Annotated in this window: 37 protein-coding genes and 1 CRISPR repeat array; of the genes, 25 read left to right on the top strand and 12 right to left on the bottom strand. The window is 73.8% G+C overall.

Going from position 1 to position 41819, the window contains the following annotated elements:
* The 5 genes from BI06_RS03365 to def form a co-directional block, all read right to left on the bottom strand.
* A partial coding sequence (locus BI06_RS03365) for an iron-sulfur cluster assembly protein (protein WP_233289989.1) occupies nt 1-257 on the bottom strand: 257 nt, incomplete at its 3' end.
* A gap of 5 nt (nt 258-262) precedes the next feature.
* Nucleotides 263-1144: a 1,2-phenylacetyl-CoA epoxidase subunit PaaC gene (gene paaC / locus BI06_RS03360; protein ID WP_030391931.1), complete on the bottom strand. Its 882-nt coding sequence runs from the start codon at nt 1142-1144 to the stop codon at nt 263-265.
* Between the two features lie 17 nt (nt 1145-1161).
* Nucleotides 1162-1455 carry a 1,2-phenylacetyl-CoA epoxidase subunit PaaB gene (gene paaB / locus BI06_RS03355; RefSeq protein ID WP_030391930.1) on the bottom strand — a complete coding sequence of 98 codons (294 nt, stop codon included), beginning with the start codon at nt 1453-1455 and terminating at the stop codon, nt 1162-1164.
* On the bottom strand, nt 1452-2588 hold the full coding sequence (gene paaA / locus BI06_RS03350) for a 1,2-phenylacetyl-CoA epoxidase subunit PaaA (protein WP_233289988.1): 1137 nt from the start codon (nt 2586-2588) through the stop codon (nt 1452-1454). Before paaA ends, paaB begins: the two co-directional genes overlap by 4 nt.
* Before the next feature lie 211 nt (nt 2589-2799).
* Nucleotides 2800-3501 carry a peptide deformylase gene (def, locus tag BI06_RS03345; RefSeq protein ID WP_107113265.1) on the bottom strand — a complete coding sequence of 234 codons (702 nt, stop codon included), beginning with the start codon at nt 3499-3501 and terminating at the stop codon, nt 2800-2802.
* Between the two features lie 463 nt (nt 3502-3964).
* Here def and BI06_RS03340 point away from each other — a divergent pair, with 463 nt between their 5' ends.
* On the top strand, nt 3965-4564 hold the full coding sequence (locus BI06_RS03340) for a helix-turn-helix transcriptional regulator (protein WP_051740177.1): 600 nt from the start codon (nt 3965-3967) through the stop codon (nt 4562-4564).
* Between the two features lie 141 nt (nt 4565-4705).
* Here the strand turns inward: BI06_RS03340 and BI06_RS53140 are convergent, their stop codons facing one another.
* From BI06_RS53140 to BI06_RS03325, 3 genes are all read right to left on the bottom strand, one after another.
* On the bottom strand, nt 4706-6286 hold the full coding sequence (locus tag BI06_RS53140) for a M20/M25/M40 family metallo-hydrolase (protein WP_199523226.1): 1581 nt from the start codon (nt 6284-6286) through the stop codon (nt 4706-4708).
* Nucleotides 6287-7007: 721 nt separating this feature from the next.
* On the bottom strand, nt 7008-7667 hold the full coding sequence (locus tag BI06_RS03330; protein ID WP_043464925.1) for a response regulator transcription factor: 660 nt from the start codon (nt 7665-7667) through the stop codon (nt 7008-7010).
* On the bottom strand, nt 7664-9259 hold the full coding sequence (locus BI06_RS03325; RefSeq protein WP_051740176.1) for a sensor histidine kinase: 1596 nt from the start codon (nt 9257-9259) through the stop codon (nt 7664-7666). The genes BI06_RS03330 and BI06_RS03325 overlap by 4 nt, the downstream gene beginning before the upstream one ends.
* A gap of 164 nt (nt 9260-9423) precedes the next feature.
* Here BI06_RS03325 and BI06_RS03320 point away from each other — a divergent pair, with 164 nt between their 5' ends.
* The 5 genes from BI06_RS03320 (at nt 9424) to BI06_RS03300 (ending at nt 13228) form a co-directional block, all read left to right on the top strand.
* Nucleotides 9424-10356, top strand: coding sequence for a class I SAM-dependent methyltransferase (locus BI06_RS03320; protein ID WP_063794902.1), 933 nt, complete (start codon nt 9424-9426; stop codon nt 10354-10356).
* 126 nt (nt 10357-10482) lie between these two features.
* The gene (locus tag BI06_RS03315) at nt 10483-10785 is read left to right on the top strand and encodes a GNAT family N-acetyltransferase (protein ID WP_030391923.1); all 303 of its coding nucleotides are present in this window, start codon (nt 10483-10485) and stop codon (nt 10783-10785) included.
* On the top strand, nt 10785-11303 hold the full coding sequence (locus BI06_RS03310; protein WP_082558234.1) for a (4Fe-4S)-binding protein: 519 nt from the start codon (nt 10785-10787) through the stop codon (nt 11301-11303). Before BI06_RS03315 ends, BI06_RS03310 begins: the two co-directional genes overlap by 1 nt.
* A gap of 150 nt (nt 11304-11453) precedes the next feature.
* Nucleotides 11454-12476 (top strand): aldo/keto reductase, encoded by a 1023-nt coding sequence (locus BI06_RS03305; RefSeq protein ID WP_043464921.1) that lies wholly within the window; start codon nt 11454-11456, stop codon nt 12474-12476.
* A gap of 161 nt (nt 12477-12637) precedes the next feature.
* Nucleotides 12638-13228, top strand: a complete 591-nt coding sequence (locus BI06_RS03300) for a TetR family transcriptional regulator (protein ID WP_043464917.1) — start codon at nt 12638-12640, stop codon at nt 13226-13228.
* A 154-nt stretch (nt 13229-13382) separates the two neighbouring features.
* On the opposite strand, the gene BI06_RS03295 is transcribed toward BI06_RS03300, so the two are convergent.
* A complete protein-coding gene (locus tag BI06_RS03295; RefSeq protein ID WP_030302213.1) occupies nt 13383-13649 on the bottom strand; it encodes a GlsB/YeaQ/YmgE family stress response membrane protein in 267 nt (88 codons plus the stop codon).
* A gap of 179 nt (nt 13650-13828) precedes the next feature.
* On the opposite strand from BI06_RS03295, the gene BI06_RS03290 reads away from it, so the two are divergent.
* From BI06_RS03290 to cas2e, 11 genes are all read left to right on the top strand, one after another.
* Complete coding sequence (locus BI06_RS03290; RefSeq protein WP_043464911.1) at nt 13829-15070, top strand: glycosyltransferase; 1242 nt, start codon at nt 13829-13831, stop codon at nt 15068-15070.
* An 18-nt stretch (nt 15071-15088) separates the two neighbouring features.
* Nucleotides 15089-16072 (top strand): class A beta-lactamase, encoded by a 984-nt coding sequence (gene bla / locus BI06_RS03285; RefSeq protein ID WP_063794901.1) that lies wholly within the window; start codon nt 15089-15091, stop codon nt 16070-16072.
* 97 nt (nt 16073-16169) lie between these two features.
* Nucleotides 16170-17603: direct repeats of the CRISPR family, unit length 29 nt; unit sequence CTGCTCCCCGCGCCTGCGGGGTTGGTCCC.
* A gap of 255 nt (nt 17604-17858) precedes the next feature.
* Complete coding sequence (locus BI06_RS03280) at nt 17859-18245, top strand: hypothetical protein (protein WP_051740175.1); 387 nt, start codon at nt 17859-17861, stop codon at nt 18243-18245.
* A gap of 14 nt (nt 18246-18259) precedes the next feature.
* The gene (cyaB, locus tag BI06_RS03275; protein WP_043464908.1) at nt 18260-18820 is read left to right on the top strand and encodes a class IV adenylate cyclase; all 561 of its coding nucleotides are present in this window, start codon (nt 18260-18262) and stop codon (nt 18818-18820) included.
* 922 nt (nt 18821-19742) lie between these two features.
* Nucleotides 19743-24314, top strand: a complete 4572-nt coding sequence (gene casA / locus BI06_RS03265) for a type I-E CRISPR-associated protein Cse1/CasA (protein WP_051740174.1) — start codon at nt 19743-19745, stop codon at nt 24312-24314.
* Nucleotides 24311-24991 (top strand): type I-E CRISPR-associated protein Cse2/CasB, encoded by a 681-nt coding sequence (gene casB, locus BI06_RS03260; protein ID WP_051740173.1) that lies wholly within the window; start codon nt 24311-24313, stop codon nt 24989-24991. The genes casA and casB overlap by 4 nt, the downstream gene beginning before the upstream one ends.
* Nucleotides 24985-26208 (top strand): type I-E CRISPR-associated protein Cas7/Cse4/CasC, encoded by a 1224-nt coding sequence (gene cas7e / locus BI06_RS03255; protein ID WP_199523241.1) that lies wholly within the window; start codon nt 24985-24987, stop codon nt 26206-26208. Before casB ends, cas7e begins: the two co-directional genes overlap by 7 nt.
* The gene (gene cas5e / locus BI06_RS03250) at nt 26205-26915 is read left to right on the top strand and encodes a type I-E CRISPR-associated protein Cas5/CasD (protein WP_043464901.1); all 711 of its coding nucleotides are present in this window, start codon (nt 26205-26207) and stop codon (nt 26913-26915) included. Before cas7e ends, cas5e begins: the two co-directional genes overlap by 4 nt.
* A 1-nt stretch (nt 26916) precedes the next feature.
* Nucleotides 26917-27639 carry a type I-E CRISPR-associated protein Cas6/Cse3/CasE gene (gene cas6e / locus BI06_RS03245; protein ID WP_043464898.1) on the top strand — a complete coding sequence of 241 codons (723 nt, stop codon included), beginning with the start codon at nt 26917-26919 and terminating at the stop codon, nt 27637-27639.
* Nucleotides 27640-27643: 4 nt separating this feature from the next.
* Nucleotides 27644-28624, top strand: coding sequence for a type I-E CRISPR-associated endonuclease Cas1e (gene cas1e, locus BI06_RS03240; RefSeq protein ID WP_043464895.1), 981 nt, complete (start codon nt 27644-27646; stop codon nt 28622-28624).
* Nucleotides 28621-28989, top strand: coding sequence for a type I-E CRISPR-associated endoribonuclease Cas2e (gene cas2e / locus BI06_RS03235; RefSeq protein ID WP_030391908.1), 369 nt, complete (start codon nt 28621-28623; stop codon nt 28987-28989). Before cas1e ends, cas2e begins: the two co-directional genes overlap by 4 nt.
* A 67-nt stretch (nt 28990-29056) precedes the next feature.
* Here the strand turns inward: cas2e and BI06_RS03230 are convergent, their stop codons facing one another.
* The 3 genes from BI06_RS03230 to BI06_RS03220 all read right to left on the bottom strand — a co-directional run bounded on the left by BI06_RS03230 (nt 29057) and on the right by BI06_RS03220 (nt 32578).
* Nucleotides 29057-30076, bottom strand: coding sequence for a TIGR03842 family LLM class F420-dependent oxidoreductase (locus BI06_RS03230; RefSeq protein WP_043464893.1), 1020 nt, complete (start codon nt 30074-30076; stop codon nt 29057-29059).
* Nucleotides 30077-30213: 137 nt separating this feature from the next.
* Nucleotides 30214-31713: a dihydropyrimidinase gene (gene hydA, locus BI06_RS03225; protein WP_078879652.1), complete on the bottom strand. Its 1500-nt coding sequence runs from the start codon at nt 31711-31713 to the stop codon at nt 30214-30216.
* 22 nt (nt 31714-31735) lie between these two features.
* Complete coding sequence (locus BI06_RS03220; protein ID WP_043464891.1) at nt 31736-32578, bottom strand: nitrilase-related carbon-nitrogen hydrolase; 843 nt, start codon at nt 32576-32578, stop codon at nt 31736-31738.
* Nucleotides 32579-32999: 421 nt separating this feature from the next.
* On the opposite strand from BI06_RS03220, the gene BI06_RS50250 reads away from it, so the two are divergent.
* The 8 genes from BI06_RS50250 (at nt 33000) to BI06_RS03185 (ending at nt 41758) form a co-directional block, all read left to right on the top strand.
* The gene (locus BI06_RS50250; protein WP_158516374.1) at nt 33000-36320 is read left to right on the top strand and encodes a hypothetical protein; all 3321 of its coding nucleotides are present in this window, start codon (nt 33000-33002) and stop codon (nt 36318-36320) included.
* Nucleotides 36321-36367: 47 nt separating this feature from the next.
* Entirely contained in the window at nt 36368-36445 is a 78-nt protein-coding gene (locus tag BI06_RS55385; protein ID WP_106981192.1) for a putative leader peptide, read from the top strand.
* 311 nt (nt 36446-36756) lie between these two features.
* Nucleotides 36757-37278, top strand: a complete 522-nt coding sequence (locus BI06_RS03210) for a cysteine dioxygenase family protein (protein WP_030391903.1) — start codon at nt 36757-36759, stop codon at nt 37276-37278.
* Nucleotides 37272-37682, top strand: a complete 411-nt coding sequence (locus BI06_RS03205; RefSeq protein ID WP_030391902.1) for a rhodanese-like domain-containing protein — start codon at nt 37272-37274, stop codon at nt 37680-37682. Before BI06_RS03210 ends, BI06_RS03205 begins: the two co-directional genes overlap by 7 nt.
* A gap of 332 nt (nt 37683-38014) precedes the next feature.
* The gene (locus BI06_RS03200; RefSeq protein ID WP_082558233.1) at nt 38015-39199 is read left to right on the top strand and encodes an ATP-binding cassette domain-containing protein; all 1185 of its coding nucleotides are present in this window, start codon (nt 38015-38017) and stop codon (nt 39197-39199) included.
* Complete coding sequence (locus BI06_RS03195; protein WP_030391900.1) at nt 39189-39857, top strand: ABC transporter permease; 669 nt, start codon at nt 39189-39191, stop codon at nt 39855-39857. The genes BI06_RS03200 and BI06_RS03195 overlap by 11 nt, the downstream gene beginning before the upstream one ends.
* Nucleotides 39854-40546, top strand: coding sequence for an ABC transporter permease (locus BI06_RS03190; RefSeq protein ID WP_030391899.1), 693 nt, complete (start codon nt 39854-39856; stop codon nt 40544-40546). Before BI06_RS03195 ends, BI06_RS03190 begins: the two co-directional genes overlap by 4 nt.
* A gap of 195 nt (nt 40547-40741) precedes the next feature.
* Nucleotides 40742-41758 (top strand): ABC transporter substrate-binding protein, encoded by a 1017-nt coding sequence (locus BI06_RS03185; protein ID WP_078879650.1) that lies wholly within the window; start codon nt 40742-40744, stop codon nt 41756-41758.
* Nucleotides 41759-41819 lie beyond the last annotated feature (61 nt).

Raw genomic sequence — 41819 nt, 5'->3', positions numbered from 1 at the left:
CGCAGCCGGACCCGGACGTCCGCGAACCCGGCCGCGCGCAGCCGCCGGTCCACATCGGCGGCCATCTCGGCGACGGCGGGACAGCCCGAGTAGGTCGGGGTGAGCCAGGCGGTCACCACCGGCTCCTCCGGACCCCCGGCCACCTCGACCTCGGCCAGCACACCCAGGTCGGCCAGGGTCAGCATCGGCAGTTCCGGGTCCGGCACGGCGGCCGCCACCGCCCAGGCGGCCCCGCTCGACGCGCGCTCCCCGGCCACGGCCGTCACCACGTCGCGCCCGGATGCGCGCGGGCCAGCACCTGCAGCTCGGCGAGCAGCAGGCCCATGGCCTCGCTGTGCACCCCGTCCCGGCCCGCCCGGCCGCCGACGGTCGCCAGCCCCGGCACGTCCGGCACGGCCAGTCCGGCCTCCGCCAGCACCGCCGCCAGGGAGCGCAGCACCGGTTCGCGCAGCGTCGCCGGGTCCACCCCGACCCGCAGTTCGACCGGGTGCGCGGTGAGGAGCTCCTCCAGCAGCGGCCAGACCGCGTCCAGACCGGCCTGCATCCGCTCGGCCGAGTACGGGGTGCCGTCGCCGAGCCGCAGCGTCCAGGCGGTGGCGTACTCGCGGTGGTACGCCAGTTCCTTCACCCCGCGCGCCGCGACCGCCGCCAGCACCGGGTCGGCGTGCCCGGCCAGCGCCTCGTACAGCGCGCCGCGGACGGTGGAGAACAGCAGCAGGCGGGCGATCGAGTACGCGAAGTCCCCGTTCGGCGCCTCGACCAGGCGGACGTTGCGGAACTCGTGCTCCTCGCGCCAGTACGCCAGGTCGTCCTCGGTCCGCCCGGAGCCGTCCGCCTGCCCGGCCCGGGTGAGCAGCTGGCGGGCCTGGCCGAGGAGGTCGAGGCCGAGGTTGGCGAGCGCGACCTCCTCCTCCAGTTCGGGCGCGCGGGTGCACCACTCGATGAGGCGCTGGGAGAGGACGAGCGCGTCGTCGCCCAGCATGAGGCAGTAGGCCGCGAGGTCGGCCCCGTCCAGCCCGGGCGGGACGGCGGTGTCCACCCCGAGCAGCGGGTCGGCGAAGCCCGTCCCGTACGCCCAGCGGCCCTCGCCCTCGGGCTCGGGGGACGCCTCGGCGAGGCTCAGGTACACGTGGTCGTCGGTCATGGTTCGGCTGCTCCCGGTCAGATGTGCGGGACATCCTCGGGGATGTCGTAGAAGGTCGGGTGGCGGTAGACCTTGTCGCCGCTGGGCGCGAAGAACGGGTCGCGCTCGTCCGGGGTGGACGCGGTGATCGCGTCGGAGCGGACCACCCAGAGGCTGACGCCCTCGTTGCGGCGGGTGTAGAGGTCGCGGGCGGCGAGCAGCGCCATCCGGTCGTCGGCCGCGTGCAGGGAGCCGACGTGCACGTGGTTCAGGCCCCGCCGGGGGCGCACGAACACCTCGTAGAGCGGCCAGCCGGCCTTGGACTCGGTCACTTTCCGTTCTCCTGTTCCGTCTTCGTACCGGCGTCCGGCCCGGCAGCCGCGTTTGTCGCCGTAGCCGCGTGCGTCCTGGTACTCGCGTCCGTCCCGGCGCTCGCGCCGGCCTCGGCGCGACGCTTCTCCGCGTACGCGGTGGCGGCCTCGCGCACCCACGCGCCGTCCTCGTGGGCGGCCCGCCGCCGATCCACCCGCTGGGCGTTGCACGGGCCCTGGCCCTGGATGACCCGGGTCAGCTCCGACCAGTCCGGCTCGCCGAAGTCCCAGCTGCCGCGCTCCTCGTTCCAGCTCATCCCGGGGTCGGGGAGGGTGACGCCGAGGTGCTCGGCCTGCGGCACGGTCATGTCGACGAAGCGCTGCCGCAGCTCGTCGTTGGTGTGCCGCTTGATCCGCCAGGCCATCGAACGGGCGGTGTTCGGCGAGGCGGCGTCCGAGGGGCCGAACATCATCAGCGACGGCCACCACCAGCGGTCCACCGCGTCCTGGACCATCCGCCGCTGGGCCTCGGTGCCGCGCATCAGCGTCATCAGCAGCTCGTAGCCCTGCCGCTGGTGGAAGGACTCCTCCTTGCAGATCCGGACCATGGCGCGCGCGTACGGGCCGTAGCTGCAGCGGCAGAGCGGGACCTGGTTGCAGATCGCGGCGCCGTCGACCAGCCAGCCGATCACACCGACGTCGGCGAAGGTGAGGGTCGGGTAGTTGAAGATCGAGGAGTACTTCTGGCGGCCGGAGATCAGCTTCTCCGTGAGTTCGGCGCGGTCCACGCCGAGGGTCTCGGCGGCGGCGTAGAGGTACAGGCCGTGGCCGGCCTCGTCCTGGGCCTTCGCGAGCAGGATCGCCTTGCGCCGCAGGGAGGGGGCCCGGGTGAGCCAGTTGCCCTCGGGCTGCATGCCGATGATCTCGGAGTGGGCGTGCTGGGCGATCTGGCGGACGAGGGTCGCCCGGTAGGCGTCGGGCATCCAGTCGCGGGGCTCGATGCGCTGCTCCGCGGCGATGACGGCCTCGAACGCCTCCTCGGGCGATGCCCCGGGCCGCTCGGCCACCTCTGCTGTCACCACGGTCCCCTTTCGCTGCCTGTGTCCCCACCCGTCGGCGGGCCGCCAACCGACTGACCGTTCGGTCGGTACCATTGTGCGCGGTGGGACGGTCGACTGACAAGGGAGCACCGCCGATGTCGGGGCGGCGGACCCGGGGACGGGGCGGCGGACCCGGGGACGGGCAAGGCGGTCCCGGGACGGACAGCGGCCGGGCCCGGGCCCCTGGGGGCTCGGGCCCGGCCGAGTGGACCGCGTCGCCGCAGGTCACCCGCCGGTCACCCGCCGACGGCGCGGAGGGCCCGGGTCAGGCCGACGCCCGGCGCAGGGCGGCCAGCTCCTCGGCGCGCACGGCCCGCCCGGCGAACACCTCCGCCTTGCGCTCCTCCATGCGACGCAGCGCCGCGCGCCGCTCCCGGGCGGCGAGGCGGTCGATGTAGAGGCCGCCGCCCAGATGGTCGGCCTCGTGCTGGAGGCAGCGCGCGAAGTAGCCGGTCCCCTCGACGACCAGCGGCCGGCCGTCCAGGTCCCGGCCCCGGACCACCGCCCGGTCCGGCCGGGCCAGGACCGCGTACGGACCGGGGACGGAGAGACAACCCTCCTCCGCCTCGACCAGCCGCCTCGCCCCGGCGGGCAACTCGTCGAGCACCGGGTTGAGGATGTGGCCGACGTGCCGGACGCCGTCCTCGTCGAAGCAGTCCCAGACGAAGAGCTGGAGGTCGACGCCGACCTGGTTCGCGGCCAGCCCGGCCCCCTCGGCGACCCGCATGGTGGCGAACATGTCGTCGACCAGCCGCGCCAGCGCGGGCGTGCCGAACTCCTCCTCCGCCACGTCCCGGCACCGGCGGTGCAACACGTCCTCCCCGACGACGGTGACCCGCCGCACCTCGCCCCGCAACGCCTCCGGCGGCACCTCCGGGTAGGACACCCGCACCTCGCCCTGCACCCTCACCTGCCCCCGGACCGGCTCCGCCCGCTCAGCCCGCTCCACCGACTCGCGTCGCGCCATGCTCTTCTCCCCCTCCGTGATGCCTGCGGCTTCCGTGCCACTGCGGTCCGGCAGTCCCGCGTGCCGCACTCCTGCGCTCCCGGGTTGCTGCAGGGCCGGGTTCCGGCATTGCCGCGTTGTTGCGCTGCCGCGCTGCTGCGTTGTTGGGCTGCTGCGCTGCCGCGTTGTTGGGCTGCTGCCTTGCCGGGTTGCTGCACTGCTGGGTTGCTGCGTTCTCCGCGCCACGGTGCCCGATGCGGCACCGTGGCGCGCAGGAGCCGGCACCGGCGATCCGGCGTCGGCTCCACTGCTCGTCACTCTCCCACACTTTGCAAAGTGTGCACTTTGCAAAGTGTGGGAAGGCGGTCGCGAGCGCCCCCGCGCACGCCACTGGTGGCCGTACATGCATTGCGAACACTGGCCCGGCCACGGATCGTGCGATCCGGACTTGCCAAAGAACTTTGCAAAGCGGAGGCTTTGCAAAGTGACCACCCACAACAACACTCCCGCCGAACCGGCCGCCCTCCAGAGCGGGGCGCCCTCCCGACCGCTGCCGCAGCACGCGGTCCGCGCCGCACTGCTCGACCTGATCGCCGAGTGGGGCAGCATCACCGCCAACCAGGCCGCGCAGATGATCCACCAGAGTTCCGGAACCTGCTCCTTCCACCTCCGGCAGCTGGCCCGGTACGGACTGGTCGAGGAGGCGCCGACCGTGGACGGCCGTTCCCGTCCGTGGCGGCTGCGATGGGAGGGGTCGCTGATGCCTCCCGAGTCGGGTACGCCGGGAGCCGGCCGGACCGGCAGCGACCTGACGCCCGAGCTGGCGACCGAGCTGGAGGACGGCAGCTACCGCCACTGGCTCGCCAACCGGTCCGCCGCGCCAGCCGAATGGCAGCGGGACCAGACCTCCAGCGATGTCCTGCACCTCACCAGCGACGAACTCGCCGACCTCGGCGCCGCCGTCCGCGCCCTGCTCGCGCCCTACCGGCAGCGCGAACCGCACACCGGGACCCGCCCCGTCGCGGCGGTCACCCGGCTCTTCCCGCTGCTCGCGGACACCGGAGGGGAAGCCGGGACGCACTGAACGGCTGACGGCTGACAGATTTCACAATCTGCCAGCCGTCGGCCGCCGTCAGCTGTCCGCCGACGGCCCCGGTCAGTCCTCAGCCGTCACCGGCCGGGACACCGAGCCCCGTCACGCCTCCGAGCTGTCACCCTCCGAGGGTCACCCCTCCGAGCGGTCGCGCAACCGCGGGAGCGGAACGGCGAGGAGCGCCGCGAGCAGGGCGATCCTCGGTGCCAGCTGGTCGATCCGGATGTGCTCGTGCCGGGCGTGCGCGCCTCCACCGACGGCGCCGAAGCCGTCGAGCGTGGGGAGTCCGCGCGAGCCCGGCAGGTTGGTGTCGCCCGCCCCGCCCGCCGGACCGCCGTCCAACTGCTGTCCGAGCACCGCCGCGAGCGAACGGACGTGGCGCAGCAGCGGGTTCGCGGACCGCTCGGGCCAGGCCGGGCGGCTGGACAGTACCTCGGTCCGCACCCGTGCGCCCGGCCGCAGCGCGGTCAGGCGGGCGAGGTTGTCGAGGGTCCGGCGCTGCGCCTCGGTGGTGGAGAAGCGCAGACCGAGTTCCGCCTCGGCCCGGCCCGCCACGACGTTGGCCCGGCTGCCGCCGCTGATCCGGCCCGCGTTCAGCTCGGTGCCGGGGAGGCTGGTCAGGCCGCGGACGGCGACTAGCTGGTCGACCAGTTCGTCCACTGCCGAGACGCCGTCCGCGGCGTCGTTGCCGGCGTGCGCCTCGCGCCCGGTGACGGTGAGCCGCACCCGGGTGGAGCCGCGGCGGGCGGTCTTGAGCCGACCGTCCGGGTGGGGCGGTTCGAGGCCGAGTACGGCCGCGGCGTCGCGCAGTTGGCGTTCGACCAGGCGCCTGCCGTCCGGGCTGCCGACCTCCTCGTCGGAGACCACGACCAGGCGGACCGTGCGGTGGGGGCGTTGGCCGAGGTCGGCGAGCAGGGCGAAGGCGCCCTCCAGGATGGCAAGTCCGCCCTTCATGTCGACCACGCCGGGCCCGCTCAGGGTGCCGTCCTGCTCGGTGACCGGCCAGTCGTTGAGGATTCCGGCCGGCCAGACGGTGTCGTGGTGACCGACCACGAGGAGGTGCGGCAGGCTTTCGTCGCGGCCCTCCCATTGGAGGACGAGATGGTCGCCGGCCGGACCCGGTTCGCGATGGACGGTGGCGCCGGTGGCCCGGAATCCGGCGGCCAACTCCTCGGCAAGGGCGTCGAGTCGGGGTGCGTCGCCACTGGGGGACTCGATCCGGGCCAGGTCCGCGCAGCGTCGCCGGACGGCTCCGGCGAGGGTGCGGGCGCGGGTGGACAGGGCCTGGGGCAGACCGGGGAGAGCGGCGGTGGGGCCTGGTTGGCCCTCGCTGTCGGGGACGGCCGGAGTGTGGGGGGCCGCTGCGGTGGGTGTCGCGGCGGCGGATGTGGGGGCGGCCGGGGCGAGGGCGGTTCGGGCGGTGCCGGTTCTCACGGTCGTGCCGGGGGCGGCCGGGGCTGTTGCGGCGCCGGCGGTCCTGGTCGGCTCGACGGGGGCGAAGGCAGTGGTGACTGCTGTCGTGGCGACGGCGGCAGTGGTGGCGCCGGACGTCGTCGTGGTGACCGTGGTGGTGGTGGCGGCGTTCGCGGTGACGCCGTTCGCGGTGACGGCGGCGGCGTTCGCGGCGGCGGACCCGGCCGTGGCCTTCGATGCCGCAGGGGTCGAGGCGGTCGGGGCGGTCGGGGCGGTGATCGTGCCGGCGGCGACGGCCACCGGGGCAGCGGCAGGGACAGCGGTCGCGGCGGCCACGGGGCTTGCCGCGGAAGTGGCGGGGCGGACGGCTTGAGGACTCAACGCTTGCCTCCGCGGCCGCCGCCGGTATACAGCGGCCGCGCGGATCGGCCGGGGCGGCCGGTCCGCCCCGGCCAGGTCACCGGGCCGACAGGCCCGGCTGTGACGGCGGGACACCAAGAGGGTCCGTCCGTTCCAAGTGCGCTGGAACGGCTGGGCGGCGTGTGTGGCATGTGCGTCCTCCTCGCTCGATCCGGTGGCCCCGATCGTCCCGGAGCCTCCGTGGACGGCGGCTTCCCTTGCGGCGGGCGCAGAACGACGCACCACCACAGGGAAGCCGAGATGTGAGCCTAGAAGAACCGTTCGGTTTCCTGCGAGGTGGCCCTGCTCCCAGCGTGCCGGGGTCGGGATCCGCCCCCGTCGTCCGGCCGCTGAACGGCGGTCGGCGCACGGCGTGCGAACCCGGCTCGGCGCGCGGGCGCGGTCGCCGGATCGCGCCCACCTCCACCATGGACCCGGGGCCGTGGTTCGGCAGCACAGGACGCCAAGGCGCGCCTTTTCCAAGCCAGATGGGTGACGGCGGAACGGCGTCGACTACCGCGCGACGCTGATCCGGGGGCGGTCGGTTCGGGGCAAACCACCGTGTTCCCAGGCGATGGTGGAGGACTGCGGACGGATCGTCGCACGAGGGGAGGGCGGTCGGTCAGCCGCCGTCGCCCACGATCCCGGCGTCCCGGGCGAGCAGTGCCGCCTGGACGCGGTTGCCCACCCCCAGCCCGGTGAGGATCCGGCTGACATGGGCCTTGACCGTGCTCTCGCGCATCCCGAGGACGGCGGCGATCTCGGCGTTGGAGCGGCCGACGGCGAGTTCGCGCAGCACCTCGCCCTCGCGCGGTGTGAGCCCCACCAGGCGGTCGCGGGCCGCGACCGCGCGCGGCTCTCCGGTGCGGTGGTAACGGTCGATGAGGCGGCGGGCGGCCGCCGGGTGGAGCATGCCCTGTCCGCCGGCGACCACGTGGACGGCGCGGGCGATCTCGGCGGGCGGGGTGTCCTTGAGCAGGAAGCCGTCGGCACCGGCCGCCAGCGCCCGGTAGACGTACTCGTCGAGGTCGAAGGTGGTGAGCGCGATGACGCGCGGACCGTCCGGCAGCGCGCGGAGCCGGCGGGTCGCGGCGATGCCGTCGAGTCTGGGCATCCGGATGTCCATCAGGGCGACGTCGACACGGTGGCGGGCGGCGAGTTCGACGGCCTCCAGTCCGTCGGCGGCCTCGGCGACCACGGTCAGCTCCGGGTCCTGGGCGAGCAGGTCGACGAGTCCGAGCCGGACGAGCGCGTCGTCGTCGACCACCATGGTGCGGATCACGTCGCCTCGCTCGGTGGGTTCGGGCCGGTCCGCGGGCCGGCGGCCGCCGGGGCGGGGCTCCGGCCGGGCCGTGGGTGGGCCGGTGGGACGGACGGTAGGGCGGGCGTGGCAGGCGTGGGAGGTGTGATCGGTGCGGCGGGTGCGGTGCCCGGGTTCCGGTCGGGGCGCGGGTCGACCGCCCGGCGGGCGGTCCGGGCGGGCGCGCGTGCAGTCGGGCCGAGCGGGGGCCGGACCGGGAGCCGGACCGGTGCCGGAAGACGGGCGGCGAGACGGAACCCGCCCCGGCCGTCGGGACCTGCGTCGAAGTGCCCGCCGAGCGCGCCGACCCGCTCGCCGAGTCCGACCAGGCCGTAACCACTCCCGGTGCAGGCACCGGACGGAGCCGGGCCACCCGCACCGTTGAGCACCTCGACGGTCGTCGCGGGCGCGCCGTAGCGGACGCGGACGGTTACCGGAGCGGTGTGCGCGTACTTGCGCGCGTTGGTCAACGCCTCCTGGACGACCCGGTGCACGGCCAGCCGGTGGGTGGTCGGGATGTCCTCCGGGTCGCCGGCGAGGGCCAGTTCCACTCGCTGGCCCGAGCCCGTGGCCTCGGCGACGAGGTCGGCGAGGTCGCGGAGCGCGGGCGCGGCGACGGGCGAACGGGAGTCGGCGGGTGGACGGGGAACGGCGGGCTCGGGGAGCAGCGCATCGCCTGCCTCAGGGGGTGCGGGGCCCGGCTCGGCGTCCGGTCCCGTACTCGCGCCCGTACTCGCGCTCCCTCGCCCGGCGGCGGCGAGGACGCTGTCGGGCGCCCCGGCCGGACCGGACGGTCCGGCCAGTCCGGCGTCACCGGGCGGTTCGGGTGGATCGGCCCGGAGCGCGCCGAGAACGTCGCGCAGGTCGTCGAGCGAGCGGGCGGCCGTGGCCCGGAGCAGTTCGAGGCGGTGGGCGAGGTGCTCCGGGTCGTCCGCCACCGTGCCGGCCTGGGCCCGGTCGCGCAGCACACCTGCGTGCAGGACGAGGAGGCTGAGCCGGTGGGCGAGGACGTCGTGCATCTCGCGGGCGATCCGGGCGCGTTCGGCGGCGCGGGCCTGCTCGGCTCGGAGTTCGCGCTCCCGGCCGAGTGCCTCGACCTTGGCGTTCAGGGTCCGGATCAGCACGCGGCGCCCGTGCAGCCACAGCCCGAGGGAGAGTACGGCCGCCTCGACCAGGAGTTGGGAACCGGTGGTGCCGGCCCAATCGGCGAGGGACTCGGCCCGGACCGCGCCGAGCCCGGCGAGCACGACCGCGGCGGCGAGTGCCGGGCCGGAGCGGCCAGTCGAGGCCAGGTGGTAGAGGCTGAACAGGCCGGGGAAGGCGCGGTTCAGCAGTCCGCTGAAGAGTACGGGGAGCACGGCGGCGGCGACCGGGTGGCGGCGGGCCAGCAGCAGGGAGAGCGGGGCGAGGACGGCCCCGGCGATGCGCACCGGGCGCCCGGGGAGGTCGTGGATGTGCCACTGGGCGAGGCTCTCCTCGACGACGAGCACGAGGACGGTCAGCAGGTACAGCGTCTCGGTCGGGCGGTGCCGACCGGGGGCGTACCAACCGAGCGGGCGTTTCTGGTTGTTCATGCGGATCGCACCTCCTTCCATCCGTCGTCCGGGGCCCGATGCTACGACGGATCGACAGTGCGCCACCCCTGTCGATCGGCCATCGGCACCCTCTACTTTCGTCGGGGGTGCGGGGCATCTTTCGGCCGTTCCACGCAGGTCTGACGCTCTCTAGCGTCACTGCCATGACGACACATCAGCTCGGCCGCGGGTCCGTCTCCCCCGCCGACAGCACCGAGATCGCGAGCACCGCGACCGATCGCGCCGGGCGGCGGAGGCCGGGCGGCGGTGACGGGTGGCTCTTCCTCTCCGAGGCGCTGCGCACGTTCCGGCTGACGGGCGCGGTGGCGCCGAGCGGGGTGGAACTGGTGAACGCGCTGACGGTCCCGGCCACGAGCCGTCCGGACCGGCCGCTCTCGGTGCTGGAGGTGGGGGCCGGGACGGGCGTGGTGACGAGGCGGCTGGTCCGGGTGCTGCGGGCGGGCGACCGGTTGCACGTGGTGGAGCCCAATCCGCGCTTCGCCCAACGGCTGCGGACGGACGAGGAGCTGGCGCGGCGCGGGGCCGGTCTCGACCTGCGGCTGTCGACGTGCCGGGTCCAGGACCTCCCGGGGTGCGGCTCACCCGTCGCCGGGGAGGGAGGCCGCGACGACGATCGGCCGGTGGTGGTGGCGGCCGCCGAACGGTACGACGTGATCGTGTCGGGGCTCCCGTTCACCAACTTCGAGCCGGTGGAGGTGCGGCGCATCCTCGATCTCTATCTGCGGCTGCTGGTGCCGGGCGGTGAGCTGACGTACTTCGGCTACCTGGGGACGTCGGCGGCGCGGCTGCTGACATCGGGCCCCCGGCAGAGTGCGCGGCACCGGGCGGTGGTGCGGTTACTGCGCGGGTTCGAGGAGGAGTACGGGCTGGGCAGCCGGGTGGCGTGGCGGAACGTCCCGCCGGCGCGGGCCCATCTGCTGCGCTCACCGGGCGGGAGCCGGCCGGCGACGGACCCGGGGCCCGCGAGCTCGGCGGCGGGTGAACCGGGCACGGGTGAATCGGGTGCGGGCCGAACGGGTACGACCGCCGCGAGCGCCGACAGTCCGGCGGGCGGGGTCGCGGCGTCCGCTCGATGATGGACCGGGCGCCCGCGGCCCGACGCCGACGGCCCGACCGGCGGGCCGAGCAGTGGATCCAGCAGTGGATCGAGAAGTGCGTCGAGCAGTGCGCCGAGCGGCGCATCGAGCAGTGAGGAGTCCGCCATGACGGTCACGATCCGTGACACCGAGGGTGCCGGTCGCTTCGAGGCGTGGTCGGACGGCGCCCTGGCCGGGTTCGCCGAGTACCTGCGCAGCGACGGGCTGGTGGTGTATCCGCACACGGTGGTCGAGCCCGCGTACGAGGGGCAGGGTGTCGGCGGGGCGCTCGCCCGGGCGGCCCTGGACGACGCGCGGGCGCGGGGGCTGGCGGTCCTGGCGACGTGTCCATTCATCAAGGGGTGGATGCTCCGGCATCCCGAGTACATCGACCTGGCGTACGAGAACCGCAGCCGGGTGAGCGACTGATGGCCGCCGCCGGCCGCGCAGGCACGAAGGACACGGGCGCCGCCGAGAGCGCAGGCTCCGAGGACACGGGCGGCAGCGGGGCCGAAAAGGCGGCGGACGGGCGCGCCAGCGGTGCCCGGGCGTACCGGGGGGACGGGATCACGGTGTCCTTCGACGCCCGGGTGTGCCGGCATGCCGCCGAGTGCGTGCACGGGCTGCCGACGGTGTTCGACACGGCACGGCGGCCGTGGATCATGCCGGACGCCGCCGAGCCGGGGGTGATCGCCGAGGTGGTGCGCCGCTGTCCGACGGGGGCGCTGGCCTACCGGCTGGCGGACGGCGGGGCGGAGGCGCCGGACCGGCCGACCACGGTGCGGCGGACGGCCGACGGGCGGCTGCTGGTCCGGGGCGAGCTGCGGGTGACGGACGCGTCGGGGGAGGTCCGGGAGACGCCGAGGGCGATGCTGTGCGGCTGCGGCCGGAGCGCGGAGCCGCCGTACTGCGACCGGAGCGGGGGGTGCGGCGGGCACGAGGGGTGAGTCATTCCAGCGGCACGCGGACGGCCGAGGCCCCAACGCCCCCACCTCCACCCCACCCTCCGGCCCCGGTCCGATGGTCGACGAATAACAGCTGACATATTTCAGATGACAGATTTTGAAATCTGTCAGTCGTTGTGTCATCGTTGAACCATGTCCACCACCCAGAACCCCCGCCACCTCCCCCCGCGCAAGCTCGGTGCCACCGGCCCGACGGTCTCCCCCCTCGGCCTCGGCTGCATGGGCATGTCGGACCTCTACGGCCCCGCCGACGAGGCCGAGAGCATCGCGACCATCCACGCCGCCCTCGACGCCGGCATCACCCTGCTCGACACCGGCGACTTCTACGGCATGGGCCACAACGAGCTGCTGATCCACGAGGCGCTGCGCGGCCGCGACCGCGAGGACGTCCGGATCAGCGTGAAGTTCGGCGCCCAGCGCAGCCCGGACGGCCAGTGGCTCGGCTACGACGCCCGCCCGGCGGCGGTCAAGACCGCCCTCGCCTACACCCTGCGCCGCCTGCGCACCGACCACGTCGACATCTACCGCCCCGCCCGGCTGGACCCGGCCGTGCCGGTCGAGGAGACCGTCGGCGCGATCGCCGAGCTGGTCGAGGCCGGCTACGTCCGCCACATCGGTCTCTCCGAGGTCGGCGCCGACACCCTGCGCCGCGCCGCCGCCGTCCACCCGATCAGTGACCTCCAGATCGAGTACTCGCTGATCTCCCGCTCCGTCGAGGCCGGGATCCTGCCCGCCGCGCGCGAGCTCGGCATCGGCGTGACCGCCTACGGCGTGCTCTCGCGCGGCCTGCTCAGCGGCCACTGGCAGAACGACCGGGAACTGGCCGGCACCGACTTCCGCGGCCACAGCCCCCGTTTCCAGGGCGACAACCTCACCCACAACCTCCGGCTCGTCGACGCCCTGCGCGCGGTCGCCGCCGAACGGAACGCCACCGTCGCGCAGATCGCGATCGCCTGGGTCGCCTCGCGCGGCGAGGACGTCGTCCCGCTGGTCGGCGCCCGCCGCCGCGACCGCCTCACCGAGGCCCTCGGAGCGCTCGACGTGACCCTCACCGAGGCCGACCTCGCGGCCATCGAGGCGGCGGTCCCCGCCGGGTCCGCGGCCGGCGACAGGTACGCTGCCGCCCAGATGGCCCATCTCGACAGCGAGCACTGAGGCGCGGTCCCGGCCACGTCGGCAGCCCGCTCCGGGCGGGGCCGTCAGCACCCGTGCCAACCGTCGGCCGACGGGCGGCCCAGCCCGGCCGCCGACCGGCCGACCGTCCGCCCGCCGCACCCCGGCGGGCGGACGCCTCACCCGTAAGGACGTACCTCCCCGTGAGCACGGACAGCGCACTCACCGCCGAACAGATCCTGAGCGCGACGGAGGACGTCCTCAGGCGGTTCGGACCGGCGAAGGCCACCGTCGTCGACGTCGCCCGCACGCTCGGCGTCAGCCACGGCAGCGTCTACCGCTTCTTCCCTAGCAAGGCGGCCCTGCGCGAGGCCGTCACCGAACGCTGGCTCGACCAGGCCCACGACGAGCTGCGCCTGGTCGCCAGCGGGACCGGACCGGCCGCCGAGCGCCTGTACCGCTGGCTGACCACGCTCTTCGCCGCCAAGCGCCGGAAGGCCTTCGACGACCCTCAGCTGTTCGCGACCTACATGACGCTGGTCGGCGAGAACAGCCACACGGTCGACGCCCACATCAGGACGCTGATCTCCCAGATCGCCGACATCGTCCGGGACGGCACCGAGAACGGGGAGTTCCGCACCGCCCCCGTCGACCCGACCGCCCGCGCCGTGTTCGAGGCGACCGCGCACTTCCACGACCCCGTCCACGCGGCGAGCTGGTCCGACCCGGCCGCCGACGAGCGCTTCGAGGCCCTCTGGCGGCTCATCCTCGGCGGCCTGGCCACCAGGGCCTGAGCCCCGCCCGTTCCCCTCCGGCCCGGTCCCGACCCCGGTCCTGGCCCTGGCCCTGGCCCCCGGACACGACGGACCGGCCGCGCGGTTCGCCCGCGCGGCCGGTCGGGCCCGTCGCAGTGCTCTCCTCGCCCCTGCCCTTCGCCCCGGGCCGCCGTCAGTTGCGGGAGTTGCCGAAGACGAGCCGGTAGAGGATCAGCAGCACCAGGGCGCCACCGATCGCGGACGCCCAGGTCGCCAGGTCGAAGAACTGCGCCGTCACCGGCCGGTCCAGGAACTTCGCGGAGATCCACCCGCCGACGAAGGAGCCGGCGACACCGATCAGGGTGGTCACCACCAGGCCCCCCGGGTCCCGCCCCGGCAGCAGCAGCTTGGCCAGAGCCCCGGCCACCAGGCCCAGCACGATCCATGCGACGAAGCTCATGTCCTACCGCCCTTCGAGCCGTACGGCGGCCCCGTGCACGCCGTACTGCCTGCAGGGACGCCGCACCACCGTCGGACGGTTCCGCGCCCGGCCGGTCCGGGCGCGGAGGCCCGCGGCCCGCGGTCCCCCGCTGGCGTGGCGCCCTTCTCGGGACCCGACTGCCCCGGAATACTGCGGCCATGCGCATCCTGATCGCCACCGCCGGTTCACGGGGCGACGTCGCCCCCATCACCGGACTCGGCGCCCGCCTCCACGCGGCCGGCCATCAGGTGGCCCTCGCCACCCACGCGACCTTCGCCGAGGACGTCCGCGCCTGCGGACTGGAGTTCCGCCCGCTGCCGATCGACCCGCGCGCCGAACTCGCCTCCGCCCACGGCCAGCGGGTCCTGCGGGCCGGCTCCGGTCCGCTCGGCCTCCTCCAACTGGTGCGCCTCGCCCGCTCGTTCATGCCCGCACTCGGCGCGGGGATCGCCGCCGCGGCAGAACCCGGCGCCGACCTCCTCCTCACCACCAGCACCACCGCCGACCTGGGCCAGGCCGTCGCCGAGGCCGCCGGCATCCCGAACATCGCCCTCCACCTCCAACCCCTCTCCCCCACCCGCGAGTTCGCCCCGGCCGTCACCGGCACCCGATCCCTCGGCGGACCGGGCAACCTGATCGCCGGCCACGCCGTGCAGGCCGCCGTCGACCGGCTCTTCGCCCCCGCCGTCCACGGCCTCCGCCGCCAACTCGGCCTACCCGAAGGCTCCGTGGCACGCGGCCGCCGCAACCGCACCGTGCTGCACGGCTTCTCGCCCAGAGTCGTCCCCCGCCCCGCCGACTGGCACCCGTCCCTCGGCGTCACCGGCTACTGGTGGCCCCGGACCGACCCCGACTGGCAACCCCCGCACCGCCTCCTGGACTTCCTCGCCGCCGGACCGCCACCCGTGTACATCGGCTTCGGCAGCCTCGTCGTCCCCGACCCCGAACGACTCACCGCCACCGTCCTCGCCGCCGTGCGCACCGCCCGCGTCCGCGCCGTCGTCCAGTCCGGCTGGAGCGGCCTCACCGCCCCCGACGACAACGACGACGTCCTCACCATCGGCGACACCCCGCACGACTGGCTCTTCCCCCGCATGGCCGCCACCGTCCACCACGCCGGAGCCGGCACGACCGCCGCCACCCTCCGCGCCGGGACCCCCACCGTCCCCGTCCCCGCCCAACTCGACGCCCCCTTCTGGTCCGCCCGCCTCACCCGCCTCGGCACCTCCCCCGGCCCGATCCCCCTCCCCCACCTCACAGCCCCCCGCCTCGCCACCGCCATCCGCCAGACCCTCGACAACCCCCACCACCGCACCCACGCCCACACCCTCGCCACCGCCCTCGCCACCGAGGACGGCCCGGCCAAGGTCCTGGGGGCCATCGACCGCCTTGCCCGATGACCCCCAGGAGGAGGCACCATGAATCACCGACCGAACCATCGACCGAGCCGACGACGGATCCTCGGCGGAATCGCGGCGGCCGCGACCGTCACCGCTCTCGCCACCGGAGGGCGGGCCTCCGCGCAGGGGGCACGCTCGCAGGGAGGCGAACTCGCCGATCGGTTCTGCGCTCTTGAGAGGTCGCACTCCGCACGGCTGGGAGTCTTCGCCCAGGACACCGTCACCGGGCGGACGGTGGCGTATCGCGCGGACGAACTGTTCCCCATGTGCTCCACGTTCAAGACGATCGCCGTGGCCGCAGTGCTGAGGGACCTCGATCGGGACGGCACCTTCCTCGCCCAACGACGGCTTTACACGGCGACGGACGTAGCGCAATCGGGCTACGCACCGATCACGGGCCTGCCCGCGAACCTCGAAGCCGGTATGACGGTCGAGGAGTTGTGCGCGGCAGCGATCCGGTACAGCGACAACGCCGCCGCCAACCTCCTCCTCCGCGAACTCGGCGGCCCTGACGCGCTCACCCGCTTCTGCCGCTCCATCGGCGACCGTGTGACCCGACTCGACCGCTGGGAGCCCGCCCTCAACTCCGCCGAACCAGGCCGCCTCACGGACACGTCGAGCCCTCACGCCCTCGGCCGCACCTACGCCCGACTCACCCTCGGCCAAGCTCTCGACCCCGCCGACCGCCAGCGGCTGACCGGCTGGCTCCTGACCAACACCACCGGCACCAACCGCCTCCGCGCCGGCCTACCGCCCACCTGGCGCGTCGCCGAGAAGACCGGCACCGGCAGCTACGGCACGACCAACGACGTCGGAGTCACCTGGCCACCGGACGGGCGTCCGATCGTGGTGGCAGTACTCTCCACCAAGCACACCGCCGACGCCCCGGCCAACGAACCACTGATCGCCGAGACCGCCCGGATCGTCGCCACTGCTCTGGCCCAGCATCCGACAACCGCCAAAGGAGACTCGCCATGGGACCTTCAGCGACCGGAAGCCTGACAGCGACCCACACCCTCGCCGGATTGCGAAGAATGCCCAATTCGAAGGAAGTTGCCAAAACCGCCACTCGCGCGTGACAACATCCCAGCTCACGAACTCTGCTCCCCGCGCCTGCGGGGTTGGTCCCGGAGGGGGTGGCGGGCGCCGGACCGGTGGGGGCTGCTCCCCGCGCCTGCGGGGTTGGTCCCTTTAGTCAGTAGGCTTGATCAGTAACACATGGCTGCTCCCCGCGCCTGCGGGGTTGGTCCCCCCGCTCGGCACCTCCGGCGGTCTGACAGATGCTGCTCCCCGCGCCTGCGGGGTTGGTCCCTCCCGCTCCTGCGCCGGGGTGACGCGCAGGGTCTGCTCCCCGCGCCTGCGGGGTTGGTCCCCCGGCGTTCTTCCGGGTTGCGGCCCGGCGGCTCTGCTCCCCGCGCCTGCGGGGTTGGTCCCCTCATCGGCCGCATCACCGCGTGGGCGATGAGCTGCTCCCCGCGCCTGCGGGGTTGGTCCCCGACTCCCGCCTCCACAGCTTGAGTCGTAGCTCTGCTCCCCGCGCCTGCGGGGTTGGTCCCTGTCCGGTCCTCCGCCCGGTGCGGACGCCCCCCTGCTCCCCGCGCCTGCGGGGTTGGTCCCCGGCGAGCGCGACGGCGTCCCGAACGTGGCCGCTGCTCCCCGCGCCTGCGGGGTTGGTCCCAAGAGTTAGGCGAAAAGTCAACAAAGTGATGTCTGCTCCCCGCGCCTGCGGGGTTGGTCCCCAGAATGCCGACGTGGCCCGGCTCCTGCAGGGCTGCTCCCCGCGCCTGCGGGGTTGGTCCCCAACTCTTCCCGGCCGCGAGCGCCGGTATCAGCTGCTCCCCGCGCCTGCGGGGTTGGTCCCCCGCGCAGCTCCGCCGACGCCATCGCCTGGGAGCTGCTCCCCGCGCCTGCGGGGTTGGTCCCTTGGATCAGGATGGGGTAGTCCGTGGCCAGCTCTGCTCCCCGCGCCTGCGGGGTTGGTCCCTTGATGTCCACCGCGGTGCCCCCGGTGTCGGACTGCTCCCCGCGCCTGCGGGGTTGGTCCCTGTCAGCCTCGGGGCAGTCGGTGAGGCCATGCCTGCTCCCCGCGCCTGCGGGGTTGGTCCCCTGCAGACCGGCGTGCAGAAGTGACCACGACTCTGCTCCCCGCGCCTGCGGGGTTGGTCCCCATGCTGCGCCCCGAGGTCAGTCTCCCCACCGCTGCTCCCCGCGCCTGCGGGGTTGGTCCCGCAGAGAAGGCCCCCGCCCTCCCGGAGGAGGGCTGCTCCCCGCACCTGCGGGGTTGGTCCCGAAGTAGCCGCGTCCCTGGCGGGCGAGCACGACTGCCCCCCGCGCCTGCGGGGTTGGTCCTCGCCAGCGCGGCGACCTTGAGGCGGGCCTTCGCTGCTCCCCGCGCCTGCGGGGTTGGTCCCAAGCTGCTCGGCCGACCCGGCCAGTACACGTCCTGCTCCCCGCGCCTGCGGGGTTGCTCCCGTGGCGGTGGCGATGCTGGCTCCGGTGCTGCTCTGCTCCCCGCGCCTGCGAGGTTGGTCCCTCGCCGACCCGGCCGCCATCGACTCCACCCGCCTATTTTGGCGGGGGTCGGTCGGCGACCCGTTGAGCATCATGCTGCACTCGGCCTCAGGGCCCGGGGCTCGGCCGTGCCACCCCCGGCAGTCACCGCGACTGACTTGTCGAGCGATCCAGGACTCCGCGCTGGACCAGATGCCCCAGCGAAGAATCCGGCCGTCCTCCCGGGCCAGGCCGTCGGTCTCCGCGTGGCCTGGGACTCCTCGGTCTGCGTGAATCCTTGCTCCGCCCCCATCTCGAACGCGGCCCGGACGACAGGCCACGGCTCCGAGTACTGCTTCTGAACCCCGAGGCGCCGGGCCTACCCCGGCTCGCGGGCGAGATCGGCGAGTCCGCCGAGTCGCTATCCAGTGGAATCCGGCTCGCCGAGGCTCGGCTGCGTGGGCTGGCCGAAGTCGGCCATGTCGAGGTCTACCGGCACCGAACCCTGCCGGTCTGGCGAACGATCCGACTCGATACCGCCGTCTACGTCAGCACGTTCCACAGCGGTTGGGAGGGCCACGAGTCGGCCACCTATAAGGTACTGGCCACCCCGTACGACCCCCTGTTCGCCGGGTGGCTTCGACAATTCGACGACATGGTGAACGAGGCTGAGCGAATCATTTGACGAAGGGATGGGCGATGTCGATCGAGGCAGAGCTGAAGGCGGTGGTCCGCGATCCGGAGGGGCTTCTCAAGGCGCTCGAGGAGCGGTACGGGCCCGGCCGCGCCGAGGTGTACCGCGACACCTACTACGACGCACCGGACGGCGCGTTGACGGGAGCCGACCGCGAGCTGCGGATTCGCACCGTCCACGGCCCGGAGGACACGCGAACCGTTCTGACCTACAAGGGTGCTCGGGTCGACGAGGCCTCCGGATCCAAGCCGGAGGCCGAAACCCTGGTCGAGAACGCCGAGGCCGCACACGGGATCGTCCAGGGGCTCGGGTTCGTTCCGCGGATCCGGTTCGAGAAGCGGTGCCGCAACTACGAATTCACGGAGGCCGGCCGCCGACTCTTCGCCACCCTTGTTCGTGTCCCCGAGATCGACGGAACCTTCATCGAGCTGGAGACGGAGGCGAGCATGGACGACCTCTCGCAGGCGCTCTCCGTCGTGCACTCGGTACTTGCCTCACTCGGCATCAACGACACGGACCTGACGATCGAGCAGTACACCGATGCGGTGTCCGCAGCCCGGCCATAGGCGAGCTCAGGGCCCAGGGCACCCATACGGTGACATCGTCCGTCCGATCGCTTCGACCACTGAACCCGGGCCTGCCAGTACCCGCTCGCCGCGCGGCGACAGTCGTTCGCATCGCGTCCTCGAATACGATGGTCAGCGATCCCTGCGGAACGCCGGGATGATCCCTGTGTGGCCGCCCTGCTGGCACCAGCGGACCTCTGCTCCCCACGCATGCGGGGATAGCTCCTTGTCGAGCATGTCGACCGGGACAGACCAGGGCCTGCCCCCAACTCATTCGGGGGTCCATCGGACACCCCTTCATGAACCTCCGTCTCATCGCCCCTTCGCACCTGAGGCTCTCTCACCACCGAGAGCACTCCCATTCCTTCTCACAACTGTGTAGTTGCTCTGCTACTTATCGCCACATTTCAATGTGTCGCTCACCTCCCGCAGGTGCGTCCGTCCGCATACTGAGTGCCAGGCGCTGCCGCAATCGCGGCATCGGCCTCCGATTCGACAGCGGAGCACCCCCATGGAACTCAGACGCCTGCCGTTCGCACTCAGCCGCCAGGGAGAGATCACGCTGCTGAGCCTGCTCACCGTCTGCGTGGCGGCCGGGGCCGGATCGAGGTCCCGGCCGGATGTCGGCATCCGACTCGGCGTCGTCGCCCTGGTCGGCATGGTGGTTGTCGTGACTGCTACTCGGTCCACTCACTGCGACCGGCCCTGTCAAGCCTCATGACTCGGCTGCCCTGCGCCGGCCCCGGCACAGGGCAGCAACCCCGCACCGCTCCCGCATTCGCTAGTGCCCACTCACACATAAGCCCTTGAACAGCCCGTAAACGATCAAGCAAATGCTGTCACCAGGGTCCACTATCAATCAGATTCGATCACTCACGGTCGTTCGATCAGGACACAGCCACAAGCCCTGTTGAATGGCGGCGTGACTGGAACGCCTACCGGTCCGGAACTGTCCGCGCGCCTCTCCCTTGCCGCTCGCACCGTCTGGGCCAAGTCCGACAGGGACACCTCCGGGTGGATGCCGCTGTGGCGGCACATGGCGGACAGCGGGGCCGTCGCCGGGCTGCTGTGGGACGGGTGGCTTCCCAGGAACGTACGGGAGTTGATCGCCGACACGCTCGGAGGCAGCCAGGTACTGGCGCGGGAGCTCGCCGTGTGGTTGGCGACCGTGCACGACGTCGGGAAAGCCACGCCCGCGTTCGCGTGTCAGGTCGACGGGCTCGCCGAGAACATGCGGGCGGCCGGGCTGGCGATGCGTGATCCGCAGCAGTACGGGGACGACCGGCGCACCGCCCCGCACGGGCTCGCCGGTCAACTGATCGTCCAGGAATGGCTGGTGGAGCGGCACGGGTGGAAGCACCGGACCGCCGGGCAGTTGGCGGTGGTCGTCGGTGGGCACCACGGGGTGCCGCCGGGACACGGGCAGTTGCACGACCTCGAACTGCGCGAGGACCTGATCCGTACACCCGGGGCGAGCGAAAAGCTGTGGCGCGATGTGCAGTTCGAGCTGCTCGACGCGTGCACGGCAGTACTCGGAACAGTCGACGTACTGCGGTCGGTCCAAGGCGCCAAGCTGCCGCAGCCCGTCCAGGTGCTCCTGACCGGCATCGTCATCATGGCCGACTGGATCGCCAGCAATCCCGATCTCTTCCCCTACTTCCCGGAGGAGCGCCCCCGTTCGGAGGCGGAGCGCATCCAGTCCGCCTGGCAAGGGTTGAACCTCCCGCCCGCCTGGGATCCGTCGGACCCGCCGCAGGGGGCGAAGGAACTGCTCGAAGCCCGCTTCGAGCTGCCCGCCGGGGGGACGCCGCGGCCGGTCCAGGAGGAGGCCGTCCGGCTGGCGCGTGAACTGGCCGCGCCGGGGCTGCTGGTGATCGAGGCGCCGATGGGCGAGGGCAAGACGGAGGCCGCGCTCGCCGTCGCCGAGGTCTTCGCCGCCCGGACCGGCGCCGGCGGATGCTACGTCGCGCTGCCGACCCGCGCGACCGCCAACGCGATGTTCCCCCGTCTCACCGCGTGGCTGAACCACCTGCCCGCGGACGGGGATCGAACGGTCTTCCTCGCCCACGCGAAGGCCGCGCTCAACGACGAGTACGCGGGCATGATGGCCGCCGACCGGCGCCGGATCGCGGCCGTGGACACGGACGGGTCGCAGGGGGCCGGGCACCGGGCGCGGCGGAAGAACGCCGGGCTGATCGCCCACCAGTGGCTGCGCGGACGCAAGAAGGGCCTGCTCGCCTCCTTCGCGGTCGGCACCATCGACCAGGTGCTGTTCGCCGGTCTCAAGAACCGGCATCTCGCACTGCGCCACCTCGCGCTCGCCGGCAAGGTCGTCGTGATCGACGAAGTGCACGCCAACGACGCCTACATGAACACCTACCTGGAGCGGGTGCTCTCCTGGCTGGGTGCGTACCGGGTGCCGGTGGTCATGCTGTCGGCGACGCTGCCGGCCGCGACCCGGCGGGCCCTGGTGCAGGCCTACTGCGGAGCGGCGGCCGAGGCCGAAGTGGCCACGGAGGAACCCGGTTATCCGCTGCTCACCGCCGTCGCGCCGGGGCATCCGCCCCTGGTCCGACGGCCCGCCGCGGACTCCGCCCGGCGGAGCACCGTTCACCTGGAGCCGCTCGACGACGAACTCAACACACTTGTCGACCGCCTCTCCACCGAACTCGCCGACGGCGGCTGCGCGCTGGTCGTCCGCAACACCGTCGACCGGGTCCTGGAGGCCGCCGACCGGCTGCGGGAGCGCTTCGGGGACGAGGCGGTCACCGTCGCCCACGCACGCTTCGTCGACCTCGACCGGGCCCGGAAGGACAGCGACCTGCTGGACCGGTTCGGCCCCACCGGGGACCGGCCGCGCGGGCCGCACATCGTGGTCGCCAGTCAGGTGGCCGAGCAGTCCCTCGACGTCGACTTCGACCTCCTGGTCACGGACCTGTGCCCGGTGGACCTCGTGCTCCAGCGCATGGGCCGGCTGCACCGCCACCGGCGCGGCGAGGGGCAGGGCGCCCGGCCGGCGCGGCTGCGGACGGCCCGCTGCCTGGTCACCGGCGTCGACTGGGCGGCGCAACCGCTGCCGGGCCCGCTGAAGGGGTCGACGTCCGTCTACGGCAGGCACCACCTGCTGCGCTCGGCCGCCGTGCTGTGGCCGCACCTGGTGGAGAGGGTCCCGCTGACGCTCCCGGACGACATCAACGGGCTGGTCCAGCGGGCCTACGGCGGCGAACCGGTGGGCCCCTCCGCCTGGTCGGCCGCGATGGCGGAGGCGGCGGAGGAGCAGCGACTCGCGGATGCCGCGCAGACCGCCCGAGCAGAGGTGTTCCGGCTGGACGAGGTGCGGCGGCCGGGGCGGTCGTTGGTGGGGTGGCTGGACGCCGGGGTGGGTGACGTGGACGACCACCGCTCCGGCCAGGCCCAGGTCCGGGACGGCGAGGAGAGCCTGGAGGTGATGGTCGCGATGCGCCACCCCGACGGCAGTCTCACCACCGTCCCCTGGCTGGACCGGGGCCGAGGCGGTCTGCCGCTGCCGACCGAGACCGTGCCCGGCTGGAACGCCGCCCAGGCCCTCGCGGCCAGCAGTCTGCGGCTCCCCTACCACTTCTCCAAGCCCTGGGTGATCGACAAGGCGATCAAGGAGCTGGAGCAGCTGTACGTCCCCGCCTGGCAGGTCAAGGAGTGTCCGCAGCTCGACGGCGAGCTGGTGCTGCTGCTCGACGAGCACGGCCGGGCCGAACTGGCGGGCTTCGAGCTGGAGTACAACCCGGGCGACGGCCTGTCGGTGCACCCGGCCGGAGCCCGTGAGGTGAGGTTGGTGAAGAACGTGCCCTCGTTCGACCTGGTGTCCCGTCCTTGGCTACCGGTGCAGCGGCTGGACGGGACGACCGTCGAGCTGTCGCTGCGCGAGGTGTTCGCCGAAGCGGCCGCGGTCCGGCGGCTGGTCGGGGACGTGCCGACGCAGGAGTTCGCGCTGATGCGGCTGTTGCTGGCGATCCTGCACGACGCGGTGGACGGGCCCGCCGAACTGGAGGACTGGGAGGAGCTGTGGGAGGACCCGGGCGCCTTCGCCGTCGTCGGCCGCTACCTCGACCGGCACCGGGAGCGCTTCGACCTGCTGCACCCGGAGACCCCGTTCTTCCAGGTGCCGGAGTTGCGCACCGAGAAGGACGAAGTCGCCTCGCTGAACCGGCTGGTGGCCGATGTGCCGAACGGCGACCCGTTCTTCTCCATGCGGATGCCGTCCGTCGACCGGCTCGCCTTCTCCGAGGCGGCGCGCTGGCTGGTGCACGCGCACGCCTTCGACACCTCGGGCATCAAGTCGGCCGCGGCGGGCGACGGTCGGGCGAAGGGCGGGAAGGTGTACCCGCTGGGCACGGGGTGGGCGGGCGGTCTCGGTGGTGTCCTCGCCGAAGGGGACGACCTGCGGCAGACGCTCCTCCTCAACCTGGTGGCCGCGGACACCGCCGGGGCCCGCTTCCGCGAGGAGGACCGTCCTTCCTGGCGGCGCGGCCCGTACAGCCCGGAGCCGGATCCGGAGGCTGCGGACCCGTCCCACCGCCCGTCCGGACCGCGCGACCTGTACACCTGGCAGTCCCGGCGCATCCGGCTGCACCACGACGGGAGCGCGGTGACCGGGGCGGTGCTCTCCTACGGGGATCCGCTCGCGGCCCACGACCGCCGGTTCACCGAGCCGCTGACCGGCTGGCGGCGCAGTCGGCCCCAGGAGAAGAAGCTCGGCCGGGTGCCCGTCTACCTGCCCCGTCAGCACGATCCGGCGCGTTCGGCGTGGCGCGGTCTGCCCGCCCTGTTGCAGAAGCAGACCGCTTCGAAGGCCGCGAAGCCCGGTGAGCCGGCGGAGTACCTGAGCCCGTTGGTGCTGGAATGGGTGGCCCGGCTGACCACGGAGCGAGCGCTGGAGCGCGGGCGCCTGATCCGCACCCGGACGATCGGCGCGATGTACGGGACCCAGCAGTCGGTGTTCGACGAGGTGGTGGACGACGGCGTCGCCATGGCGGTGATCCTGCTGCACGAGGGGGACCAGCGCTACGGACGACAGGCTGTGAGTGCGGTGGAGCACTCGGAGGACGGTGTGAAAGCGGTCGTCCAGCTGGCTGCCGACCTCGCGGATGCCGCCGGTGCGGCGGCCGACGGGCCGAAGGCGGCAGCCGCCGAACGCGGCTACGCCGACCTTGACGTCTCCTTCCGGCTCTGGCTCGGCGAGTTGGGACAGCGGACCCACCCCGACGAGGCTCTGGCGGACTGGCGGCGGCAGGCCCGGCGCATCCTGCTCGCCCTGGGCAGCGAACTGGTGGACACCGCCCCGCAGGCTGCCCGGGAGGGCCGGGTGGTGGCCGGCCGGAGCGGGCGGGTCTGGCTCAACGACGCGCTGGCGTTCCGACGGTTCGGCTTCGCCCTGGCCAAGGCGCTCCCCGACCCGGACCCACCGGCGGTCCCGACCGTGAACGACGACAACTCCACAGAGGGCGAGGACCGATGACCACCGACCCCGTACCGTCCCCCCGGCTCGCCGCCCTCGGGCGGGCGGGCACGGCGACGCGCGACCACATCGGCCAACTGCAGCGCGGCTACCGCGCCGACGAGTCCGCCGCCGTCGCCCGGGTCGCGCAGATCCGGCGCGGCGCGGGCCGGCCGATCGACGCGCTGCCCGAGCTGTGGGGCCTGACCGGCCTGGAGCGGCTGTATCCGCAGGGTCGGACCGGCCCCTCGGACGCCCTGGCCGAGAACGCGATGCACACGGCGGTCACGCTCTGGTCGCTGCACCAGCAGTCGCACCGCGAGGCCGGGATGCACCGCACCAGTGGACCCCAGTTGGGCGGTGCGGTGCGGCAGTTGATGCCTTCGGACGACATCGACGAGCCCTTGCGGAAGCGGTTCGTGAGGGCCGGTGCGGCGCCCACCTTCGACATCCTCGCGCAGCGGCTGCGGGAGCTCGTCGTGCTGCTGCGCCGGGAGGCCGTCCCGCTGGACTACGGGCTGCTCGCCGACCAGCTGTACCGGTGGCAACGGCCGGACGGGCGGGGCGAGGTGAACCGGGCCTGGGGGCGGAGCTTCCACGCGTACCGGCGCCCGAGGAGCACGGGCGGGACCTCCGCCGAGCACACCGCCGTCGAGCCTTCCGATCTCGATCCCTACACCGACAAGGACCAATCGTGACCAGCCGCACCATCCTGGACGTCCACATCCTGCAGACCGTGCCGCCGAGCAACCTCAACCGGGACGACACCGGCTCGCCCAAGTCGGCGGTGTACGGCGGTGTCCGGCGGGCCCGGGTGTCCAGTCAGGCGTGGAAGCGGGCGACCCGCAGGGCGTTCGAGGGGCTGCTGGACCCGGCCGAGCTCGGGGTGCGCACCAAGAAGGTGGCGGAGCTGCTGGCGGCGCGGATCACCGCGCTGGGGGTGGGGCTGGAGGAGGCGGCGGCGTGGCAGGCGGCGGCCGACACGATCACGGCCGCGACGGGTGCCAAGGTGGCTCCGCCGGCGCGGAAGGCGAAGGGCGACGGTGAGGATCCGGCGCCGGAGTCGCAGTACCTGATGTTCCTCAGCAGCCGGCAGTTGGACGCCCTGGCGGCGCTCGCCGCCGAGGGGCTGAAGGAGTCAGGCGGGTCGAAGGGTTCGGGCGAGCTGAAGGAGTTCTTCAAGGGCAAGGAGAACAAGGCCCGCGCCCGCGAGGCGGCGAACACCCGTCATTCGGTGGACATCGCGCTGTTCGGGCGGATGGTGGCGGACGCCTCGGACATCAATGTGGACGCCGCCGCGCAGGTGGCCCATGCGATCAGTGTGCACGCGGTGGAGATCGAGTCGGACTACTACACGGCCGTGGACGACGAGCGGAAGGAGGACGAGCCCGGGGCGGGCATGATCGGCACGGTCGACTTCAACTCGGCGACGCTGTACCGCTACGCGGCGGTGGACGTGGACCGGCTGCGGGCGAACCTCGGGGACGGGCTGCGCGCGGACGAGCCGGCGGCGGAGCCGGTGCGGCGGGCGGTGGAGGCGTTCGTCGAGGCGTTCGTGACGTCGATCCCCACCGGCAAGATCAACACCTTCGCCAACCAGACCCTCCCGGACGCGGTGGTCGTCAAGCTCCGCTCGGCCCGGCCGATCAGTTTCGCCGGGGCGTTCGAGGAGGCCGTGCAGGCGGGCGGCGACGGCCTCACCGGTGGCCATGTCGCGGGCGCCTGCGAGGCGTTGGCCGCGTACGTACCCGCGGTGGAGAAGGCGTTCGGCGCGGTGACGGAGGACAGCTGGGTGCTCAGGGTCGGCGAGCGGACGTCCGCGCTCTCCGGGCTCGGCGCCGAGGTGGGGCTGGAGGCGCTGGTCGGCGCGATCGGCGCCGCGGTGGCGAAGCGACTGGCGGGGTCGGCCGGGTGAGCGTGCTGCTGCTGCGGCTGGCCGGGCCGCTCCAGTCCTGGGGGTCCGCCGCGCGGTTCGTCCGGCGGACCACCGAGTCGGCGCCCACCAAGAGCGGGGTGCTGGGGATGCTCGCCGGGGCGCTCGGCCGGGACCGGGGCGAGGACCTGGCGGATCTGGCGGCGCTGCGGTTCGCGGTCCGCACCGAGCAGCCGGGTACCCGGGTGCGGGACCTCCAGACGGCCCACCACGGGGACACCGAGAAGCCCATGCCGCTGTCCGAGCGGTTCTACCTCGCGGACGCGGTGTTCGTGGCCGCGGTGGAGGGGCCGGACGCGACGGTCGACGCGCTGGCGGCGGCGCTGCGCGCGCCGGTGCACCTGCCGTACCTGGGCCGCCGTTCGTGCCCGCCGAGCGGGCCGGTCGACCTGGGCGTCCGGTCGGGGGCTGGACTGCGGTCGGTGCTGGAGCGGGAGCCGTGGCAGGCGGCGCCGTGGTACCGGCGGCGCCACCACGCGGCGTCCGTGGCGCTGCCCGTCCAGGCCGATGCCGAACCGGAGGAGCAGCCCCGGGCCGACCTGCTGCGCGACCTTCCGCTGAGCTTCGACCCCCGGCACCGCCGGTACGCGCTGCGCGGGGTGGTCTCCTTCGTCGTCAACGCGCCCACGGCGGAGGCCGATCACGATCCGACGGCCCATCTGAACCCCCTGGAACCGGAATCGGACTGACATGTTCCTCACCCGCTTTCGCGTCAACACCGCCCGGGCCGGGGCCCGGCGGCTGCTCTCCTCGCCGCAGCTCCTGCACGGTGCGGTGATGGCCTCGTTCGCCGAACCGCCGTCGTCGATCCCGGCAGCGGCGGCCGGGTCGGTGCCCCGCGTGCTCTGGCGGATCGACCACAACTCCCGGTCGGAGGTGCTCCTCTACCTGGTGGGCCCGCAACGCCCGGACCTCACCCACCTGGTGGAGCAGGCCGGCTGGCCGACCACCGGCGGCTGGCAGACCTTCGACTACGGTGCGTTCCTGGCCGCCATTTCCGCCGGTTCGACCTTCGCCTTCCGGCTGACCGCCAACCCCGTCCACAGCATCCGCCGCAAGCCCGACGAGCCGACCAAGCGGACCGCGCACCTCACCCAACGGCACCAGGCGGACTGGCTGTTGCGGCAGCAGGAGCGGTCCGGCTTCACCGTCGTCGAGAAGGCCCCGGACCGGCGGCTGCTGACGGAGGGGGACGGGCACGAACTCGTGGTCCACCGGCAGCAGGCGGTGTCGTTCGGCAAGAACGACCGGGTGCAGGCCGGCCGCCACCGGGTCACCCTGGTGACCGCGACCTACGACGGCCGTCTGCGGGTGACCGATCCGGACGCGCTGCGCCGCACCCTCACCGCCGGACTGGGCAAGGCGAAGGCCTACGGGTGCGGGCTGATGACGCTCGCGCCGGTGCGGGGGTGACGCGGTGGCGACGACTCCGGCGCGCAGGCCGGTCTCTTCTCCCCGCGAGCTGACGCGGATCGGCGACCGGGTCTCGTTCCTCTATCTGGAGCGCTGCACGATCCACCGCGAGGACAACGCGATCACCGCCACCGACGAGTCCGGTGTCCGGTACATCCCCTCGGCGACGATCGGGGTGCTGCTGCTCGGGCCGGGAACCCGGGTGACGCACCAGGCGATGAGCGTGCTCGGCGAGTCCGGCGCGGGTGTGGTGTGGGTGGGCGAGCAGGGCGTGCGGTACTACGCGGGCGGGCGGGCACTGACCCGGTCGGCCGGGCTGGTGGAGGCGCAGGCCACAGCGTGGGCGAACCGGCGCCATCGGCTGGACGTGGCGCGGGAGATGTACCGGCTGCGGTTCCCGGACGCGGATCCGGCGGGGATGACCCGACGGGAACTGCTGGGCGGCGAGGGCACCCGGGTCAAGGAGGTGTACCGCGCGGAGGCCGCCCGGACGGGTGTGCGCTGGGTACGGCGCACCTACGATCCGGGGGACTTCGCGGCGGGTGACGCGCCGAACCAGGCGGTGACGGCGGCCGCGCAGTGCCTGTACGGGGTCGCGCACTCGGTGGTCGTCGCGCTGGGGTGCTCGCCCTCGCTCGGCTTCGTGCACTCGGGGCACGAGCGGTCGTTCGTGCTGGACGTCGCGGACCTCTACAAGGTGGAGTTCGGCATCCCGGCGGCGTTCGACGCGGCCGCGGAGGGGCCGGAGGACGTGGCGGGGCGGACCAGGCGGGCGTTGCGGGAGCGGATCCGCGCGGGCAGGCTGCTGGAGCGGGTGGTCGGGGACGTGCGGGGCCTGCTCGCGCCGTACCGGCCGGCCGACACGGGCGAGGCGCGCGGGGCGGACGAGCCGGATGCGGAGGAGGAGGATGTCGTGCTGCTGCACGACGACCACGACAGCGTGCTGCCCGGCGGCCGCAACCACGGTGCCGGGGCGGGCCGGTGATCACCCTGGTGCTCGCGGACTGCCCGGTCGGGTTGCGGGGGCTGCTGACCAGGTGGCTCACCGAGATCTCGCCGGGCGTCTTCGTCGGCGATCCGTCGGCGCGGATCCGCGAGGTGCTGTGGGAGGAGGTGCGGGAGTACCGGGGCCGGGGGCGGGCCGTGCTCACGTACAGCACGGACACCGAACAGGGTTTCGCCTTCGCGACCCACGAGCACCGGTGGCAGCCGGTGGACCACGAGGGGCTGACGCTGATCCACCGCCCGGCGGACCGCCCGGTGCCGTCGCCCCGGGGCGGTCCGCCGGCGGAGGGGGCCGCGAGCGGGTGGAGCAAGGCCTCCAAACGTCGGCGGTTCGGGTCCCGTTGAACAGTCGGAGGCCTTCGGAGGCGTTCGGAGGAGTGCCGGCCCGGCTCCGCGAGTGCTCCGGGGCCGGTCAGGCGCCCAGTGCGGGGATGACGTTCGTGCCGTAGGCGTCGATGGTGGATTCGACGGCGTCGTGCATGGCGTAGACGGCGAACTGGTCGACGCCCAGGCCGCGGAGCTGGTCGAGGCGGGCGAGGTGGGTCTCGACCGGGCCGATGACGCAGAAGCGGTCCACGATCGCGTCCGGGACGAAGGCGGTGTCGGGGTTCCCGGCGCGGCCGTGGTGGCTGTAGTCGTAGCCCTGGCGGTCCTTGATGTAGGCGGTGAGTTCGTCGGGGACGAGGCCGGAGTGCTCGCCGTAGTGCCGGACGAGTTCGGCGACGTGGTTGCCGACCATGCCGCCGAACCAGCGGCACTGCTCGCGGGCGTGGGCGAGGGCGGCCGGGGAGTCGTCGGCGGTCACGTAGGCGGGGGCGGCGACGCAGACGGTGAGCGAATCGGGGTCGCGCCCGGCTTCGGCGGCGGACCGGCGGACGGCCTTGACCATGTACTCGGTGAGGAACGGGTCGGCGAGTTGGAGGATGAACCCGTCCGCCTGACGGCCGGTCAGATCGAGGGCCTTGGGCCCGTAGGCGCCCATCCAGATCGGCAGGCGCGCGCCCTCGCCGACCCAGGGCAGGTGCATCTCGGTGCCGTCGACCTCGGCGGTCCGCCCCTCGGCCAACTCCTTGACGGCGTGCATGGCCTGGGAGAGCCGGTCGAGGGTGGCGGGCTTGCGGCCGGCGACCCGCATCGCGGAGTCGCCGCGGCCGATGCCGCAGACGGTGCGGTTGCCGAACATGTCGTTGAGCGTGGCGAAGAGGGAGGCGGTGACCTCCCAGGTGCGGGTGGAGGGGTTGGTGACCATGGGGCCGACGGTGAGGGTGCTGGTCTCGGCGAGGATCCGGCTGTAGATGACGAAGGGTTCCTGCCACAGGACGCAGGAGTCGAAGGTCCAACCGTGGCTGAAGCCGGCCCGCTCGGCGCGGATCATGCGATCGATGAGCAGGCGGGCGGGCGGGTCGGTCTGCAGGACGAGGCCGATGTCCAAGGCGGGCTCCGGGAGTTGGTCGGGGTGCGGTCGGGAGAGGCGACCGGGCGGGAAAGACGGACCGGACGGGAGGGGTGGACCGGGCGGCGGGCGGGTCCGACCGGCCGGGGAGGGGCGACCGGTCGGGGCACGGCGGCTCAGTCGAGGTACTGGCAGGTGTCCCGGCGCAGGAAGGCGCCGTGGCCGGCCCGGCCCAGCCAGGTGCCCCGGTCGAGCACCACGGTGCCGCGCGAGAGCACGGTGCGGGCGCGGCCGGTGAGGGTGCGCCCCTCGTACGCCGAGTAGTCGACGTTCATGTGGTGGGTCGCGGCGGAGACGGTCTGGACGGCGTTCGGGTCGTAGACCACGATGTCGGCGTCGGCGCCGGGGGCGAGGGTGCCCTTGCGCGGGTGCAGGCCGAACATCCGGGCCGGGGTGGTGCAGGCGATCTCGATCCAGCGGCGGCGGCTGATCCGTCCGTCGACCACGGCCTGGTGGAGGAGGTCCATCCGGTTCTCCACGCCGGGAAGGCCGTTGGGGATCTTCGAGAAGTCGCCGCGGCCGAGCTCCTTCTGGCCCGTGTAGCAGAACGGGCAGTGGTCGGTGGAGACCACCTGGAGGTCGTTGGTGCGCAGCCCGCGCCAGAGCGCCTCCTGGTGCTCGCGGGGCCGCAGCGGCGTGCTGCACACGTACTTGGCGCCCTCGAAGCCGTCGGCGCCCTCCTCGGCGAGGTTGTCGGTGGAGAGGAAGAGGTACTGCGGGCAGGTCTCGCCGAAGACGGGGAGTCCTTCGTCGCGGGCCCGGGCGAGTTCGGCGAGGGCGGAGGCGGCGGAGACGTGGACCACATAGAGGGGGCTGCCGGCGACCTGGGCGAGCTTGATCGCCCGGTGGGTGGCCTCGGCCTCCAGCAGTTCGCGGCGGACCTCGCCGTGGTAGCGGGGCGCGGTGCGGCCGGCGGCGAGGGCCTGTTCGACGAGGACGTCGATGGCGATGCCGTTCTCGGCGTGCATCATGGTCAACCCGCCGTTGGCGGCGCCGCGTTGCATGGCGCGCAGGATGCGGCCGTCATCGCTGTAGAAGACGCCGGGGTAGGCCATGAACAGCTTGAAGGAGGTGGACTCGCCGGAGTCGACGAGGGTGTCCATCTCCTTGAGGACGGCGTCGGTGACGTCGGAGACGATGGTGTGGAAGGCGTAGTCGATCGCGCAGTTGCCCTCGGCCTTGGCGTGCCAGGTGTCCAGGCCCTCGCGCAGGCTGCCGCCGACCGACTGGACGGCGAAGTCGACGATGGTGGTGGTGCCGCCCCAGGCGGCGGCGCGGGTGCCGGTCTCGAAGGTGTCGGAGGCGTGGGTGCCGCCGAACGGCAGTTCCATGTGGGTGTGGGCGTCGACGCCGCCGGGGACGACGTAGTGGCCGTCGGCGTCGATCACGGTGTCCGCGGTCCAGGAGAGGGCGGCCTCGCTGCCGGTGGCGGCGAGGGCGGCGATCCGTTCGCCCTCGACGAGGACGTCGGCGCGCAGTTCCTCGGTGGCGGTGACGACGAGGCCGCCGCGGACGGCGGTGCGCCCGGTCCGGGCTGTGGCCGTGCCGGTGGCCCGGCCGGTGGCGGGGGTGCCGCTCGGGGTGCTGCTCGGGGTGGTGCCGGGAGTGCTGGTCATGGTGTGCTCGTGCCCCTCTCCGTCACGCCTCGGTCAGTGGTCCGTACGCCTCCGGGCGGCGGTCGCGGTAGAACGCCCACTGCTGGCGGACCTGTTCGATGAGGTCGAGGTCGAGGTCGCGCACGACCAGCTCCTCCTCCTTGTCGGAGGCCACCTCGCCGACGAACCGGCCGCGCGGGTCGACGAAGTAGGAGGTGCCGTAGAAGTCGTTGTCGCCGTACTCCTCGGTGCCGACGCGGTTGATGGCGGCCACGTAGTAGGCGTTGGCGACGGCGGCGGCGGGCTGTTCGAGCTGCCACAGGTAGGCGGAGAGGCTGCGGCTGGTGGCGGAGGGGTTGTAGACGATCTGCGCGCCGCCCAGGCCCAGGGCGCGCCAGCCCTCGGGGAAGTGCCGGTCGTAGCAGATGTACACGCCGACCTTGCCGACCGCGGTGTCGAAGACCGGCCAGCCGAGGTTGCCGGGCTTGAAGTAGTACTTCTCCCAGAAGCCCTTGACCTGCGGGATGTGGTGCTTGCGGTACTTGCCGAGGTAGCTGCCGTCGGCGTCGATCACGGCGGCGGTGTTGTAGTAGACGCCGGGCTGGTCCTCCTCGTAGACGGGGACGACCAGGACGAGGCCGAGTTCGCGGGCGAGTTCGCGCATCCGCCGCACGGTGGGGCCGTCGGGGACGGGCTCGGCCCAGCGGTAGTGCTCCGGGTCCTGCACCTGGCAGAAGTACGGGGAGTTGAAGACCTCCTGGAAGCCGAGGATCTTCGCGCCCTGTGCGGCCGCCTCGCGGGCGTAGCGCTCGTGGAGGGCGATCATGCTCTCCTGGTCGCCGGTCCAGCGGGTCTGGACGAGGGCGGCACAGACGATCTGCGACATGGGTACCTCCGCAACTCCGCGGCCCGTCCGGGGGCGGGCCCGCGGTCCGAGGGTCGGCGGGCGGTGCTGCCTGCGGTGGATGTCTACGTGCGTAGAAAGTTGGTGCGTCGACCGTAGGCCCGGCTCCGGTCGCCTGACAATACGTCCGACGCGACGTGGCCGGGGCGATCCTGCCGGGCGGACACGCGGGGTCTCGTAGGTGGGATGAAACGGTCATCTACCCCGGGAGCGCACTCCTTACTCATTCGGGTGAATCCATGCTCGGGGTGGGCTGCGGCGGGGCAGGAAGGTGGTGACGCCCCTACCGGCTGCGGGTCCGCGGGGACAGGCGGGATCCGGACAGGCTTCGGACGGGACCGGGGCGTTCGCGGGGGGCGCGGGGTGCGTCCCCCGGGGTCGGGTGTCGGGTGTTGGTGGTGCGGTGGTGGAGAGGGAGGGGTGGATCGTGGTGACGGCCGACGGCAGGGCGGCGGGCAGGGCGGCGGGCACGGTGCCCGCCTGGGGCGGGGTGCTGCTCGGGCTCGCGGTACCGGTGCCGGCCGTGCTCGGCTGGCTGCTGTACACCCGGCGGACGGCCGCCGACCAGGGCGCCAGGGACGTCCGGCTGCAACTCGCCGGCTCGCGGTCCGCCGCCGAGGCCGTGATCGCCGGCCAGGCACCGGCGTTCCGGGCCGCGCTGGACGCCGACCTCTGGCTGATCGGCGGCTACACGGTCACCCTCGCGGCGGCCGGGCTGCTCGGGGCCCATGTGTTCACCCGGGTGCACTGGCGGTCGGCGGCACTGGCCGCGGGCCTGGCGGGCGTACTGGCCGGCGCCTGCGACCTGGCCGAGGACGCCCTGCTGGACGCCGGGCTGGGCATGGCCGGTCCCGGACCGACGGGCGGGGACGCGCCGTTCGCCGCGGCGGCCGCGTTCGCCACCGTCAAATGGCTGCTACTGCTCCCCTCGGGGGCGGTCGCGGTCGTGGTGTGCGGCGCCACCGCGCACCGGGCGGTGCGCGGGCTGCTGACGCGGCGGGAGTCGGAGGGCGACGAGGGCGGGGTGGGGCAGCGGGACGAGTACGGGCAGCGGGGGCGGGCGGCCGGCGGGCGCGCCGTGCGCGGACGGGGCGGGGCCGGGGTGGCCTCGGGGCCGGATCCGCCCGCCGCTGCCGGACCGCCGCTGATCCCGCCGTGGCCGGTACTGACCGCGCGGGGCGGGCGGTGGCCGCCCGGCCCCCGGAGCCACGGGCCGCTCACCCGGCAGGCCCGCTGGCACAACGCCGCCCGGGTCCCGCCCGGCCGCGAGCACGCTCCGCTCGGCTTCTGCGTCTCCGGCGGCGGCATCCGCTCGGCCTGCGTCACCCTCGGCGCGCTCCAGGCGCTGCGCCCCTGGCTGAAGCGGGCGCGCTACCTGGTCGCGGTCTCCGGGGGCGGGTACACGGTCGGCGCGATGCAGTTGGCGCTGAGCGACTCCGCGCCCGACAGTCCGGTCCGGGTGCGCTCCGGCCTGACCGCCGACAGCGTGCTCGAGCCCGGCTCGCCCGAGGAGGACCACCTCCGCCGCCACTCCAAGTACCTCGCGGACGGGGCGGGCGAGTGGTTGATCGCGCTCGGCACCCTGCTGCGGGGTCTGGTCGCGGCGCTCGCGCTGCTGCTCGCCGCCGTGCTGGTGCTCGGCCTCGGCCTGAGCCGGTTCTACCACCTCGTACCGCTCGCCGACCTGGGCGGCCTCGGCACAGCCGGCGGCTCGCCGACCGTCCGGGTCCCCGTCCTGCTCACCCTCGCCGGGCTGCTCTCGGCCGCCGCCACCGGGTGGCTGCTGTGGCTGCTCACCTTCTCCTGGCTCGGCTGGAACACGCCGCTGCCGCGGCTCCTGCGCCGCTTCTCGCACGGCGCGCTGGCGCTGGCGGTCCTGCTCGCCCTGGGTGTGCTGGCCGTGCCCGGTCTGGCCTGGGGCGCGGTGGCGCTGCGGCGGGCGCTCGCGGTCGGCGCCCGGCAGGCCGGGGCCGGCATCAGCCTCACCGTGCTGCTCAGCTACCTGGCGCTGCTGCTGGGCATCCTCTGGCACGGCCGCCACGCCATCGAGCAGGGCGCGGCGGTGCTCGGCGGGGTCCTGCGCGGAGCCCGCCGCAGCGCTCTCACCGTCCGGCTCACCGAGTACCTCGTGCTCTGGTCGGCCCTGACGGCGCTCACCGTCGGCGCGCTGCTCGCCTTCGGCTGGGCGGTGGCCACCGGACACACCTGGCCGACCGCCGTCCAGGTGCTGCTGCCGCTGGTCCTGGGCACGGTCGGGCTCAACCTCGACCAGACCTGGATGGGCCTGCACCCCTTCTACCGGCACCGGCTCGCCTCGGCCTTCGCCGTCCGGCGGGCGGTCGAGGGCGGGGAGGCAGGCCGGGGAACGGGCGGGGAGGCAGGCCGGGAGGCGGACGGGGAGACAGGTGGCACGGGGGACGCGGACCGGGGCGGCGAGGTGCTGGCCCGGCCGTACCACTTCTTCCGCGAGCAGACCCGGCTGAGCCACTACGGCGCCCGGCACCCGGACTTCCCCCAGGTGATCTTCGCGGCGGCGGCCAACCTCTCCGGCAGCGCGCGGACGCCGCCCGGCCGGCGGGCGGTGTCGTTCACCTTCTCCTCCGACTACGTGGGCGGCCCGGACGTCGGGTACGCGCGCACCGACCTGCTGGAGCGGCGCACCCGGCGGCACATCGCCCGGGACCTCACGGTGCAGTCCGCGATGGCCGTCTCCGGCGCCGCGTTCTCCTCCGCGATGGGCCGTCAGTCCCACGCATACCAGGGGCTGTTCGCGATCACCAACGCCAGGCTGGGCACCTGGCTGCCGAACCCGGCCGCCCTCGCCCCGCTCTGGGCGGCCGACCGGGACTGGCGGTACGCGCCGCAGCCCGCCGTGCGCCGGTTGTCGTACCAGCTGCGGGAGGCGTTCGGGCGGTACCCGATGGACGCACGGTTCCTGCTCACCACCGACGGCGGGCACTACGAGAACCTCGGCCTGGTCGAGTTGCTGCGGCACGGTGTGCGGACGGCGGTGTGCGTCGACGCGAGCGGCGACTCCGCCTTCGCGGGGTCGCTCGCGGCGGCGATCACCCTCGCCCGGGAGGAGCTGGGCATCGCCATCACCCTCCGGGAGCCGGACCTGCTGGTCCCGGGCAGCGCCGACGCCGGCACCGGGACGAGGACCGGCACCGGGAGCGGGAGCGGGGCCGGCGGCGAGGGCGGGCAGGCGCCGTTGCGCGGTCTGGCGGCGCGGCTGGCCGAACGACTGGCCGCGCGGGCGGTCGTGGTCGGCGACATCGTGTACCCGTGGCCGCTGGAGCTCGGCGACGCCGACGGTGGCGCGTCCGCCCGGCACGGCACGCTGATCGTCGCGCAGGCCGTGCTGACCCCCGACATGCCGTACGAGCTGCACGCCTACGCGATGGGTGATCCGGCCTTCCCGTACGACGGCGCCGGCGACCAGTGGTTCGACCACCGGCAGTTCGACGCCTACCAGACGCTCGGCCGGTACCTGGGCGAGCAGGCGGGACCGGTCGTCGAGGCGGCGCTGGCCGGGCCGGCGGCGGGAACGGCAGCAGCAGGGGGAACGGGGGCGGGCGCAGGAACGGGGCCGGCCAAGGGCGGCGGGGCCGACCGGCCGGGCCGGGGTCCGAACCGGAGCGGGAGCGTGCCCGGCCCCGGGGCGGCGCCCGCCGCCGAACGGGCTCCGACCACGTCCGACCAGCGGCGCGACGGGCGGCCGTGACCGCGCTCGCTTGACTCCTGCCCGTCCGGTCGGGAAGGATCCGGCGCATGGACACCGGCACCACTCTGGTCTGCCGCCTGCACGTCGACCTCCGACGCCAGGCGAGTTCCATCTGTGCCTGTTGACCCTGTTCCTTCCCGCCGGTTCCGCCCTGTGACCTCTGCCAGGGCCCGCGCCGCGCAACCGCTCTCCTGACGCCACGCCGCCCGGAACGACCGTGCCACCCCGCCGGTCCGACCGGTGCGGCACGCACCCGCCACCGGCTCCGGCACGGATCCCGCGCCACCGCACGGCCCGGCAACGCACGGCTCCGCAACGCGCCGCACGGCAACGAGCGTCCCACCCCGCCCCGCACCGCACCCTGTCCCACGGCGGCGCGCGGGCAGCACGGCGAACCGCTCCACCACCACCGCCCGCCCGTCCCGAGGACACCCACATGAACCTGGACCTCGCACCGACAACAACGCCCGCACCGGCATCCGCCCCCGCCGGGGAGGGCCGGACGCCGCTCACCCCGAACACGCTGCGGGAGATCGTCCGCGAGCTGGCCGAGCAGCCCGAGCAGTGGATCCACCACGTCCGCCTCTCCACCGAGGAGCGCTGGTACCGGCGGCTGGCGGCCGACGAGGACCACGAGGTCTGGCTGATCAGCTGGCTGCCCGGCCAGTCCACCGGCTTCCACGACCACGGCGGCTCGCGCGGAGCGTTCACGGTCGCGCTGGGCGAGCTGGAGGAGCTGTCGCTGGGCGGTCCCGAGCAGGGGCTGCTGATCCGGCGGATCGGCTCCGGCACCACCCGGGCCTTCGGTCCCGAGTACGTGCACGACGTCCGCAACACCGCGTCCGGCCCGGCCGTGACGCTGCACGCCTACTCCCCGCCGCTCAGCTCCATGGCGCACTACGAACTGCGGGCCGGTGGCCTGGTCCGCACCTCCGAGGAAGGACCCGACCAGTGGTGACCACGATCGACGACCTGGTGGACCGCGCCCGGGAAGGGGTGCACCGCCCCGGCCCCGACGAGGCGCTGCGGGCGCAGCGCGCCGGCGCGCTGCTGGTGGACATCCGCCCGGCGGCGCAGCGCGCGGCCGAGGGGGAGATCCCCGACACGCTGATCATCGAGCGCAATGTGCTGGAGTGGCGGCTCGACCCGACGGGCAGTCACCGGATCCCGGAGGCCACCGGCTACGACGTGGAGGTGGTGGTGGTCTGCTCGGAGGGGTACGCGTCGAGTCTGGCCGCCGCCTCGTTGCGCGAGCTGGGCCTGCACCGGGCGACCGACCTGGACGGCGGCTTCGTCGCCTGGGCGGCGGCCGGGCTGCCGACCCGTCAGGGCGGCCCCGGGGGAAGCCCTCGGGAAGGCTGAGTCAGGCGCCTCGGAGCACGCGCCTCGTGCTCCCCGCGTGCGCGTCGGCCGCTCCTGGTGAATCCGACCACGCCCGGTAAATCAGGGACACCGGGTTCACCAGGTCATAGGCTGATCAGAGTTTCCGCTTGTCCAAAGGCGGGCAGACCAGGCGACCGACAGGCACAGCGACACCGCACGGCACGGCAGGACACAGCACCGCACGGCACGACACGGCACGACACAGCGACAGACACAGCACCACAGCACAGCGACAGGCCGACGGACCGGCACAGCGACAGACACCACCATCGGCGCCGCCACCGGGAGCCGCCGAGACGAGGAATTCCCCCGTGATCAGATTCGACGGCGCGGGCAAGCGCCACCCCGACGGCACGGTCGCCGTCGAGGGCCTCGACCTCGACGTCCCCACCGGTCGGACGACCGTGCTGGTCGGCCCGTCCGGCTGCGGGAAGACCACGCTGCTGCGGATGGTCAACCGCATGGTCGAACCGACCTCGGGGCGGGTCCTGCTGGACGGCACCGATGTGGCGGCGCTGGACCCGGCCAAGCTCCGGCGCGGCATCGGCTACGTGATCCAGCAGGCCGGGCTGTTCCCGCACCGGCGGGTGATCGACAACATCGCGACGGTTCCCTATCTGCTCGGCTGGGACCGGAAGAAGGCCCGTGCCCGGGCGGCCGAACTGCTCGACCTGGTGGGGCTGGCGCCGGAGACCGCCAAGCGGTACCCGTTCCAGCTCTCCGGCGGCCAGCAGCAGCGGGTGGGTGTCGCGCGGGCGCTGGCCGCCGACCCGCCGGTGCTGCTGATGGACGAGCCGTTCAGCGCCGTCGACCCGGTGGTGCGCGCCGGGCTGCAGGAGGAGCTGCTCCGCCTCCAGTCCGAGCTGCACAAGACGGTGCTGTTCGTCACCCACGACATCGAGGAGGCGGTCCGGCTCGGCGACCAGGTGGTGGTGCTGCGCGAGCGCGGCCGGATCGCCCAGCTCGCCGATCCGCACACGCTGCTCACGGCGCCCGCGGACCTGGACGTCGCCGCCTTCCTCGGCCGCGACCGGGGCCTGCGCGGGCTCGGGCTGCGGCCGGCCGCCTCGGTCGCCGTCCGGCCGATACCCGGCGGCCCGGGCGACGGCGCGGCCGGACGGTCGCCGCACGGGGTCCGGTTCGCCGGCTGGGAGCTGATGCTGGACGACGGGCGGCGGCCGATCGGCTGGATCGACCGGGACGCGGCGGGCGCGGCCCTGGAGCCGGCGCCCGGGTTCCGGCCGGACGCCGACACCCTGCGCGCCGCCCTGGACGCGGCCGTGCTGTCCCCCACCGGGATCGCCGTCGCCCTGGACCCGGAGGGCCGCGCGATCGGTACGGCCGACCGCGAGGCGGTGCTCGCCGCGCTCGCGACCCGCCCGCCGTCCACGAACGGGGCACGGCAGGCCGAGAAGGCGGAGGCAGCGACGGGCGTGAAGGCGGAGGCCACGACGGACGCGACGGCCGAGACGGACGGAGCCGGCGGTGGACGATGAACCCCTCGTCCGCTGGTACTGGATCGGCGACCACCTCGGCTACCTCGGCGACCTGCTCGCCGACCACGCCGTCATCGCCCTCGTCCCGGTGCTGATCGGCCTGCTGCTGGCGGTCCCGCTCGGCCTGGCCTGCACCCGGTTCCCGCGCCTCTACCAGCCGCTCGCCGCCGTCTTCAACATCGTCTACGCCCTGCCCTCGCTGGCCGTCTTCGTGGTGCTCATCCCGTACACCGGGCTGGCCACCCAGGCCACCGTGATGATCCCGCTCACCTTCTACGCGGTGGCCGTGCTGCTGCCGACCACGGTGGACGGGCTGCGCGCCGTCCCCGACCCGGTGCGGCAGGCCGCGACGGCGATGGGGTACGGGCCGTGGCACCGGCTGGCCGCCGTCGAACTGCCCGCCGCCGTCCCCTACCTGGTGGCCGGTCTGCGGGTGGCGGCCGTCTCCAGCATCTCGCTGGCCTCGGTCGGCGCGCTGGTCGGCCGCGGCGGCCTCGGCTACCTGTTCGTCGACGGCTTCCAGCGCACCTTCCCGACCCCGATCGTGGCCGGGATCGTCCTGATCGCGGTGCTCGCCCTGGCCGTGGACCTGCTGCTGGTCGGCGCCCGCCGGCTGCTCGCGCCCTGGGCCGTCCGGGAGAAGGGAGCCGGGCAGTGAACTGGTTCACCTGGCTGGGGGACTTCTTCTCCGACCCGGACCGCCGCAGCGGTTCGAACGCGATCGCCAACCGGATCGCCGAGCACCTGCTGCTCTCCGGCGAGGCGCTGCTCTACGCCGCGCTGCTGGCCGTCCCGCTCGGGCTGCTGATCGGCTACACCGGGCGCGGCGTCACCGTGGTGACCGCGATGGCCGGCGCGGCCCGCGCGCTGCCGACGCTCGGGCTGGTGACGCTGGCGGTCCTGCTCGCGGGGGTCGGCGACACCGCCGTCCTGGTGCCGCTGGTGGCACTGGCCGCCCCGCCGCTGCTGGTCGCCGCCGTCGAGGGGGTCCGGGGCACCGACCCGGACGTGCGGGACGCGGCCCGGGGTGTCGGGCTGACGCACCCGCAGGTGCTGTGGCAGGTCTGTCTGCCGTCGGCGCTGCCGACCCTGCTGGCCGGCTTCCGGACCGCGACCGTGCAGGTCATCGCGACCGCGACGGTGGCCGCGTACGTCGGGCTCGGCGGCCTCGGCCGGTACGTGGTCGACGGGCTGGCCACCCGGGACTACGCGGCGACGGTCGGCGGCGCGCTGCTGGTCGTCCTGCTGGCCGTCGCGGCCCAGGCGTTCTTCGCCCTGCTGGCCCGGTACGCGCTCCCGCCAGGGTTGCGGGCGCAGCAGCGGGCCGCGGGCCGCCGGTCGTCGTGACCGCGCGGGGCCGGGGCCGGGAGCACGGCGGCCCGGCCCCCGGCCCCGGCCCGCCCCCGTTCTTCGCCTTCCCTTTCCCCTGTTTCCGGCTCCGGTTCCGGTTCCGGCCCCGTGTCAGGTATCGCCTGCAGTCCGGACCCGGGACATCCCGTTCGCCCTTCCCGAGTTGACCACCCCGAGAGGACACCTGTCACCATGTCGACATTCACCCCACTGAGCGGTTCCGCGGCCCCGAAGCCGGCCCGAGCGGCGGCGGTGCGCCGGAGCGCCTCCGTGGCGGCCCTGGCCGCGCTCGCCCTCGCCGCGACCGCCTGCTCCTCCTCCGGCGGCGACCCGCTGGGCGGCGGCTCCTCGACCTCGGCCGCCGGCGGCGCGTCGACCTCGGCGGCGGGCGCCGCCGGGACCTCCCCGGCCGCCGCCCCGGGCGGGACGGTCGTGGTCGGTTCCGCGAACTTCCCGGAGAACGTGCTGCTCGGCTCGATCTACGCCCAGGCGCTCCGGGCCAAGGGCGTCAAGGTCGAGGAGAAGTTCAACATCGGCAGCCGCGAGGTGCTCTACGGGCAGCTGCAGAGCGGCAGCCTCTCCGTGCTGCCCGAGTACAACGGCGCGCTGCTCGCCTACCTGGGCGGCAAGTCGGCCGACCCGACCGCGGCGGCGGTCAATGCCGAGCTGACGAAGACGCTGCCCGCCTCGCTCGGGATCCTGGAGTCCTCCCCCGCCGAGGACAAGGACACCCTGAGCATCAGCCAGGAGAGCGCCGACAAGTTCGGGCTCAAGACCATCGCGGACCTGGCCGCCAAGGCGGGCGAGTTCACCATCGGCGGTCCGCCGGAGTTCAAGTCGCGCCAGGAGCAGCCGCTGAAGGACGTCTACGGCCTGACCTTCAAGGAGTGGAAGTCGACCGGCGAGACCACGGCCAACGCCGTCAAGGACGGCTCGATCCAGGTCGGCAACGTCTTCTCCACCGACCCGAAGATCACCCAGCTGAAGCTGGTGCCGCTCGCCGACCCGAAGAACCTGTTCGGTGCCCAGAACGTCACGCCGCTGGTCAACAAGGCCAAGGTGGACGCGACGGCGACCGGTGCGCTCAACGCGGTGTCGGCCAAGCTGGACACGGCGGGGCTGCTGGCGCTGATGAAGAAGGTCGCGGTGGACAAGGAGGACCCGTCGGCGGTGGCCAAGGACTGGCTGAAGAGCAGCGGGCTGTCCTGACCTACGGGTCGCAGGGAAGCCGCCGCGGGGCGGGACCGGTCGGGACGACCGGTCCCGCCCC

The sequence above is a fragment of the Kitasatospora sp. MBT66 genome (genome assembly GCF_000710405.2).
Classification (GTDB): Bacteria; Actinomycetota; Actinomycetes; order Streptomycetales; family Streptomycetaceae; genus Kitasatospora; species Kitasatospora purpeofusca.
The sequence above is the reverse complement of the archived record's forward strand: the minus strand, read 5'-3'. Positions and strand labels throughout refer to the sequence as shown.

Bases quoted from the DNA above. Each gene is read 5' to 3' on its own strand.
- BI06_RS03325 (WP_051740176.1), bottom strand. From the start codon at position 9,259: ATGAACAACCAGAAACGCCCGCTCGGTTGGTACGCCCCCGGTCGGCAC.
- cas6e (WP_043464898.1), top strand. From the start codon at position 26,917: ATGTTCCTCACCCGCTTTCGCGTCAACACCGCCCGGGCCGGGGCCCGG.
- BI06_RS03310 (WP_082558234.1), top strand. From the start codon at position 10,785: ATGGCCGCCGCCGGCCGCGCAGGCACGAAGGACACGGGCGCCGCCGAG.
- hydA (WP_078879652.1), bottom strand. From the start codon at position 31,713: ATGACCAGCACTCCCGGCACCACCCCGAGCAGCACCCCGAGCGGCACC.
- BI06_RS03305 (WP_043464921.1), top strand. From the start codon at position 11,454: ATGTCCACCACCCAGAACCCCCGCCACCTCCCCCCGCGCAAGCTCGGT.
- casB (WP_051740173.1), top strand. From the start codon at position 24,311: ATGACCACCGACCCCGTACCGTCCCCCCGGCTCGCCGCCCTCGGGCGG.
- BI06_RS03315 (WP_030391923.1), top strand. From the start codon at position 10,483: ATGACGGTCACGATCCGTGACACCGAGGGTGCCGGTCGCTTCGAGGCG.
- BI06_RS03210 (WP_030391903.1), top strand. From the start codon at position 36,757: ATGAACCTGGACCTCGCACCGACAACAACGCCCGCACCGGCATCCGCC.
- bla (WP_063794901.1), top strand. From the start codon at position 15,089: ATGAATCACCGACCGAACCATCGACCGAGCCGACGACGGATCCTCGGC.
- BI06_RS03220 (WP_043464891.1), bottom strand. From the start codon at position 32,578: ATGTCGCAGATCGTCTGTGCCGCCCTCGTCCAGACCCGCTGGACCGGC.
- BI06_RS03290 (WP_043464911.1), top strand. From the start codon at position 13,829: ATGCGCATCCTGATCGCCACCGCCGGTTCACGGGGCGACGTCGCCCCC.
- BI06_RS03295 (WP_030302213.1), bottom strand. From the start codon at position 13,649: ATGAGCTTCGTCGCATGGATCGTGCTGGGCCTGGTGGCCGGGGCTCTG.
- BI06_RS55385 (WP_106981192.1), top strand. From the start codon at position 36,368: ATGGACACCGGCACCACTCTGGTCTGCCGCCTGCACGTCGACCTCCGA.
- BI06_RS03320 (WP_063794902.1), top strand. From the start codon at position 9,424: ATGACGACACATCAGCTCGGCCGCGGGTCCGTCTCCCCCGCCGACAGC.
- paaC (WP_030391931.1), bottom strand. From the start codon at position 1,144: ATGACCGACGACCACGTGTACCTGAGCCTCGCCGAGGCGTCCCCCGAG.
- def (WP_107113265.1), bottom strand. From the start codon at position 3,501: ATGGCGCGACGCGAGTCGGTGGAGCGGGCTGAGCGGGCGGAGCCGGTC.
- BI06_RS03185 (WP_078879650.1), top strand. From the start codon at position 40,742: ATGTCGACATTCACCCCACTGAGCGGTTCCGCGGCCCCGAAGCCGGCC.
- paaA (WP_233289988.1), bottom strand. From the start codon at position 2,588: ATGGTACCGACCGAACGGTCAGTCGGTTGGCGGCCCGCCGACGGGTGG.
- cyaB (WP_043464908.1), top strand. From the start codon at position 18,260: ATGTCGATCGAGGCAGAGCTGAAGGCGGTGGTCCGCGATCCGGAGGGG.